Origin of the sequence: Streptomyces sp. NPDC057939 (assembly GCF_042887545.1) — a bacterium.
GTDB lineage: Bacteria > Actinomycetota > Actinomycetes > Streptomycetales > Streptomycetaceae > Streptomyces.
This window is the reverse complement of record NZ_JBHVPG010000031.1, coordinates 17,525-75,195: the sequence shown is the minus strand read 5'-3', so window position 1 is coordinate 75,195 and position 57,671 is coordinate 17,525. Positions and strand designations below refer to the sequence as shown.

46 protein-coding genes are annotated in these 57,671 nt (G+C 73.4%); 21 read left to right on the top strand and 25 right to left on the bottom strand.

The window, feature by feature from the left end:
* The first annotated feature begins 179 nt into the window (after positions 1-179).
* Positions 180-440, top strand: coding sequence for a mycoredoxin (locus ACFVS6_RS28185; RefSeq protein ID WP_356874538.1), 261 nt, complete (start codon positions 180-182; stop codon positions 438-440).
* Positions 441-581: 141 nt separating this feature from the next.
* Here the strand turns inward: ACFVS6_RS28185 and nudC are convergent, their stop codons facing one another.
* The 5 genes from nudC to ACFVS6_RS28160 form a co-directional block, all read right to left on the bottom strand.
* Entirely contained in the window at positions 582-1,529 is a 948-nt protein-coding gene (gene nudC, locus ACFVS6_RS28180) for an NAD(+) diphosphatase (RefSeq protein ID WP_389708085.1), read from the bottom strand.
* Between the two features lie 55 nt (positions 1,530-1,584).
* A complete protein-coding gene (locus ACFVS6_RS28175; RefSeq protein WP_389708083.1) occupies positions 1,585-2,988 on the bottom strand; it encodes a dipeptidase in 1,404 nt (467 codons plus the stop codon).
* A 9-nt stretch (positions 2,989-2,997) separates the two neighbouring features.
* Positions 2,998-7,098, bottom strand: coding sequence for a UvrD-helicase domain-containing protein (locus tag ACFVS6_RS28170; RefSeq protein WP_389708081.1), 4,101 nt, complete (start codon positions 7,096-7,098; stop codon positions 2,998-3,000).
* 43 nt (positions 7,099-7,141) lie between these two features.
* Complete coding sequence (locus tag ACFVS6_RS28165; RefSeq protein WP_389708120.1) at positions 7,142-10,963, bottom strand: UvrD-helicase domain-containing protein; 3,822 nt, start codon at positions 10,961-10,963, stop codon at positions 7,142-7,144.
* A 288-nt stretch (positions 10,964-11,251) separates the two neighbouring features.
* Positions 11,252-11,599, bottom strand: coding sequence for an MGMT family protein (locus ACFVS6_RS28160; protein WP_389708079.1), 348 nt, complete (start codon positions 11,597-11,599; stop codon positions 11,252-11,254).
* A gap of 119 nt (positions 11,600-11,718) precedes the next feature.
* Between ACFVS6_RS28160 and ACFVS6_RS28155 the strand changes: the two genes are divergently transcribed.
* A complete protein-coding gene (locus ACFVS6_RS28155; protein ID WP_389708077.1) occupies positions 11,719-14,700 on the top strand; it encodes a YbhN family protein in 2,982 nt (993 codons plus the stop codon).
* Positions 14,701-14,820: 120 nt separating this feature from the next.
* Here ACFVS6_RS28155 and ACFVS6_RS28150 read toward each other — a convergent pair whose 3' ends face one another.
* Both ACFVS6_RS28150 and ACFVS6_RS28145 read right to left on the bottom strand, forming a co-directional pair.
* Positions 14,821-15,411, bottom strand: coding sequence for an HD domain-containing protein (locus tag ACFVS6_RS28150; protein ID WP_389708075.1), 591 nt, complete (start codon positions 15,409-15,411; stop codon positions 14,821-14,823).
* 41 nt (positions 15,412-15,452) lie between these two features.
* Positions 15,453-16,193: a YwiC-like family protein gene (locus ACFVS6_RS28145; protein WP_389708073.1), complete on the bottom strand. Its 741-nt coding sequence runs from the start codon at positions 16,191-16,193 to the stop codon at positions 15,453-15,455.
* Positions 16,194-16,483: 290 nt separating this feature from the next.
* On the opposite strand from ACFVS6_RS28145, the gene ACFVS6_RS28140 reads away from it, so the two are divergent.
* The 7 genes from ACFVS6_RS28140 (at position 16,484) to ACFVS6_RS28110 (ending at position 27,408) form a co-directional block, all read left to right on the top strand.
* Positions 16,484-20,134 carry a nitrate reductase subunit alpha gene (locus ACFVS6_RS28140; protein WP_389708072.1) on the top strand — a complete coding sequence of 1,217 codons (3,651 nt, stop codon included), beginning with the start codon at positions 16,484-16,486 and terminating at the stop codon, positions 20,132-20,134.
* Positions 20,135-20,139: 5 nt separating this feature from the next.
* A complete protein-coding gene (gene narH, locus ACFVS6_RS28135) occupies positions 20,140-21,660 on the top strand; it encodes a nitrate reductase subunit beta (protein WP_389708070.1) in 1,521 nt (506 codons plus the stop codon).
* Positions 21,657-22,373, top strand: coding sequence for a nitrate reductase molybdenum cofactor assembly chaperone (gene narJ / locus ACFVS6_RS28130; RefSeq protein ID WP_389708068.1), 717 nt, complete (start codon positions 21,657-21,659; stop codon positions 22,371-22,373). Before narH ends, narJ begins: the two co-directional genes overlap by 4 nt.
* The gene (gene narI, locus ACFVS6_RS28125) at positions 22,373-23,098 is read left to right on the top strand and encodes a respiratory nitrate reductase subunit gamma (RefSeq protein WP_389708066.1); all 726 of its coding nucleotides are present in this window, start codon (positions 22,373-22,375) and stop codon (positions 23,096-23,098) included. Before narJ ends, narI begins: the two co-directional genes overlap by 1 nt.
* Positions 23,095-24,285: a TIGR04053 family radical SAM/SPASM domain-containing protein gene (locus ACFVS6_RS28120; RefSeq protein ID WP_389708064.1), complete on the top strand. Its 1,191-nt coding sequence runs from the start codon at positions 23,095-23,097 to the stop codon at positions 24,283-24,285. The genes narI and ACFVS6_RS28120 overlap by 4 nt, the downstream gene beginning before the upstream one ends.
* A gap of 61 nt (positions 24,286-24,346) precedes the next feature.
* On the top strand, positions 24,347-25,726 hold the full coding sequence (gene hemG, locus ACFVS6_RS28115) for a protoporphyrinogen oxidase (RefSeq protein ID WP_389708063.1): 1,380 nt from the start codon (positions 24,347-24,349) through the stop codon (positions 25,724-25,726).
* A gap of 86 nt (positions 25,727-25,812) precedes the next feature.
* Complete coding sequence (locus ACFVS6_RS28110; RefSeq protein WP_389708061.1) at positions 25,813-27,408, top strand: alpha/beta hydrolase; 1,596 nt, start codon at positions 25,813-25,815, stop codon at positions 27,406-27,408.
* A 110-nt stretch (positions 27,409-27,518) separates the two neighbouring features.
* Here the strand turns inward: ACFVS6_RS28110 and moeZ are convergent, their stop codons facing one another.
* The 12 genes from moeZ to ACFVS6_RS28050 form a co-directional block, all read right to left on the bottom strand.
* Positions 27,519-28,697, bottom strand: coding sequence for an adenylyltransferase/sulfurtransferase MoeZ (moeZ, locus tag ACFVS6_RS28105; protein ID WP_281209676.1), 1,179 nt, complete (start codon positions 28,695-28,697; stop codon positions 27,519-27,521).
* 81 nt (positions 28,698-28,778) lie between these two features.
* The gene (locus tag ACFVS6_RS28100; protein WP_389708059.1) at positions 28,779-29,543 is read right to left on the bottom strand and encodes a spherulation-specific family 4 protein; all 765 of its coding nucleotides are present in this window, start codon (positions 29,541-29,543) and stop codon (positions 28,779-28,781) included.
* Complete coding sequence (locus tag ACFVS6_RS28095; protein ID WP_389708057.1) at positions 29,531-30,526, bottom strand: NAD-dependent epimerase/dehydratase; 996 nt, start codon at positions 30,524-30,526, stop codon at positions 29,531-29,533. Before ACFVS6_RS28095 ends, ACFVS6_RS28100 begins: the two co-directional genes overlap by 13 nt.
* A gap of 98 nt (positions 30,527-30,624) precedes the next feature.
* Positions 30,625-31,662, bottom strand: coding sequence for a hypothetical protein (locus ACFVS6_RS28090; RefSeq protein ID WP_389708055.1), 1,038 nt, complete (start codon positions 31,660-31,662; stop codon positions 30,625-30,627).
* A complete protein-coding gene (gene pelF, locus ACFVS6_RS28085; protein ID WP_389708053.1) occupies positions 31,659-33,287 on the bottom strand; it encodes a GT4 family glycosyltransferase PelF in 1,629 nt (542 codons plus the stop codon). Before pelF ends, ACFVS6_RS28090 begins: the two co-directional genes overlap by 4 nt.
* Before the next feature lie 246 nt (positions 33,288-33,533).
* Complete coding sequence (locus ACFVS6_RS28080) at positions 33,534-35,159, bottom strand: dipeptide ABC transporter ATP-binding protein (protein WP_389708051.1); 1,626 nt, start codon at positions 35,157-35,159, stop codon at positions 33,534-33,536.
* A complete protein-coding gene (locus ACFVS6_RS28075) occupies positions 35,156-36,148 on the bottom strand; it encodes an ABC transporter permease (RefSeq protein ID WP_389708049.1) in 993 nt (330 codons plus the stop codon). The genes ACFVS6_RS28080 and ACFVS6_RS28075 overlap by 4 nt, the downstream gene beginning before the upstream one ends.
* Entirely contained in the window at positions 36,145-37,119 is a 975-nt protein-coding gene (locus ACFVS6_RS28070; RefSeq protein WP_389708118.1) for an ABC transporter permease, read from the bottom strand. The genes ACFVS6_RS28075 and ACFVS6_RS28070 overlap by 4 nt, the downstream gene beginning before the upstream one ends.
* A gap of 5 nt (positions 37,120-37,124) precedes the next feature.
* Positions 37,125-38,888 carry an ABC transporter substrate-binding protein gene (locus ACFVS6_RS28065; protein WP_389708048.1) on the bottom strand — a complete coding sequence of 588 codons (1,764 nt, stop codon included), beginning with the start codon at positions 38,886-38,888 and terminating at the stop codon, positions 37,125-37,127.
* Between the two features lie 173 nt (positions 38,889-39,061).
* Complete coding sequence (locus ACFVS6_RS28060; RefSeq protein WP_319189154.1) at positions 39,062-39,157, bottom strand: Ms4533A family Cys-rich leader peptide; 96 nt, start codon at positions 39,155-39,157, stop codon at positions 39,062-39,064.
* A gap of 69 nt (positions 39,158-39,226) precedes the next feature.
* A complete protein-coding gene (locus ACFVS6_RS28055) occupies positions 39,227-40,693 on the bottom strand; it encodes a DUF3152 domain-containing protein (protein ID WP_389708046.1) in 1,467 nt (488 codons plus the stop codon).
* Positions 40,694-40,698: 5 nt separating this feature from the next.
* The gene (locus ACFVS6_RS28050; protein WP_389708044.1) at positions 40,699-41,679 is read right to left on the bottom strand and encodes an alpha/beta fold hydrolase; all 981 of its coding nucleotides are present in this window, start codon (positions 41,677-41,679) and stop codon (positions 40,699-40,701) included.
* A gap of 129 nt (positions 41,680-41,808) precedes the next feature.
* On the opposite strand from ACFVS6_RS28050, the gene ACFVS6_RS28045 reads away from it, so the two are divergent.
* The 4 genes from ACFVS6_RS28045 (at position 41,809) to ACFVS6_RS28030 (ending at position 43,597) form a co-directional block, all read left to right on the top strand.
* The gene (locus ACFVS6_RS28045; protein WP_389708042.1) at positions 41,809-42,024 is read left to right on the top strand and encodes a hypothetical protein; all 216 of its coding nucleotides are present in this window, start codon (positions 41,809-41,811) and stop codon (positions 42,022-42,024) included.
* Between the two features lie 167 nt (positions 42,025-42,191).
* The gene (locus tag ACFVS6_RS28040; protein ID WP_388888944.1) at positions 42,192-42,830 is read left to right on the top strand and encodes a TetR/AcrR family transcriptional regulator; all 639 of its coding nucleotides are present in this window, start codon (positions 42,192-42,194) and stop codon (positions 42,828-42,830) included.
* Between the two features lie 120 nt (positions 42,831-42,950).
* Complete coding sequence (locus ACFVS6_RS28035) at positions 42,951-43,178, top strand: DUF3107 domain-containing protein (RefSeq protein ID WP_389708040.1); 228 nt, start codon at positions 42,951-42,953, stop codon at positions 43,176-43,178.
* A gap of 116 nt (positions 43,179-43,294) precedes the next feature.
* A complete protein-coding gene (locus tag ACFVS6_RS28030; RefSeq protein ID WP_389708038.1) occupies positions 43,295-43,597 on the top strand; it encodes a hypothetical protein in 303 nt (100 codons plus the stop codon).
* A 168-nt stretch (positions 43,598-43,765) separates the two neighbouring features.
* On the opposite strand, the gene ACFVS6_RS28025 is transcribed toward ACFVS6_RS28030, so the two are convergent.
* A complete protein-coding gene (locus tag ACFVS6_RS28025; RefSeq protein WP_281209306.1) occupies positions 43,766-44,524 on the bottom strand; it encodes a ferritin-like fold-containing protein in 759 nt (252 codons plus the stop codon).
* Positions 44,525-44,973: 449 nt separating this feature from the next.
* On the opposite strand from ACFVS6_RS28025, the gene ACFVS6_RS28020 reads away from it, so the two are divergent.
* The 3 genes from ACFVS6_RS28020 to ACFVS6_RS28010 all read left to right on the top strand — a co-directional run bounded on the left by ACFVS6_RS28020 (position 44,974) and on the right by ACFVS6_RS28010 (position 48,244).
* Complete coding sequence (locus tag ACFVS6_RS28020; RefSeq protein WP_389708036.1) at positions 44,974-47,046, top strand: DEAD/DEAH box helicase; 2,073 nt, start codon at positions 44,974-44,976, stop codon at positions 47,044-47,046.
* A 91-nt stretch (positions 47,047-47,137) separates the two neighbouring features.
* On the top strand, positions 47,138-47,995 hold the full coding sequence (locus tag ACFVS6_RS28015; protein ID WP_389708034.1) for an alpha/beta fold hydrolase: 858 nt from the start codon (positions 47,138-47,140) through the stop codon (positions 47,993-47,995).
* A 96-nt stretch (positions 47,996-48,091) separates the two neighbouring features.
* Positions 48,092-48,244 carry a hypothetical protein gene (locus ACFVS6_RS28010; protein ID WP_281209308.1) on the top strand — a complete coding sequence of 51 codons (153 nt, stop codon included), beginning with the start codon at positions 48,092-48,094 and terminating at the stop codon, positions 48,242-48,244.
* Positions 48,245-48,324: 80 nt separating this feature from the next.
* Here the strand turns inward: ACFVS6_RS28010 and ACFVS6_RS28005 are convergent, their stop codons facing one another.
* The 4 genes from ACFVS6_RS28005 to ACFVS6_RS27990 all read right to left on the bottom strand — a co-directional run bounded on the left by ACFVS6_RS28005 (position 48,325) and on the right by ACFVS6_RS27990 (position 51,324).
* Positions 48,325-48,930, bottom strand: a complete 606-nt coding sequence (locus tag ACFVS6_RS28005; RefSeq protein WP_388888927.1) for a MarC family protein — start codon at positions 48,928-48,930, stop codon at positions 48,325-48,327.
* A 62-nt stretch (positions 48,931-48,992) separates the two neighbouring features.
* The gene (locus ACFVS6_RS28000) at positions 48,993-49,859 is read right to left on the bottom strand and encodes a PHP domain-containing protein (protein WP_389708032.1); all 867 of its coding nucleotides are present in this window, start codon (positions 49,857-49,859) and stop codon (positions 48,993-48,995) included.
* Between the two features lie 155 nt (positions 49,860-50,014).
* Positions 50,015-50,656 carry a DUF6758 family protein gene (locus ACFVS6_RS27995; RefSeq protein ID WP_389708030.1) on the bottom strand — a complete coding sequence of 214 codons (642 nt, stop codon included), beginning with the start codon at positions 50,654-50,656 and terminating at the stop codon, positions 50,015-50,017.
* Positions 50,657-50,739: 83 nt separating this feature from the next.
* Positions 50,740-51,324, bottom strand: a complete 585-nt coding sequence (locus ACFVS6_RS27990; protein WP_389708028.1) for a suppressor of fused domain protein — start codon at positions 51,322-51,324, stop codon at positions 50,740-50,742.
* Positions 51,325-51,698: 374 nt separating this feature from the next.
* On the opposite strand from ACFVS6_RS27990, the gene ACFVS6_RS27985 reads away from it, so the two are divergent.
* Complete coding sequence (locus ACFVS6_RS27985) at positions 51,699-52,823, top strand: magnesium and cobalt transport protein CorA (RefSeq protein WP_389708026.1); 1,125 nt, start codon at positions 51,699-51,701, stop codon at positions 52,821-52,823.
* Between the two features lie 31 nt (positions 52,824-52,854).
* On the top strand, positions 52,855-53,370 hold the full coding sequence (locus ACFVS6_RS27980) for a hypothetical protein (protein WP_389708025.1): 516 nt from the start codon (positions 52,855-52,857) through the stop codon (positions 53,368-53,370).
* 41 nt (positions 53,371-53,411) lie between these two features.
* Here ACFVS6_RS27980 and ACFVS6_RS27975 read toward each other — a convergent pair whose 3' ends face one another.
* Positions 53,412-54,233, bottom strand: coding sequence for a hypothetical protein (locus ACFVS6_RS27975; protein ID WP_389708023.1), 822 nt, complete (start codon positions 54,231-54,233; stop codon positions 53,412-53,414).
* A gap of 168 nt (positions 54,234-54,401) precedes the next feature.
* On the opposite strand from ACFVS6_RS27975, the gene ACFVS6_RS27970 reads away from it, so the two are divergent.
* From ACFVS6_RS27970 to ACFVS6_RS27960, 3 genes are all read left to right on the top strand, one after another.
* Entirely contained in the window at positions 54,402-55,673 is a 1,272-nt protein-coding gene (locus tag ACFVS6_RS27970) for a magnesium transporter MgtE N-terminal domain-containing protein (RefSeq protein WP_389708021.1), read from the top strand.
* Positions 55,674-55,839: 166 nt separating this feature from the next.
* Positions 55,840-56,346, top strand: a complete 507-nt coding sequence (locus ACFVS6_RS27965) for a DUF1003 domain-containing protein (protein WP_389708116.1) — start codon at positions 55,840-55,842, stop codon at positions 56,344-56,346.
* A gap of 42 nt (positions 56,347-56,388) precedes the next feature.
* A complete protein-coding gene (locus tag ACFVS6_RS27960) occupies positions 56,389-57,549 on the top strand; it encodes an Mrp/NBP35 family ATP-binding protein (protein ID WP_388888905.1) in 1,161 nt (386 codons plus the stop codon).
* Positions 57,550-57,671 lie beyond the last annotated feature (122 nt).

Here is a 57,671-nt window from a genome sequence, read left to right as displayed (position 1 = left end):
GGGCGGGAAATCCGTCCACAGGCCCGAGCTGTTCGTCGTACCGGTACCTCCACCGGCCGGCCACCGGCCACCGCACCGTCGGGTTCGGGGCCGGGGTCGGGAATGGCACGGCGGTCCCGTGCGTTCGAGTACTCGGACCACCGAGGCCCCACCGAGGCCCCCACGAAGGAGAGCGCAGCATGCAGGACACGGGCACCGTCACGATGTACAGCACGACCTGGTGCGGCTACTGCAACCGGCTGAAGAAGCAGCTGGACCGGGAAGGCATCGCGTACAACGAGATCAACATCGAGCTCGACCCGGCGTCCGCCGCGTTCGTGGAGAAGGCCAACGGCGGCAACCAGACGGTTCCCACCGTGCTCGTGAAGTCGGCGGGCGGCAACGAGTCCGTCATGACGAACCCGAGCCTGGCCCAGGTCAAGCAGGCCCTCGCCGTCTGATCCGCGCGGATCCGCGATCCGTAGCGGTTCGGTTCCCGGAAAGGCCCCCGCCGTGCGGCGGGGGCCTTCTGCTGTGCCGGGGGCGTCGCAGGACGTGGCGGCCCGTCGCGGCCGCCGTCGCGGCCGCGATGGTGACGAGGGTTACGCGGCCGGCGGGCGCGGCAGCGGCTTGCCGTACCAGAGCTCGACCAGTCGGGCCGCGATGGAGATGCCTCCGGCGGGGGGCGTGACCTCGCCCCGCTCGATCGCCCGCGCCAGGTCCTCGCGGGAGAACCAGCGGGCCTCCTCGATCTCCTCGCCGTCGACGGTGATCTCCGAGGTCACGGCACGGGCGGTGAAGCCCAGCATCAGGCTGTAGGGGAACGGCCAGGGCTGGCTGGCGATGTACTCGACCTCGCCGACCTTGACGCCCGCCTCCTCCCACACCTCTCGGATCACCGACTGCTCGATCGACTCGCCCGGCTCGACGAACCCGGCCAGCGTCGAGAAGCGGCCCTCGGGCCAGTGGACCTGGCGGCCGAGCAGCGCGCGGTCCTGGTCGTCGGTGACCAGCATGATCACGGCCGGGTCGGTGCGCGGGTAGTGCTCGGCGCCGCAGCCCGGGCAGCGGCGGATGTGTCCGGCGGCCGCGACGACCGTCCGCTCTCCGCAGCGGGAGCAGAAGCGGTGCATGCGCTGCCAGTTCTCCAGCGCCACGGCGTGGACCATCAGCCCGGCGTCGCGCGGGTTCAGCAGGAGTCCGGCCTCGCGCAGTCCGGCCGGGCGGGCCGACTGGTCGATGCGGCCCGGCAGCGAGTCCTTCTGCAGCGCGAAGTACCGTACGCCGTCCTCGTCGGTGCCCAGGAAGTAGCGGTGGGTCTCGGTGACCGGGGCCTCGAAGGCCGGGGTCATCACGATGCCGGTGCCCCCGTCGGGGGTGTCGTCGATGAGGACCTGGCCGCCGGAGACGACGAAGACGCGGGTCGTCGGGTGGCTCCAGGCGGCGGCCAGCCATGCCTCGTCGAGGCGGTGGTGGGCGGCGCGGTCGATTCCGCTGGGCGCGGCCAGCGTGATCGGGCGCTCGGTACGGGTGCTCACTGGTACTTCCAACTCCCCCGGTGGTGGGACAAGGCAGGCGTGGCGATGGGTGGGTGTGCGGGCGGGATCAGCCGGTCTTCCAGTGCTCGGCGAGGTCGCCCCAGAGGTGGGCGGCGGTTTCCACGCCCTTGAGGAGGAGGTCGATCTCGACCTTCTCGTTCGGCGAGTGCCAGCCGTCGGACGGTACGGAGATCCCCAGGAACAGGACGGGCGCGTCCAGCACGTCCTGGAGGTCGGCCGCCGGTCCCGAGCCGCCCTCGCGGGTGAAGCGGACCTGCTGCCCGAAGGCGCGCTCCATGGACCGTACGACGGACTGCAGCGCCGGGTGGTCCAGCGGCGTCAGGCACGGCCGGGTGGGGGCGCCGAAGGTGATGGAGTGCCGGATCCCGTCGGGGACGCGGGCGGCGACCCAGTCCCTCACGGCGGCCTCGACCTCGTACGGGTCCTGCCCCGACACCAGGCGGAACGACAGCTTCAGGTGGGCGGAGGCGGGCACGATGGTCTTGCCGCCGGGGCCCTGGTAGCCGCCGCCGATGCCGTTGACCTCGGCGGTCGGGCGGGCCCAGACGCGTTCCAGGGTGGAGTAGCCGGCCTCACCGGAGGCGGCGTGCGACTTGGCGGTGCGCAGCCACTCGGCCTCGTCGAAGGGCAGCTCGGAGATCAGCCGGCGTTCGGCGTCGGTCAGCTCGGTGACGTTGTCGTAGAAGCCGGGGATCGTGACCCGCTCGTCCTCGTCGTGCAGGGCCGCGACGAGGCGGGCGGCGGCGGTCGCCGGGTTGGGCACGGCTCCGCCGAAGGCACCGGAGTGGATGTCCTGGTCGGGGCCGTGGAAGTCGATCTCGCAGTCGGCGACGCCGCGCATGCCGGTGCACACGGTGGGGGTGGTCTCGGACCACATGCCGGTGTCGGAGACGATCACGACGTCGGCGGCGAGCTGCCGGGCGCGGGCCTCGACGAGCTCGCGGAAGTGCGGGGAGCCGGACTCCTCCTCGCCCTCGATGAGCAGCTTGAGGTGCACGGCGGGGGCGGCGGAGCCGGTCGCGGCGAGGTGCGCGCGCACGCCGAGGGTGTGGAAGAAGACCTGGCCCTTGTCGTCGGCGGCGCCCCGGCCGTACATCCGGCCGTCCTTGACGACGGGCTCGAACGGCTCGGTGTGCCAGCCGTCGGCGAGGGCGGCGGGCTGGACGTCGTGGTGTCCGTAGACGAGGACGGTGGGCGCGTGCGGGTCCTCGCTCGGCCAGTGCGCGAACACGGCGGGGGCGCCGTCGGTGGGCCAGACCTCGACGACCGGGAAGCCGGTCGCGGTGAGCTTCGCGGCGAGCCAGTCGGCGCTGCGGCGTACGTCGTCCGCGTGTTCGGGCTGGGCCGACACGGAGGGGATCCGCAGCCACTCGGCGAGGTCGTCGAGGAAGGCGGTGCGGTGGGTGTCGATGTACGTGCGGACGACGTTGTCCGCCTGGATCTCGCTCATGCCCCGAGCCTAGCCTTCCGCCCGAGGGTCACCGTCCGTGCCCGTTTTGCCTTGGAGGATCCGCTCAAGACGGGCCCGGTCGGGCAGGTCGCGGGGGCGTATCACGCGGCCGCTGCGGACGTGCAGGAAGGCGGCGCCGACCCGGTCGAGGGGGGTGCCGGTGGCTTCCGCCCAGGCCAGTCGGTACACGGCGAGCTGGAGGGGATCGGCCTGGGTGGTGCGGCCGGTCTTCCAGTCGACGACCTCGTACGAGCCGTCGGGGTTCCGGTAGACGGCGTCGATGCGGCCCCGGATGACCCGGCCGGCGAGGGTGAGCTGGACGGGGGCCTCCATCCGGTACGGGGTCCGCTCGGCGTACTCGCTGCGCTCGAAGGCCGCCTTCAGGGAGTCGAGGTCGGCCTCGTCGGCGATCTCCTGGTCGGAGCCGGGCAGCTCGGCGACGGGGTCGAGGAGGTCGAGGTGCGGCAGCGGCAGCTCGTCGAAGCGGGACTCGACCCAGGCGTGGAAACGCGTGCCCTGACGCGCGGCGGGCTGCGGGGGCTTGGGCATGGGGCGTGCGAGATCGCGTACGAAGCCCTGCTCGTCGGCGGCGAGGCGCAGGAGCTGGCTCGCGGAGAGGGCGGAGGGCAACTCGACGTCACGGACGGCTGCGCGGGCGCGGCGGAGCTCGCCCTCCAGCGCGTCGAGGTCACGGTCCCAGGAGGCGATGGCGCGGGCCTCCTCGGGCGTGACCGTGGCCTGGCCGGCCGGGGGGTGGGATCCGGCGGAGGCTCCGGAACCGGTGGCGGCTGCCGGCGCCGCCCAGGGCTCCGTGGCCCAGGGGTCGTCGGGGTCGTGGCCGGTCGGGTGCGTCCGGGCGCGCGCGGGCCGCGCGGCCTCCGGGCCGCCCCGGAGGTCGTCCTCGCCGCCCTCGGGCGCGGCGTGCCCGTCCGCCCCCGGCGCACGGGGCGCGGGTACGACGGCCTCGCCCACCCAGGGGTCCTCCGCCGCCCGGGCGGCACGGGAGCCGGACAGCCCGGGCTCGCCCGCCCACAGGTCGTCGGACGGCAGCCCGGAATCCACGCTACGGAAGCCGGGCTCGACGGTCCGCGGACCGGGCCGCGACGCAACCCCGGCGCGGGAGGCGGACGGTGCGGGCTCGCCCGCCCACAGGTCCTCCGACGACGCGTTCGGGGCGCCGGCGGCGGGCACCTCGGGCTCCCGCTCCCCCGGGACGTCCACCCGCGGCCCGGGCGCGCCGGCGCGGGAAGCGGGAAGCGGGCGCTCCCGCGCGCCGAGTTCGTCCGACGGCAGTCCGGGCGCGCCGGCGCGCGCGGGCTCGTCCGCACCGAGGTCGCCGGACGGCAGTCGCGGCGCGCCTGCGCGGGAAGCGGGCAGTGTGGGCTCGCCCGCCCAGAGGTCGTCCGACGACGGGTCCGGGGCATCGGCGCCGGAGGTGGGCAGCGCGGGCTCGTCCGGTTCGGGGGCGGGTGGGGCGGGGGCGTCGGCCCAGGGGTCGTCCGGCCAGGGGGTTTCGTCGGTGGGGTCCTCGCAGTGCGGGGGCCAGAGGTAGGGGTCGGGCGGCGGGGTGGGGGTGTGCGCGGGGCCGTGTGCCAGGTGGGACTCGACGAGGGCGGCGGCACGTCGGCGCAGGGCCAGCGAGTCGGGGTCGAGGGGCAGCGGCCAGGAGTGCTCGGGGGCGGATTCCGCTGCCAGGGCCGGGTTCTCGGCGTCCGGGGCGGGCTCCTCGGCCCAGGCCTCGATCTCGCCGAAGCCCGCCGCGCAGTGGTCGTGCAGGGCGGTCAGGAAGTCGGAGGGGCCGCGACGGCGCTTCTGGGTCGGGCCCCACCAGTGGCCGGAGGCGAGCAGCAGCGACCGGGGGCGGGTGAAGGTCACGTAGCCCAGGCGGAGCTCCTCGACGGCCTTGTGCTCCTTGAGGGCGGCCTTGAAGGACTTCAGGCCGGCCGAGGTCCAGGCGGGGTCGTCGGGCAGGGTCGCGGTGTCGCCGCGCAGGCCGTACGGGAGGACCTTCGCGTAGGAGGTCCAGGCCTCCGGCGGCTTCTCCTTCGGGAAGGAGCCGGCGCACAGGTCGGGGACGACGACCACGTCCCACTCCAGGCCCTTGGACTTGTGGGCGGTGAGCACCTTGACGGTGTTCTCCCCGCCCGGCAGCGCGTGGTCGAGGCCCTTCTCGTACTGGGCGGCGGTGCGCAGGAAGCCGAGGAAGGCGAGCAGGGTGGCCTCGCCGTCGAGGGCGGCGAAGCCGGCGGCGACGTCCATGAAGTTGGACAGGGTCTCGCGGCGGCGGGCCGCCAGCGCGTGCGGGGACGCCGACAGCTCGACGTCCAGCCCGGTCGCGGCCAGCACCCGGTGCAGTACGTCCATCAGCGGGTCGGCGAGGGAACGCCGCAGGTCGCGCAGTTCCTGGGCGAGGTGCGCGAACCGGACGCGGGCCGCCGCGGAGAACGGGAGCTCGTCGGGGGTCCGGCCGGCCCCGTCGAGGAACGTCTCCAGGGCGTCGGCGAGGGAGACGATCTCCGCCGGGTCGACGCCTTCGACGGCGGCGGCGAGCCTCCCGTCGGGTCCGGCGTCGGGACCGGCCGGACGGGCGACGAGCTGCCGGGCGCGGCGCCCGAGGAGCGCCAGGTCGCGGGGGCCGATCCGCCAGCGCGGTCCGACGAGGAGCCGGACGAGGGCGGCGTTGGCCCCGGGATCCTGGAGCACCTCGCACACGGAGACCAGGTCGGCGACCTCCGGCAGGTGCAGCAACCCGGACAGGCCGACGACCTCGACCGGTACGTCCCGGGCCACCAGGACGGCCTGGATCCGCGCGAAGTCGGCCGCCGAGCGGCACAGCACGGCGATGTCTCCGGGTTCCTTGCCGGTGCGCACCAGGTGGGCGACGGAGTCGCCGAGCCACTCCAGTTCCTCTGCGTGGGTCTCCAGCAGGGCGCAGCGGACCGTGCCGTCGCGTTCGGCGCCCGGTGCGGGGCGCAGCGCCTCGACCCCTTCGTGCATGGAGCGCAGCGGGGCGGCGAGGCCGTTGGCCAGTTCGAGCAGGCGGCCGCCGCTGCGCCGGTTCTCGCTGAGGGAGAGGCGGGTCGCGGGGGTGCCGTCGGCGTGCGGGAAGTGCTCGGGGAAGTCGTCGAGGTTGGCGACGGAGGCTCCGCGCCAGCCGTAGATGGCCTGGCAGGGGTCGCCGACGGCGGTCACGGCGTGGCCGGTGCCACCGCCGAAGAGCCCGGACAGCAGCAGCCGCTGGGCGACGGAGGTGTCCTGGTACTCGTCGAGGAGGACGACCCGGAACTCCTCGCGCAGCAGCGCGCCGACCTCCGGGCGGGTGGTGGCGAGCCGGGCGGAGAGGGCTATCTGGTCGCCGAAGTCGAAGAGGTCGCGGGAGCGTTTGGCGGCCCGGTAGCGGGAGACGAGCTCCAGGAGTTCGAGGCGGCCCCGGACGGCTTCGGGGACCTTGCGCAGGTCCTCGTTGCTCAGGCGGGTGTCGGCGAGCTCGTCGAGGAGGGCGGTGTCGTACGCGCGGAGCCGGTCGGGTTCGACGAGGTGCTCGGAGAGTTCCCCGTCGAGCGCGAGGAGGTCCCCGACGAGGTCGGGGAGGGATTTGGTGAGGGCCGGGTACGGGCCGGGGGCCTCGCGGAGCACCTTCGCGGCGAGCTGGAAGCGGGTGGCGTCGGCGAGGAGGCGGGCGCTGGGTTCCAGGCCGATGCGCAGGCCGTGGTCCTTGAGGAGCTGCCCGGCGAAGGCGTGGTAGGTGGAGATCCGGGGCTCGCCGCCCGCCGTGCCGGCCTCCACGTCGACCGGGGAGGGGTCGGGGTCGCTGATGCCGGCGCGGGCGAGGGCCTTGCGGACGCGTTCGGCGAGTTCGCCGGCGGCCTTGTTGGTGAAGGTGAGTCCGAGGACCTGTTCGGGGGCGACGGCCCCGGTCCCGACGAGCCACACGACGCGGGCGGCCATGACGGTGGTCTTGCCCGAGCCGGCGCCCGCGACGACGACCTGGGGGGCGGGCGGGGCGGTGACGCAGGCCATCTGTTCGGGCGTGAACGGGATCCCGAGGAGCTCCTTGAGCTGCTCGGGATCGGTGAGGACGGGGCTGCGCCCGGACTCGTACGCGGTCACCTCAAAAGGCTAGCCGCCCGCACCGACACTCCTCGCCGCCGTCTCATTCCACGGTCTGGCGGCCCTCGGGGCGGGCGCTGCACGCGCTGCGGAACGAGCAGCGGGCGCAGTGTTCGCCGGTGGCGGGGGCGAAGCGTTCGTCGAGGACCCGGCCGGCGGCCGTGGCCAGGAGGTCGCCGACCCACTCGCCGGAGGTTCCGTCGTGGAGGGGCTGCTGGGCCTGGACCTTGGGGATCTCGTCGCCGCCGTCCTTCTTGGCGGCGCCCTGGCGCAGCTGGACGAGTTCGGCGCCGCCGGGTTCGGGGCGCAGGCCGTCGAAGACCTCGTCGACGGCGCCCTCGCGGACGGCGAGCTGGTAGACGGCGAGCTGGGGGTGGCGGGCGACCTCGTCCTTGGTCGGGGCGGCCTTGCCGGTCTTGAAGTCGACGACGTACGCGCGGCCCTGCGGGTCGGCCTCGACGCGGTCCATGGAGCCGCGGATCCGTACGGCGTACTCGCCCGCGTCGAGGGTGACGTCGAAGTCGTGCTCGGTGGCGACGGAGGCGCGGCCGCCGCGGTCGGTGGTGTGCCAGCGCAGGAAGCGTTCCAGGGCGGCGCGGGCGTTGTCCTTCTCCTGGCGGGACTTCCAGGGGGCGTCGAAGGCGAGGGCGTCCCAGACGGAGTCGAGGCGTTCCATCAGGACGGCGAGGTCGGCGGGGGTGCGGCCGGAGGCGACCTCGTCGGCGAGGACGTGGACGACGTTGCCGAAGCCCTGGGCGGCGGTGGAGGGGGCGTCCGCCTTGACCTCGCGGCCGAGGAACCACTGGAGGGAGCAGGTGTTGGCGAGCTGGTCCAGGGCGCTGCCGGAGAGGGCGACGGGCCGGTCCCGGTCGCGGAGCGGGACGGTGCTGAGGGTGGGTTCGTACAGGCCCCACCAGCGCTGCGGGTGCGCGGCGGGGACCAGGGGGCGGTCGTCCTCGTCGGTGAGCGCGGCGAGGCGGGCGAGCCGGCGGGCGGCGGCGTCGCGCAGGGCCTCGGAGGCGTCGGGGTCGACGGTGGTGGCGCGCAGCTCGGCGACGAGGGCGGGTACGGCGAGGGGCCGGCGGGGGCGTCCGGTGACGTCCTTGGGGGTGACGCCGAGTTCGGTGAGGAAGCGGGAGGGCTGGTCGCCGTCCTCGGCGGGGGCCTTGACCGCGGTGACGACGAGGCGGTGGCGGGCGCGGGTGGCGGCGACGTAGAAGAGCCGCCTCTCCTCGGCGAGGAGCGCGCCGGGGGTGAGGGGTTCGGCGAGGCCGTCGCGGCCGATGCGGTCGGCTTCGAGGAGGGAGCCGCGGCGGCGCAGGTCGGGCCAGAGCCCTTCCTGGACCCCGGCGATGACGACGAGGCCCCATTCGAGGCCCTTGGAGCGGTGGGCGGTCATCAGGGTGACGGCGTCGCGGCGGACGGCCCGGGTGGTGAGGGTGTCGGCGGCGATGTCCTCGGCTTCGAGCTGTTCGAGGAAGTTGAGCGCGCCGCGGCCGCCCGTACGTTCTTCCGCGCGGGCGGCGTTGTCGAAGAGGGCGCAGACGGCGTCGAGGTCGCGGTCGGCGTTGCGGCCGGCCGCGCCGCCGCGGCGGGCGCCGCGTTCGAGGCGCTGCGGCCAGGGGGTGCCGTCCCAGAGGGCCCACAGGGCCTCTTCGGCGGTGCCGCCGCCCTGGAGGAGTTCGCGGGCCTTGCGCAGGAGCAGGCCGAGGCGCTGCGCGCCGCGGGCGTAGGCGGGGTCGTGGGCGGTGAGCCGTTCGGGCTCGGCGAGGGCGCGGGCCAGCAGGACGTCGGAGGGTGCGGGGGCGGTGACCCCGGCGGCCCGCTCCTCGTCGCGCAGCGCCCGGCCGAGCCGCCGCAGGTCGGCGGCGTCCATCCCGCCGAGCGGCGACCCGAGCAGCGTGATCGCGTCCTCGACCCCAACCCACCCCTCGCCCCCGACGCCCGCCGGCCCGTCACCGTTGTCGCCGTCGGCGTCGGCGTCGGCCTCCGGGGGGGAGTCCGGGGCCACCAGGTCGGAGGCGGGGCCGTCGGCGGCGAACGCGTCCGCGGGACCCGGGACCTCCGCCGAGCCCGTCGCCGGGCCGGAGCCGGCGCCGTCCGTGGCGACCGGGTCCCCAACGAACCCCACAACCGCGACGGAGCCGTCGGCAGCGGACGCCTCCGGCCGGCCCGGAGCTCCGGCGGAGCCGGGCGCCGGGTGCGAACCCAGCCCCTCGGTACCGGTCGGTGCCCCCGGGGACGCCGCCGTGGCCGGGTCGGCGGCGGTGGACGTCTCCGTCGAACCCGGGACCTCCCCGGAGCCCGTCGCCGGGCCGGAGCGGGGGCCGTCCGTGGCGGCCGGGTCCCCCACGGACCACACGGCCGCAACGGAGCCGTCGGCAGCCGACGCCTGCGGCCGGCCCGGAGCTCCGGCGAAGCCGGGCGCCGGGCCGGAGGCGGGGCTTTCGGTGCCGGTCTGCGCCCCAGGGGACGCCGCCGCGGCCGGGTCGGGGGTCGGGGCCTCGGGTGTCGGCGGCAGGCCGGTGGTGGGCGGTGCGGGGGAGCCGGCGGCGGGGGGTCGGGCCTCGGGCGGTGTCGGCCTCGTGGCTGCCGTGGCGGCGAGGCGCAGGGCCGTCAGGAGGGGGGCGACGGCCGGTTCGTGGCGCAGTGCCGTGGCGGAGGCGTCCGTCTCGGCCGGGACGCCCGCCGTGACGAGCGCGCGCCGCATCGCCGGGAGGGTTCGGCCTCCGGCGCGGACGAGGACGGCCATGTCCTGCCAGGGCACCCCGTCCTCCAGGTGGGCACGGCGCAGGACGTCGGCGACGTTGTCGAGCTCGGACCCGGCCGTCGGGTACGTGTACACCTCGACGCTGCCGCCCTCCCGCGCCGGCCGGAGCGCCCGGTGGGCCTTGACGGCCGCGGACGGCAGGCGCGGTACGGGCATGCGGGTGGTCAGCAGCCGGGTGGCGGCGAGCAGCGCGGAACCCGAGCGGCGGCCGACGGTGAGGGCCCGTACGGCCGCGCCGGGGAAGGCGGACTCGAAGTCCAGGACGTTGTTGATGTCGGCGCCGCGGAAGGCGTAGATCGACTGGTCGGGGTCGCCGAAGGCGACGAGCGTGCCCCCGGGGCCGTTCAGGGCGCGCAGCAGCCGCAGCTGGGAGGCGTCGGTGTCCTGGTACTCGTCGACGAGGATCACGTCGTACGCGGAGGCGAGGGCGGGGGTGCCCTCGGCGAGCAGGACGGCCCGGTGCAGGAGTTCCGCGTAGTCGAGGGCGCCCTGGAGGTCGAGGACGTCGAGGTACTCGGAGAGGAAGGCCGCGGCGGCCTTCCAGTCGGGGCGGCCGAGCCGGGTGGCGAACGAGTCGAGCGCGGCCGGTCCGAGGCCGAGCTCGCGGGCGCGGGCCAGGACGGCGCGGACCTCGTCGGCGAAGCCGCGGGTCGTCAGCGCGGCCCGCAGGTCGTCGGGCCAGCGGATGGAGCGGAGCCGGCGCTGGCCCTCCAGCAGGGTGCGGACCATGACGTCCTGCTCGGGGCCGGACAGCAGCCGCAGCGGATCGGCGAAGAGCTCGTGGTCCTGGTGGGCTCGGACGAGGCCGTAGCAGAACGAGTGGAAGGTGGTGGCCTGCGGGGCCCGGGCGCCGCCGAGGCGCAGGGCGGCCCGGTCGCGCAGTTCCACGGCGGCCTTGCGGCTGAAGGTGAGGATCAGGACGCGGGCGGGGTCGGTCCCGGCCTCGACGCGGGCGGCGGCGGCCTCGATGAGGGTCGTGGTCTTGCCGGTGCCCGGTCCGGCCAGGACCAGGAGAGGTCCGCCGGTGTGATCAACCACCGCGCGCTGGTCTGCGTCCAGCACAGGGGGAGCCACCTGTTCCGGCCCGGTGCGCACCAGGCGGTACGCGTCGGCAGCCCGCGTACGCCGCTCTGAGCGGCCGGAGGAAGAGGTGATCACGTGAGGTGCCGGTCCTGGTGGGTCTGCGGTTGCTGCGGTGGTGACGGCGGCGGCGGGAACTGCGTCGGCCGGACCCGTCGCGTGAGCCGAAGGGGCCACGCTACGCCAATCGCGCCGGCTGCCGCAGTCCCTCGTCGGGGGGTGGGACGTCGCCCCGAGGGCCTCCGATGTCGTCCCCCGTACGGGCCTTCGACCGCCCGCCGCCGCTCCGCATGGCCGAAGCTGTCAGGTGTGAGCCTCGTCGCCTCCGACCCGTTCGTCACTCCCGTCCCAGCGGGCCCTCCGCATGTCCAGTCGCGGTTCGCCGGAGGCGGTCTCGCGCAGCGGGGTGCCCTCGGCCCGGTAGTGCTCCAGGGCCCGCCGCTCGCTGCCGGGCAGGGGGCGGCCGTCCGCCCGTACGACCCGCCACCAGGGGACGGCTCCTCCGTACAGGGCCATGACGCGGCCGACTTGGCGGGGTCCGCCCTCGTCGATCCACTCCGCGACGTCGCCGTACGTCATCACCCGGCCGGGCGGAATCCGCTCGGCCGCTTCCAGCACCCGCTCCGCGTGGGCGGGCAGCTCTTCGCTCATCCGGCACATGCTGCCCGATGCCACCGACATCCGGACGGAAGCTTCGGTTCCATACCGGCGCGCACCCTGCTGCCCCTGCCGACCGTCGGTCCGTGCCACCATCTTCCGGGCGGTGACTGGTGATACGTGATCAAGAAGAGACGGATGTGACGGCGAAGGAGCAGGGTGTGAGCCCTCCGGACGGCAGTACGCCGGGCGCGGGCCGGGGCGGCCGCAAGGGCCGCGGCAAGGGCCGTCGTCGAGGCGGCCGCGCCGGTGACGGCGGGGAAGCGGGCAAACGCCGCGGCCCCGGTCCGGACGCCGGCCCGGACACCGCCGCCCTCGCCGAGGCACGCCCCGACGCGGGCGCGGACGCCGGCACCGCCGCCGTCGCGGCGAGCCCGGGCGGTGCCGCACACCCCGCCGGCGCCCGAGCCGCCGGCGCCCGAGCCCAAGACGCCCGAACCGACACCTCCGCCGACGCCCGGCAGGACGACACCCGGTCCGACGACGCGCACCCCGACGACCCTCCCGGTCACAAGCCCACGGCCGCCGACCGCGTCGAGGTGGACGAGCCGTTGCTCGCCGCCCGCGTGCACCGGCCCTCCGACCTCGTACGCCTGCTCGCCGGTGTCCTCGGCATCGCCGTCGTCCTCGCCATCGCCGCCTTCGCCCACGCCACCACCGCGGGCCTGGAGCAGGACATCACCAAGGGCACCGGTCAGGCGCCCGACCTGTTGATCAAGGTCGCGGGTCTGGTGTCCTCCATCGCGGTGCTGCTGGTCCCGGTGGCGTTCGCCATCGAGCGCCTGATCAAACGCGACGGACTGCGCATCGCCGACGGCGTCCTCGCCGCGGTCCTCGCGCACGGAGTCACCCTCGCCACCGACCTGTGGGTCTCCCAGGCAGCCTCCGCCACCGTCCAGGACGCCCTCACCCGACCCACCGGGGTCGCCGGGGCCCTCACCGATCCGGTGCACGGCTACCTCGCGCCCGTGATCGCGTACATGACGGCCGTCGGGATGACCCGGCGGCCGCGCTGGCGGGTCGCCCTGTGGGTGGTGCTGCTGCTGGACGCCTTCGCGATGCTGGTCAGCGGCTACACCACCCCCTTCTCGATCATCCTGACGGTGCTCATCGGCTGGAGCGTCGCGTACGGCACCCTGTACGCGGTCGGCTCGCCGAACGTGCGGCCGACCGGGCAGAACCTCCTCGCCGGACTGCGCCGGGTCGGCTTCCAGCCGGTCAGCGCGATGCGCGCCGAGGCGCCCGACGGGGACGGCGCCGAGGTCGGGGACCGGGGGCGGCGCTACCACGTCACCCTGGAGGACGGGCCCGCGCTGGACGTCACCGTCGTCGACCGCGAGCAGCAGGCCCAGGGGTTCTTCTACCGGGTGTGGCGGCGGCTGACCCTGCGCGGGATCACCACGCGGCGCAGCATCCAGTCGTTGCGCCAGGCCCTGGAGCAGGAGGCCCTGCTCGCCTACGCGGCCATCGCGGCCGGGGCGAACGCGCAGAAGCTGATCGCCACCTCCGAGCTGGGTCCGGACGCCGTGATGCTCGTCTACGAGCACCTGGGCGGTCGGAGCCTGGACGCGCTGTCCGACGAGGAGATCACGGACGAACTGTCCCGCAACGCGTGGGAGCAGGTACGGGCCCTCCAGTCGCGGCGCATCGCGCACCGCCGGCTCACGGGGGACGCGTTGGTGGTGGATCGTTCCGGCAAGGTCATCCTCACCGACCTCCGCGGCGGCGAGATCGCGGCCGGTGACCTGGTGCTGCGCATGGACATCGCGCAGCTGCTGACGACGCTGGGCCTGCGGGTCGGTCCGGAGCGGTCGGTGGCCTCGGCGGTCTCGGTGCTCGGGCCCGACGCGGTGGCGGACTGTCTGCCGCTGCTCCAGCCGATCGCGCTGAGCCGCTCCACCCGCTCGACGCTGCGCAGGCTCGCGCGGGAACGGGCGGCCCGGGAGCGGGAGGCCGTGCTGGAGTCCTCGCGGGTCGCGAAGGCGGAGCGCGAGGCCGGCGCGGAGCAGGCCGCGGCGTCGACCAGCCCGGCGGCCGAGCGCAAGGCCGAGAAGCGGGCGCTGGACGATGCCATGGAGGAGGCGCGCGAGGAGGACCTGCTCAGCCAGATCCGCCGCCAGGTGCTGCTCATCCGGCCGCAGGCGCCGGTGGAGCCCGCCCGGCTGGAACGGATCCGGCCGCGCACGCTGGTGTCCTTCATCGCGGCCGCGTTCGCCGCGTACTTCCTGCTGTCGCAGATCGCCGACCTGCAACTCGGGGCCATCGTCGCGAACGCCCAGTGGGGTTGGGTCGGGGCGGCGCTGGCGTTCTCGGCGCTCAGCTACTTCGCCGCCGCGATGAGCCTGCTGGGGTTCGTCCCGGAGCGGGTGTCGTTCCTGCGGACGGTGGTCGCGCAGGTGGCGGGCTCCTTCGTGAAGCTGGTGGCGCCCGCCGCGATCGGCGGTGTCGCGCTGAACACCCGTTTCCTCCAGCGGGCCGGGATCCGGCCGGGCCTGGCGGTGGCGAGCGTCGGCGCCTCGCAGCTGTTCGGGCTGGCCAGTCACGTCCTGCTGCTGCTGGCGTTCGGCTACCTGACGGGTACCGAGAAGACCCCGGAGATGACGCCGTCCCGGGCGGTCATCGCGGGTCTGCTGACGGTGGCGGTCCTGGTGCTGGTCGTGACGGCGGTCCCGTTCCTGCGGAAGTTCGTCGTGACCCGGGTTCGGGCCCTGTTCGCGGGTGTCGTCCCGCGCATGCTCGACGTCCTCCAGCGGCCGCAGAAGCTGCTGACCGGGATCGGCGGCATGCTGCTGCTGACCGGCTGCTTCGTCCTGTGCCTGGACGCCTCGATCCGGGCCGTCGGGGGCGGCGAGGACATCAGCTACGCGAGCATCGCCGTGGTCTTCCTGGCCGGCAACGCCCTGGGCTCGGCGGCGCCGACCCCGGGCGGCATCGGCGCGGTGGAGGCCGCGCTCGTGGTCGGTCTGGTCGCCGCGGGCCTGGACCGCGACATCGCCATCTCGGCGGTGCTGTTGTTCCGCACGATGACCTTCTGGCTGCCGGTCCTGCCGGGTTGGATCTCGTTCAACTTCCTGACCCGCAAGGAAGCGATCTAGGGAAGCGCTCCGGGGGGGGTCCGGTCCGGGGGCGCCCGGGGGGGCGATCCTGGAACCCCCGACCGGTTCCCCCGCCCGGCCCGGCCGGGGGAACCGGTCGGGCCCGGCCGCGTGCGCGGCTCAGAGGGGGAAGGCCGCCTGGAACGCGAGCCTCGGGCCGGCGCCCTCACCGATCCGTTCGAGCCGGGTGTCGAGCGCGAGGTACTCCTCCCACGGGGGCCGTCCGGTCGCCCCGCTGAGCCGGCTGACGAGGAGGTCCTCCAGCTCCGGGACCCGCTTGTCCTTCCACACCTTGTCGGCGGTGCTGACCAGGAGGTCCTCCGTCAGCACGCCGGGCGCCGCCCAGGAGGCGTGGGTACCGGCGAACCGGGCGAGTTCCGCGGGGAAGCCGCGCTCCAACAGCAGGATCCGGCCGGCCTCCTCGTGGGCCGAGCCCGGTCCGGACAGTTCCTCCGGGTACAGGGTCTTGCCGATGTCGTGGGTGGCGGCCCCGAAGAGCACGGCCTCCCGGTCGAAGGCGAGGTCCGGGCACCGGTCGCGGACCCATTCGGTGAGCTGCCACGCCACGTCGTGGACGGCCCTCAGGTGGGCGGCGAGCCGGGGAGGGGCGTCGAGGGAGCGCAGCAGGTCGGCCACCACCGGCGGCAGCGGCCTCAGGGCGGGTTCGGCGTCGGATTCCAGGGCGTGTGAGAGGGCATCGGCTGGAGACATCGGCGCAGGATAGCCCCGGCGGCGGCGGGCGTGCGCGCCCCTCAGAACGCCAGGAGCAGGGTGGTCAGGAGGGCGGCCGAGAGGGCGAGTTCCACCGCGCCGACCAGCGGGGGCCTCAGACCGCGGCCCGGGAGGACGGCCGCGCGGACGAGGCAGGCGGTGAAGGGCAGGGCCAGCCACGGGGACAGTGCGCTCGCCGCGGCCAGCGCCACCGCGTGGTAGGCGATCGAGCCGCGCCGGTACGCCCGGGAGCGGCGCTCGCGGATCATCGTCTTGACGTACGGCACGGTACCCGCGAAGTAGAGCAGGCAGGCCAGGGCGGGGCGCCAGTCGGTCGCGGGGTCCGCGCCGCCGAGGCGGGCCGCTACCAGCAGCATGCCGCAGGCCGGGACCACCGCAACGAGGCCGTTGACCAGGGCCCGTTCCCGACCCCGCACCGCGTACCGGGTGTTCACCGCGACGAAGGGCGCGGCCGCCGCGCCCGCGATCAGGAGCCAGGGGTTCAGGAGCACCAGCGGCAGGGCCGCCGCCGCGGCGGCGGCGCCGAGGACCACGGCCGGCCGGCCGTGCCGGGCGGCCGAGCGCAGGCCGCGCGCCCGCAGCCGCAGCCACTGCTGGGCGTGGAAGACGGCGGCGTACCCGAGCAGCCAGGCGGCGAGGAGCAGGACGTGTTCCGGTCCGGGCCGGGGCGCGAGGAAGGTGCCCGCGAGGAAGGGCACGACCAGCATCGCCCAGGCTCCGTGCTGATCGGGGATCCAGCGGTACCCGACGGCTGCCACCACCCGGCCCTCCTCCTGTCGCCGCGCTCCGACCGATGCGCCCGCGGCGCGATTCGCCCACGACCCAGCGCAGTTGGGGTCCCCTCCAGGGTGGACCCGCCGGGCCCGGGAAAGTGTGGAAGGAGGTCACGGGTGGACGGGACCTTTGTCACCGGGTTCGCGGGCGCGGCGGGCGTAGCGTCGTTGCGGGGTCCGTTCCGTCCCGTTTCCCGCCCCGGAGGGTCGTTGTGCACGAGCGTCAGAAGAGCCAGGGCCCTCGGAAGAGCCAGGGTCCTCGGAAGGGCTTGGAGCCCGTGGAGGAGCAGCCGCAGCCGAACGCCGTCGAGTCGCTCGTCAGGGCGGGCAGTTTCTTCACCCGCGCCGAGGTGTCCGACGACCTGCGCACGGTGCACCGGACGGGCGGCCGCGCGGCCGAGGCCTTCTACCGGGACCGGTGGAGCCACGACAAGGTCGTGCACTCCACGCACGGTGTGAACTGCACGGGTTCCTGCCGCTGGAAGGTGTTCGTCAAGGACGGGATCATCACCTGGGAGACCCAGGCCACCGACTACCCGTCCGTCGGTCCGGACCGCCCCGAGTACGAACCGCGCGGCTGCCCGCGCGGTGCCTCGTTCTCCTGGTACTCCTACTCCCCCACCCGGGTCCGGTACCCGCTCGTGCGCGGCACGCTGCTGGAGATGTACCGCGAGGCCAAGGCGCGCCTGGGCGATCCGGTCGCGGCGTGGGCCGACATCCAGGGTGATCCGGAGCGTCGGCGGGCGTACCAGCGGGCGCGCGGCAAGGGCGGTCTGGTGCGCGCCGGCTGGGAGGAGGCGACCGAGATCATCGCGGCCGCGCACGTGCACACCATCGCGGAGCACGGTCCGGACCGGGTCGCCGGCTTCTCGCCGATCCCGGCGATGTCGATGGCCTCGCACGCGGCGGGCGCCCGCTTCCATTCGCTCATCGGCGCCCCGATGTTGAGCTTCTACGACTGGTACGCCGACCTCCCGGTGGCCTCGCCGCAGGTGTTCGGCGACCAGACGGACGTGCCCGAGTCGGGCGACTGGTGGGACGCGGCGTACCTGATGATGTGGGGCTCGAACGTCCCCGTGACCCGTACTCCGGACGCGCACTGGATGACGGAGGCCCGCTACCGGGGCCAGAAGGTCGTCACCGTCTCCCCGGACTTCGCGGACAACACGAAGTTCGCCGACGAGTGGATGCATCCGCACCCCGGAACGGACGGGGCGTTGGCCCTGGCGATGGGGCACGTCGTCCTCAAGGAGTTCTTCGTGGAGAAGGAGACCCCCTTCTTCACCGATTACGTCCGCCGGTACACCGACCTGCCGTTCCTGGTCTCGCTGACGGAGACCGAACGGGGCCTGGTTCCGGGCAAGTTCGTCACGGCCGCCGACCTGGGGCAGGACACCGAGAACGCCGAGTGGAAGACCGTCCTCGTCGACGACGTCACCGGTGAGCCCGTCGTGCCGAACGGCACCCTCGGGCACCGCTGGGGGAAGAACGAGACGCCCGAGTGGAACCTGGACCTCGGGGACACCGTGCCCCGGCTTTCGCTCCTCGGGGAGGGCGGGAGCGCCGAGATCGTCCTGCCGCGCTTCGAGGACGACGAGCGGGGCGGGACCGTGCGGCGCGGGGTGCCCGTGCGGCGGCTCGGTGACCGCCTCGTCACCACGGTCTTCGACCTGATGCTGGCGCAGTACGGGGTCGGCCGCCCGGGCCTGCCCGGCGAGTGGCCCACCGGGTACGAGGACGCCTCGCAGCCCGGCACCCCCGGCTGGCAGGAGTCGCTGACGTCGGTGCCGGCCGCCCAGGCGGCCCGTGTGGCTCGGGAGTTCGCGCGGACGGCGGAGAGCTCCGGCGGGCGCTGCATGATCCTGATGGGCGCCGGCACCAACCACTGGTTCCACTCGGAGACCATCTACCGGTCCTTCCTGGCGCTGCTCACCCTCACCGGTTGCCAGGGCCGCAACGGCGGCGGCTGGGGGCACTACGTCGGCCAGGAGAAGTGCCGTCCGGTCACGGGCTGGGCCACCCTGGCCGCGGCCTCCGACTGGTCTCGGCCGCCGCGCCAGATGATCGGCGCGGCCTGGTTCTACCTGCACACCGACCAGTGGCGCTACGACACCCTGCCCGCCGAGGCGTTGGCCTCGCCGCTCGCGTCGGGCGCCTTCGCGGGGATGACCGGCGCGGACTGCCTGGCCGCGAGCGCCCGCATGGGCTGGATGCCGTCGTACCCGACCTTCGACCGCAACCCGCTGGAGCTCGCGGAGGCCGAGGACCCGGTTGCCGAAACGGTTCGTCGGCTCCAGGACGGCACGTTGGGCTTCGCCGGCGAGGACCCGGACGCCCCGCGCAACTGGCCGCGGGTGCTGAACGTGTGGCGGGCCAACCTCCTCGGTTCCAGTTCCAAGGGCAACGAGTACTTTCTCAAGCACCTCCTGGGCACCCACTCCAACCTCCCCGACGACGGCCCGCGTTGCGAGCCGAGGGACGTCACGTACCGGGAGGCGGACGTCGAGGGGAAGCTGGACCTGCTGATGTCCATGGACTTCCGGATGACGTCCACGACGCTGCTGTCGGACGTCGTCCTCCCGGCGGCGACCTGGTACGAGAAGCACGACCTGTCCTCGACGGACATGCACCCCTTCCTGCACGCGTTCACCCCGGCCGTGGACCCGCCCTGGCAGGCCCGTTCCGACTACGACGCCTTCCTCGCGATCGCCCGCCGCTTCGGCGAGCTGGCCGGGCCCCGGCTCGGCGTCCGCAAGGACCTCGTCGCGACCGCGCTCCAGCACGACACGGCGGGCGGCGAGATGGCCCAGCCCGGCGGGGTGGCCCTGGACTGGTCGAAGGGCGAGTGCCCGCCCGTACCCGGTCGAACCATGTACAACCTGACGGTCGTCGAGCGGGACTACGGGGCGGTCGGTGAGAAGTTCGCCGCGCTCGGCCCGCTCGTGGACCGGCTCGGCGTGACGACGAAGGCCATCACCTACGACGTCGCCGAGGAGGTCACCTACCTCGGCGAGAAGAACGGCCTGGTCAGGGGTGGTGTCGCGGACGGCCGTCCGCGTCTGGACACGGCCCGGCGGGCCTGCGAGGCGATCCTCTCCCTGTCCGGCACCTCCAACGGACGGCTGGCGACCCAGGGGTTCGAGACGCTGGAGAAGCAGGTCGGCACGCACATGGCGCACCTGGCCGCCGAGGCCGAGGGCAAGCGGATCACCTTCGCGGACACGCAGGCCCGTCCGGTCCCGGTGATCACCTCGCCCGAGTGGTCGGGCTCCGAGGCCGGCGGGCGCCGCTACACGGCCTTCACCGTGAACACCGAGCACCTCAAGCCCTGGCACACCCTCACCGGCCGCCAACACTTCTTCATCGACCACGACTGGCTGCACGAGGTCGGGGAGTCCCTCCCCGTCTACAAGCCGCCGCTGAACATGCACACCCTCTACGGGGAGCCCGAGTTGGGCGTCGTCGACGGGAAGACGGTCGCCGTCCGCTACCTGACACCGCACAACAAGTGGGCGATCCACAGCCAGTACCAGGACAACCTGTACATGATGACGCTCGGCCGGGGCGGTCAGACCGTGTGGATGTCCCCGCAGGACGCCGAGGCGATCGGTGTCGCGGACAACGACTGGATCGAGGCGGTCAACCGCAACGGCGTGGTCACCGCCCGCGCGATCGTCTCCCACAAGATGCCGCCCGGCACGGTCTACATGAACCACGCGCAGGAGCGGACCGTCGGCGTCCCGAAGACGGAGAAGACCGGCCGCCGCGGCGGCATCCACAACTCGCTGACCCGGGTGATGCTCAAGCCCACCCACCTGATCGGCGGCTACGCCCAACTGACCTGGGCCTTCAACTACCTCGGCCCGACCGGGAACCAGCGCGACGAGGTGACGGTCATCCGCCGCCGCGACCAGAAGGTGGAGTACTGATCCGCATGCGCGTCATGGCACAGATCGCGATGGTCATGAACCTCGACAAGTGCATCGGCTGCCACACCTGTTCGGTCACCTGCAAGCAGGCGTGGACCAACCGGCAGGGCACCGAGTACGTCTGGTTCAACAACGTGGAGACCCTCCCCGGCCAGGGCTACCCGCGCCGCTGGGAGGACCAGGAGAAGTGGAAGGGCGGCTGGGAGCGCACCCGCTCCGGCCGGCTGCGGCTGCGGGCCGGTGGGCGCCTCGCCAAGCTGGGCAAGATCTTCGCGAACCCGGACCTGCCGGGGATCGACGACTACTACCAGCCGTGGACCTACGAGTACAAGAACCTCACCGAGGCCCCGGCCGGCGACGACATGCCCACGGCCCGGCCCGTCTCCCAGATCACCGGCGAGCCCATCGACACGATCGAATGGGGCCCGAACTGGGACGACAACCTCGGTGGCGCCCCCGCGCACGCGCCGAGGGACCCGATGGTGGAGAAGATCCGCGACGAGGTGGGCGAGAAGATCCGCTTCGAGTTCGAGCAGAGCTTCATGTTCTACCTCCCGCGGATCTGCGAGCACTGCCTGAACCCGGCGTGCGTCTCGTCCTGCCCCTCGGGCGCGATGTACAAGCGCGAGGAGGACGGCATCGTCCTCGTCGACCAGGACCGCTGTCGCGGCTGGCGGATGTGCGTGACGGGCTGCCCTTACAAGAAGGTCTACTTCAACCACCACACCGGCAAGGCCGAGAAGTGCACGTTCTGCTTCCCGCGCATCGAGGTCGGGATGCCCACCGTGTGCTCCGAGACCTGCGTGGGCCGGATGCGCTACCTCGGCGTGATGCTGTACGACGCCGACGCGGTCGCGCGGGCCGCGGCCGTCGAGGACGAGCACGACCTGTACCCCGCCCAGCTGGACTGCTTCCTCGACCCCCACGACCCGGCCGTGGCCGCGGCCGCCCGCGAGGCCGGCATCACCGACGAGTGGCTGGAGGCGGCCCGCGAGTCCCCCGTGTACGACCTGATCGCCACCTACCAGGTCGCGCTCCCCCTCCATCCGGAGTACCGCACCATGCCGATGGTCTGGTACGTCCCCCCGCTGTCCCCCGTCGTCGAGGCGGTCGCCGCCACCGGCAGCGACGGCGAGGACGCGGGCAACCTGTTCGGGGCGATCGACGCGCTGCGCATCCCCGTCGAGTACCTGGCGGCGATCCTCACGGCGGGCGACACGTACGCCGTCGAGGCGGTGCTGCGCCGGATGGCGGCCATGCGGGCCTACATGCGGAAGATCAACCTCGGCGAGCCGAAGGACGAGTCCATCGCCGCCGCGGTCGGGCTGACCGGCCACGAGATGGAGGACATGTTCCGGCTGCTGGCCATCGCCAAGATCGAGGACCGGTACGTGGTCCCCACGGCCGCCCGCCCCGAGGCGGACGCGCTCGCCGACACCCACCCGCTCGACGCCGGCTGCCCCGTGGGCGAGCCCGCGCAGCCCCGCGTGATGCTCAACCTCAGTCCCACCAGGAGGAGTTCGTGAACCCCCATGGCCTGGTACGCCTGGTCGCCGGCTGCGTCCTGCAGTACCCGGGCGAGCACTTCCACGACGAGCTCCCCCGGCTCCGGGCGGCCCTCGCCGGGGCACCCGCCGAACCGGCCGCGCTGCTCGGAGCGTTCCTCGACCACACCGAACGGCTGCGGCCGATCGAACTGTGCGCCGAGTACACCTCCACGTTCGACACCCGCAACCGGCGCTGCCTGTACCTGACCTGGTGGACCGACGGCGACACCCGCCGGCGGGGGCTGTCCCTCGTCCGACTCAAGCGGATCTACCGGGACTTCGGCCTGGAGTTCGCCGGCGAGGAGCTCCCCGACTTCCTGCCGGTGGCCCTGGAGTTCGCGGCGCTGCGGGAGGAGGCCGGTACCGAGCTGCTCCAGGAGCACCGGGCCGGGCTGGAGCTCCTGCGCCTCGCGCTCACCGAGTCCGGGTCCCCGTACGCCCGGGTCCTGGAGGCCGTCTGCACCACCCTGCCCGGCACCTCGCCGCAGACCCGGGCGGCGGCGAAGGCGCTGGCGCGCAACGGGCCGCCGCAGGAGCTGGTGGGCGCGGGCTCGGCCCTCGAACCATTCGGGCCGGGCATCGATCCGCCGCAGGACCTCCCGGCCGACTTCCCGGCGGTGCTCGCGGGCGGCTTCCCGCCCGGCCGGACCGCCGACCTCCCCTGGCCCACCACCGGAAGGAAGACGGCCTGATGGACCTCCTCCTGTGGGGCGTGCTGCCGTACGTCTCGATCGCCCTGCTCGTCGCGGGGACCGTCTGGCGGGCCCGGTACGACCAGTTCGGTTGGACCACCCGCTCCTCGCAGTCGCACGAGTCCCGGCTGCTGCGGATCGGCTCCCCGCTCTTCCACTTCGGCATGCTCTTCGTCGTCCTGGGCCACGTCGTGGGCCTGCTCGTCCCGATGGACTGGACCGACGCCCTCGGGCTGAGCGACCACGCCTACCACCTCCTCGCCGTCTCCACCGGGGCCGTCGCGGGCGTCGCGGCCGCCACGGGCATCGGGATCCTGGTGTACCGGCGGTTCAAGGTCCCGGCCGTCCGCCGGGCGACCCTGCGCGGCGACCACCTGATGTACACGTTCCTGCTCGGAGCGATGGCCCTCGGGCTGACCGCCACCCTCCTCAACTCGACCGGGCGGACCGGCGGATACAACTACCGCGAGGGCGTCTCGGTCTGGTTCCGCAGCCTGTTCACCCTCACCCCCGAATACGGGTTGATGGCCGGCTCCCCGCTGGTCTTCAAGCTGCACGTCCTGTTCGGCCTCACCCTGTTCGCGCTGATCCCGTACTCGCGGCTGGTGCACATGTTCTCCGCGCCGCTGAAGTACCTGGCCCGGCCCTACGTGGTCTACCGGCGGCGCGATCCCCGGCAGACGGCGAACCGCCCGCAGAGGCGGGGCTGGGAGCGGCTGTCATGAGGCCGCCCACCGTCGTGCGCCGGCCCCGGCACGCGGTTGCCGAACGTCCGTTCCTGGTCATCTGGGAGGCCACCCGGGCCTGCCCGCTGGCCTGCCTGCACTGCCGGGCCGAGGCGCTGACGGCGCGCGACCCGCGCGAGCTCGACGGGGCGGACGCGCGCCGGGTGATGGACCAGAGCGCCGCCTTCGGCCGGCCCGGCCCGTTGTTCGTGATCACCGGCGGGGACCCCTTCCAGCGCGCCGACCTCACGGATCTGATCGCGTACGGGACCTCGCTCGGGCTGCGGGTCGCCGTCTCCCCCTCGGGGACCCCGACCCTGACCCGGGAGAACCTGGAAGCCGTCCGGGACGCCGGCGCGGTGGCGCTGTCGCTGTCGCTGGACGCCTCCACCGCCGCCCGGCACGACGCCTTCCGGGGCGTCCCCGGCGTGTACGAGCGGACCCTGGAGGGCTGGCGGGCAGCCCGCGAACTGGGCATGAAGGTGCAGGTCAACACGACGGTCTCGCGTGAGAGTCTGGAGGACCTCGCCGACATCGCGGCCCTCGTACGGCGCGAGGGCGCGATGCTGTGGTCCGGCTTCCTCCTGGTGCCGACCGGCCGCGCGCGGGACCTGGACCCGCTCACCCCGGCGGAGATCGAGGACGTGCTGCACTTCCTCCACGACTGCGGCGCGGTGATGGCCACCAAGACGACGGAGGGCCACCACTTCCGCCGGGTCGCGCTCCAGCGGACCGTGCTCGACGCGCGCGGCGAGCGCCCCGACCTCGGCCCGCTGTACGAGCGGCTGCGCGCACGCGCCGACGACCTCGGGTTCTTCGAGGGCGCGCGGCGGGCCGTGCGCCGGGCCCCGATGGACGTCTCCTCGGGGCGCGGCTTCGTCTTCGTCTCGCACACCGGCGAGGTGCACCCGAGCGGCTTCCTGCCGCTGTCCGGCGGCAACGTCAAGGACCGCACGCTGGCCTCGGTCTACCGGGAGTCGCGGCTGTTCACCGAGCTGCGCGATCCGGCGCTGCTGCGCGGCCGTTGCGGGGCGTGCGAGTACAAGGCGGTGTGCGGGGGCTCGCGGTCGCGGGCGTACGGCACCACCGGGGACGTGCTGGCGGCCGATCCGTACTGCGCGTACGAGCCGGGCAGCTTCCCGTACCCGGGGGACGTGGCGGCCCTGACCGAAAGCACGATGCGCTGAGCCCCACCCGTCCCATATGTTTCAAATGGGAACATATCGTCCACGGCCGCAGGAGAAGACAATGCGTTCAGTGATCGTCGTCGGTGGCGGCATCAGCGGTCTGGCGGCCGCCTGGCAGCTGCGCGGTCGCGCGGACGTCACCGTCCTGGAAGGACAGGCCCGGGTCGGCGGCAAGCTGCGCACGGGCACCATCGCCGGCATCACCGTCGACGAGGGCGCCGAATCACTGATGGCGCTGCGGCCCGAGGCCGTGGAACTGGCCGCGGCCGTCGGGCTCGGCAACGCCCTGCGCGACCCGGCCCAGTCCCCCACCACCATCTGGACCGACGGCGCCCTGCGTCCGCTGCCCGCCGGACACGTGATGGGCATACCCACCGACCCGGCCGCCCTGATCGGCACCGGACTGCTCTCCCCGGAGGGCGTCCGACGCGCCGCGTCGGAGGAGACCCTCCCGGCCGCCCCGCTCACCGAGGACTGCTCGGTCAGCGCCTACCTCGGCGCCCGCCTCGGCCAGGAGGCGGTCGACCGGCTGGTCGAGCCGCTGCTGGGCGGCGTCTACGCCGGCCGCGCGGACCGGCTCTCGCTGCGCGCCGCGATGCCCCGGATCGCGGCCCTCGCCGAACAGGGCGCCCCGCTGCTGCCCGCCCTGCGCCGGATGCGGGCCGCGGGCGCGCCCCGCTCGGCCGCGGTGGCCGTCCAGGGCGTGGCCGGCGGCACGGGCCGCTTCCCGCAGGCCGTGGCGCGGGCGTGCGGCGCGCGCATCCTCACCGGTACGACGGCCCGCTCCCTGCACCGCCTGCCGGGCGGCGGCTGGCGCGTACAGGCGATGACCTCCGACGGCCCGCTGACGATGGACGCCGACGCCGTGATCCTCGCGCTCCCCGCCTTCGCAGCCGCCGAACTGCTGCGACCCCACTCCCCCCTCGCCGAGGAGGAACTGGCGGCCATCCCGCACGCCTCGACCGCCGTCGTCACCATGGCCTTCTCCCGGGCCCGGTCCCACTTCCTGCCGCAGGGCAACGGGTTCCTCGTCCCGGCCGTGGACGGCCACACGATCAAGGCCGCCTCGTTCCTGTCCAACAAGTGGGCCTGGCTGCACGACTCGGCCCCCTCGGTGTTCGTGCTCCGCGCCTCCATCGGTCGGATCGGCGAGGACGAACTGCTGGACCGGCCCGACCGGCACCTGGTGCGCACCGCCATCGCCGAACTCCACCACGCGGTGGGACCGATGGGCGAACCGCTCGCCGCCCGCGTGACCCGCTGGGACCGGGGCCTGCCGCAGTACGGCGTCGGCCACCGGGAACGGGTGACGCGGATCCGCGAGGCCGTCGGGAAGCTGCCCGGCATCGCGGTGTGCGGGGCGGCCTACGAGGGCGTGGGCGTCGCGGCCTGCGTGGCGACGGGCCGCAACGCCGCGAAGGAGGTCCTGGCCGACGACTGACGCCGGTGCCGGCAGGACGGGCCGCCGGACCCCCGAACGGCCCACGGCGCGGGCGGAGCGGCCACGACCCCCGCAGGATGGGGAACATGCCGAGAAACGCCCTGCGGAACGCCGCTGCCGCCGCCCTCGCCGCCGCGCTGCTCACCACCGCCGCCTGTTCCGACGGGGGCGGCACGAAGAAACCCGGCGCCGACGGCTCCGGCGACGTCAAGCCCCTCAAGTGGGGCGAGTGCGAAGCCCCCACCGCCCTCCAGGGCGGTGGCCCGGCGCCCGCCAAGGACTGGCAGTGCGCCACCCTCGACGTGCCGCTGGACTACGCGGACCCCGGGGGCGAGACGATCCCGATCGCGCTGATCCGCGCCAAGGCCCGGGACCAGAAGAACCGGATCGGCTCGCTCGTCTTCAACTTCGGCGGTCCGGGCGGCTCCGGCATCGCCACCCTCCCCGGCGCGGCCAAGGAGTTCGAGGCCCTGCGCGACCGGTACGACCTGGTCAGCTTCGACCCCCGGGGCGTGGGCGACAGCGCCCCCGTCCGGTGCGAGACCGACAAGCAGTTGGACGCGTACTACGCCCAGGACTCCTCCCCGACCACCCCCGCGCAGGAGAAGGCGTACCTGGACAGCATCAAGGAGTACCAGAAGGCCTGCCGGGCGAACTCGGGCCAGGTCCTGCCCTACGTCGGCACCGAGAACGCCGCGCGCGACCTGGACCGGATCCGTCAGGCCCTCGGCGACGAGAAGCTGAACTACTTCGGCATCTCCTACGGCACCGAACTCGGCGGGGTCTACGCGCACCTCTTCCCCAAGAACGTCGGCCGGGCCGTCTTCGACGCCGTCGTGGACCCGACGCAGACCTCCGAACAGGGCTCGCTCGGCCAGGCCAAGGGATTCCAGCTCGCCCTCGGCAACTTCGCGCAGGACTGCGTGGACCGGGGCGACGCCTGCCTGCTCCAGGGCAGCACCGCCAAGGAGATCGAGGAGAACGTCATCAAGCTCCAGAAGTCGCTGGCCGCCAAGCCCATCGCGGGCATCGGCGACCGGCAGCTCACGGAGAGCGCGGCGACCAACGGCATCGCGCAGGCCCTGTACTCCAAGGAGCTGTGGCCGCTGCTGGAGCAGGGCCTCGACGAGGCGGAGGGCGGCCAGGGCCAGCTGCTGATGGCACTGTCGGACTCCCTCAACGGGCGTGACCAGCAAGGCCGTTACAGCAACATCATGGCCGCGAACACGGCCATCAACTGCGCCGACTCCAAGGAGCGCTACACCCTGGAGCAGACCAGGGCCAAGCTCCCGGAGTTCCGTGCGGCGTCGCCCGTCTTCGGTGACTTCCTCGGCTGGGCCATGCTGAGCTGCACCGACTGGCCCGTGGCGGGCGCCTGGGAGACCCCGGACGTCTCCGCCCCCGGCTCCGCCCCGATCCTGGTGATCGGCAACACCGGAGACCCGGCGACCCCGTACGAGGGGGCCCGCAAGATGGTGGAGCGGCTCGGCGAGGGCGTGGGCGTGGAACTGACGTACAAGGGCGAGGGGCACGGCGCCTACAACAGCGGCGACCCCTGCGTGCAGAAGGCGGTGAACGGCTACCTGTTGGACGGGAAGGTGCCGACCGCCAACTCCGTCTGCACGGCGGTCCCGGACGCCACGAAGACCCCCGACGGACCGCAGGCCTCGGAGAGCACCTGAGCCCCGCACACCCTGACCCCGGGACCCCGGGAACGCGAACGGGGCCGTACCGCGCGGACGCGGTACGGCCCCGTCGGGGCGTTTCGGGGACCTGGGTCTCCCCGGTCGTCCTAGTAGATCGGCTTCTCGGGCTCGATCTGGTGGACCCAACCGATGACGCCGCCACCGACGTGCACCGCGTCGGCGAAGCCCGCGGACTTCAGGACGGCGAGGACCTCCGCACTGCGGACACCCGTCTTGCAGTGCAGGACGATGCGCTTGTCCTGAGGCAGGTCCTGGAGGGCCGTGCCCATCAGGAACTCGCCCTTCGGGATCAGCTTCGCGCCGGGGATCGAGACGATCTCGTACTCGTTGATCTCGCGGACGTCGATGATCTCGATCGGCTCGTCGTTGTCGATCCACTCCTTGAGCTGCTTGGGAGTGATCGTCGAACCCGCGGCGGCCTCCTGGGCCTCCTCCGACACGACGCCGCAGAAGGCCTCGTAGTCGATGAGCTCCTTGACGGTCGCGTTCGGACCGCACACCGCGCAGTCGGGGTCCTTGCGGACCTTGACCTGGCGGTACTGCATCTCCAGGGCGTCGTAGATCATCAGGCGGCCGACCAGCGGCTCGCCCACGCCCGTGAGGACCTTGATGGCCTCGGTGACCTGGATGGACCCGATGGACGCGCAGAGCACGCCCAGCACGCCGCCCTCGGCGCAGCTCGGGACCATGCCCGGCGGCGGCGGCTCCGGGTACAGGCAGCGGTAGCACGGTCCGTGCTCGGACCAGAAGACCGAGGCCTGGCCGTCGAAGCGGTAGATCGAACCCCACACGTACGGCTTGTTCAGCAGCACGCAGGCGTCGTTGACCAGGTAACGGGTGGCGAAGTTGTCCGTGCCGTCGACGATGAGGTCGTACTGGCTGAAGATCTCCATCACGTTCTCGGCTTCGAGCCGCTCTTCGTGAAGGACCACGTTGACGTAAGGGTTGATGCCCAGCACGCTGTCGCGCGCCGACGCGGCCTTCGAACGGCCGATGTCCGCCTGGCTGTGGATGATCTGGCGCTGCAGGTTCGACTCGTCGACCTCGTCGAACTCCACGATGCCCAGCGTGCCGACGCCGGCCGCGGCCAGGTACATGAGGGCGGGCGAACCGAGGCCGCCGGCGCCCACCGCGAGCACCTTGGCGTTCTTCAGGCGCTTCTGCCCGTCCATCCCGACATCGGGGATGATCAGGTGACGGGAGTACCGACGGACCTCGTCAACGGTGAGCTCAGCAGCTGGCTCTACCAGGGGTGGCAGCGACACGGGGGCTCCAGGCGGGTCATCCCCGCGGTCACGGGGAGCATCAAAGGCTAGTTATGTCCCGTAACACTGCCACGCTCCACTTCATTCCGAGACACTCGTCCCGATCCGCGAGACGATTTCGTCCCAGTACCCGGGCATCGAGGCCCACGGGTCCCGATCGCCGGCCCCCCGCCGGTCGGTCAGCCAGACCGTCCCGGCGCCCTGCCAGCGGGCGATCCGGACGGCCTCCTCCAGGTGGGTGCGGGGCACCCCGTGGACGAGGTGGCAGAACCGCTCCGGCGGATGCTCGGCCGTCCACTCCGCCACCTGCGACCAGCGGTAGTCGGCCCAGGCCCCGGAGAAGGTGACCAGCTGGTCGGCGGCCTCCGCGTAGCCCGCGTACGGGTGGGTGCCGTGCCCGAGGACGATGAGCAGGTCCTCGCCGAGCCCGCGCAGCGTGTCCGCGACCCGGCGGACGAAGGCCAGTTCCGACCGGTCGGCGGGCACGTCGGCGAGGTAGAAGCCGCCCACCCCGTACCAGTCGCGGAACCGGTGCGCGTCGGCGATCAGCTCCGCGAAGGGCCGCGAACCGTCTCGCATCGCGAGATGCCCGAGGAGGCGGGGCCCCCCGGCCCCCGGGGCCCGCAGCTTCGCGGCCGCGTCACCGCAGTGCGGGTCGGGGCGCCCTCCCGGACCCTCCGTGACGTTGAGGACCGCCCAGTGCAGGGGCGTCCCGGGCCGGGTGAGCTCGGCCCATTCGACGGGGGCCAGCAGGGGATGGGCATAGCCCGGGGCGCCGAGACCGAGGCGGCCGGCCCCGGTCGCGGCCGCCGCCGGGCTTCCGGGCGGCGTGGTCAGATGCGGCACGCCGCCTCCATCCAGATGTCCGCCAGGGATTCCTCCAGGTTGATGCGCGGCCGCCAGCCGAGCCGGTCGCGGGCGGTGCGCACGTCGGCCTGCTGCCAGGCGCCGCAGCCGTCCGGGTACGGGTAGGGCTGCGGGGCGGTCCCGGCGAGCTGCTCGGCGGTCGCCTCGGAGCGCGGCGAGCCGATGGCCGCGAGTCCCGGCGGCCGGCCGGGGTGCCCGTGCTGCTGGGGCAGGTCGAGTTCGTGCAGGGCGCCCCCGTACCCGGCGACCCGGGCGAGGACGGCCGCGGCGTCGCGCAGCCGGACCGCGCGGCCGGTGCCGATGTTGACGACGCCCTGCGCCGCGGACAGCGAGGCGGCGTGCACGGCCCGGGCGACGTCCCGTACGTCGACGAAGTCGCGCTGCACGCCGAGGCCGCTCAGCTTGAGCTCGCCGTCCCCGGACTGCATGGCGCGCCGCATGGCCTCGGCGAGCCGGCCGAGCGGGGAGCCGGCGGGGGTGCCGGGGCCGACGGGCGAGAAGATCCGCAGGACCACGGCGTCCAGCCCGGATCCGAGGACGAGCTCGGTGGCGGCCAGCTTGCTGACGCCGTACGGCCCGCCGGGTCTCGGCACGGCGTCCTCGGCCGTGGACGAACCGGGCTGGCTGGGCCCGTACTCGGCGGCGCAGCCGAGTTGGACGAGCCGGGCGCCGCAGCCGCTGCGGCGCAACGACTCGCAGATGGTGGCGACGGCGACGGTGTTGTGCCGGGTGAGTTCCCGGGCGCCGCCGCGGGTGGCGCCCGCGCAGTTGATGACGACGCCCGGGTGGACGGCGTCGAGGAAGCGGGTGAGCGCGCCGGGGCTGCCCGTGGCGAGGTCGAAGCGGACGTCGGCGTCGTCCCCGCGGCCGAGGGCGGTGAGCTGGACGGCGGGGTCGGCGAGCAGTCGGTCCGCGACGTAGCGGCCGAGGTACCCGTTGGCTCCGATCAGCAGCACCCTCATCGCGCCGCCCCTTGGTTGTTTGGCTGGCCGGTCATCCTGTTTCTCCTTGGTGGTGGGGTTCGGTAGGGGATACGGCGCTCCGGCGTCGGCTCCGAAGCTCAGGGACGCGCGTGGGCCGAGGCCCGGGACAGCGCGAGGAAGGCGTGTACGAGGAGTCCCGCCGCGGCGGCCGTCACCACCGCCGGGTCCGGGACCAGGGCGAGGGCCAGAGCCACGGCCACGGGTGCGCGGTGGGCGCCGTGGCCGAGCAGCAGACGGGCCAGGAACAGCAGCACCGCGAGCGGCACGGCCGCCGCGAGGGGGGCTCCGATCACCGCGGCCGCCCCCGTGGCGGCCGCGGTGAACAGCAGGAGGGTCCCGGCGAGCAGGGGCCGCGCCCCGTCGGCGAAGTCATCCAGGGCCCGGCTGGCGGCGAGCCGGCGGCGGGCGCCGGCCGCGAAGAGGAGACCGGCCAGGTGTCCGGGGGCGACGGCGAGGGCGAGGGCGGCACCGAGGGCGGGTCCGTGCCGGTGCACGGCCCAGCCTACGGCGGCCGCGCCGACCAGGTGGGCGACCCAGGGGAACCGGCCGCCGGCGGCGCGCCCGGGCAGGACCAGGGCCCCGGCGGTGACGAGCGCCGCGAGGGGGCCCGCCCACGGCGTCCCGGTGGCGGCCGCGCCCACCGCGACGGCTCCGGGCAGCAGGGAGTACCCGACTCCGCGCAGGGTGCGCCCGGACGCCGCCCGGGCGGCCGGCGCCGGCGCGGTCGGAGCGGGGCGGGCCTCGTCCCGGGGGGTGCGGGCGTACAGCTCCTCGGCGAGGGAGAAGACGTCGCGGTGGCGGAACCGGGCCGCGGTGCGGTCGGTGATGCCGTGCGCTTCGAGTCCGGCGGCGATCTCCAGCGGGTCGACGGCCCGCTCGCAGAGTTCCCGGTGGCGGTGCAGCAGCGACTTGACGGGGTCCCCGGCGGCGGTCCGCCGCCGGGGCGCCCGCGGGTCCTGGCCGTCGGGTCCCGTGAGGGGGCGGGGGGCGGCGGGGCCGGGGCCCGTTTCGGCCGCGGGCTTCGCGGCCGGTGCGCCGGGTGCGATCGGCGCCGTGGGTGCGCCGCCGGGGCCGTGCGCGTCGCTCGCGAGGGGGCCGTGGTCGAGGGTGGTCACGCGGTGGCCTCCGTGATCCCGGAGGCGCCGCCGGTGGAACCGGGTGCCGCCCAGGTGGGGGTGGTCCAGTGGCCGGGGACCCGGGCTTCCGCGGGTTGCTCGAAGGGGATCTCCCCGTCGGGCCGGGCGGAGCCGCGGGCCAGCAGCCGCAGGTAGATGTCCTGGAAGGCGGTGACGTTCTGTTCGACGGTGAACAGTTCGAGGGCGCGGGCCCGGGCGGCCGAGCCCAGCCGCTGGGCCCGTTCGGGTTCGCCCAGCAGCGCGAGGCAGGCGTCGGCGAGGGCGCGGGGGTTGCGGGGCGGGACGACGAGCCCGGTGCCGCCGATGACCTCGCGGACGGCGCCGACGTCGGTGGAGACGGTGGCCCGGCCGCAGAACATGGCTTCGGCGAGGGTGATGGGGAACCCCTCGATCACCGAGGACAGCACCACGATCCGTCCGGCTCCGTACGCGTCGGCGGGAGTGGGCGCCTCGGGACCGCCGACCTCCTCGAAGGTGACGGGGCTCTCCCCCACCGTGCGGGCGTCGGCGGCCTCGTCGGGGAAGAGCTGCGCGGCCAGCGAACGGCAGTCGGCGAGGTAGCCGAGGGCCGCGGCGCCGGGCGCGACGGCCGTGGCGAAGATCCGCAACCGGGCCCGCGGGGCGGCCCGGCGGACCTCGGCGAAGGCGTGCAGCAGGGCGATCAGGTCCTTGGCCGGGTCGACCCTGCCGACCCACACCAGGGTGTCGGGGTCGCCGCAGTCCGGCTCCTCGCCGACGGCGGCGAATCGGTCCGCCTCCATCCCCGGGTAGACGGTGCGCAGCCGGTCGCGGGGGGCGCCGCAGCGCTCCTGCCAGCGGCGGGCGTGGGCGTTGCCGGGGGTCAGCAGGTCGGCCCGGGCGTAGATCTCGCCGGCGAGCCGGGTGTGAAAGGCGGCGAGCAGGGCGCGGAGCGCGGGCCGGGTGTCGTCGGTGTCGGCCAGGTAGTGGGAGCGCAGTTGCACCCCGTACTCGGTGACCAGGAGCGGGACCCCGAAGAAGCGTTTGGCCAGCAGGCCGGGGAGCGCCGCGACCCCGCCGGCGGCGGCGTGGCAGACGTCGACCGCGCCGAGGCCCTCGTCGCCGTCCTCGTACCAGTCGAGGGACAGCGGGCGCAGCGCCCGTTCCAGTTCGTCGACGAACTCCAGCAGGTCCGGGACCTGTGCCAGTTGGACGGCGCGGGCCGCGCCGCGTGACCGGCAGGCGGACTCGACCGTGCGCACGGCCGTCTCGGAGCGCAGGGCGGCGTACATCCCGCCCTGGTCGCGGGCGAGTTCGGCAAGGTCGTAGAGCCCGGTGGCGAAGGGCTCGCCCTCGCCGGCGCAGACGCCCCGGACCAGTTCCCCGAAGGCTTCGGTGAAGCGGCGCCGTTCGCGGCGGGAGTGGGTGCGCCCGTCGTCCGCGGGGGCCCACAGCGGGGCGGTCCGGACGCGGGTGACGTGGTCGGGGAGCCGGACGCGGCCGTGCTCCTCCTGACGGGCGCTGCGGCTCAGCGCGTAGAGCTCGAACTCGTGCTGCGGGAGACCGCGCACGAGCCGGTCGCACCACAGCCTCGCCTCTCCGGCCGCATACGGATAACCGCCTTCCGTGAGCAGTGCGATCCGCACGAGTGGCACCCCCGATCTCCCGTTCAGGGGGTCGCCGTCGGCCCGGCGACCCGCCGCGGAAGAACTCAAGCGGATATGCCGAAGGCGCGACGGACGGTTGTCCGTCGCGCCACCGGAAGGGGTGAAGAGTCGTAACTTTCCCGTACGGTTCGCGTTCGAGCACGCTAGGAAAGGGTGTCTCCCCGGCCTCTCCCGCACTCCCCCGAACGCGCCCCGAACGCCCCGGGGCGCCCCCGGAGACGCGCCCTAGGCGATGGCCTCCTGACGCGCGGAGCGGCGGCCGGCGGCCAGTGCCGGGTCGAGGGCCGGTACGGCGTCGAGCAGCCGGCGCGTGTACGGGTGGGCGGGTCGGTCGTAGACCCGGTCCACGGGGCCCTCCTCGACGATCAGGCCGCCGCGCATGACGGCGACCCGGTCGCTGACCTGCCGGACCACCGCCAGGTCGTGCGCGATGAAGACGAGCGCGATGCCCAGCTCCCGCTGGAGCTCCGCCAGCAGGGCCGTGACCTGGGCCTGGGTGGTGACGTCGAGGGCGGAGACCGGTTCGTCGCAGACGATCAGCCGGGGTCGGGGGGCGAGAGCGCGGGCGATGCCGACGCGCTGGCGCTGGCCGCCGCTGAACTCGTGCGGGTAGCGGTCGTGGTGTGCGGCCTCCAGTCCGACGCGGGCGAGGAGTTCGCCGACCCGGGAGCGGATGGCGTCCTCGTCGCGCTCGCCGGCGGCGCGCAGCGGGTCGGCGATGGACTCCCCGACGGAACGGCGCGGGTTGAGGGAGGACACCGGGTCCTGGAAGACCATCTGGGCACCGGCCGCCACGCCCCTGACCTCGGCGCCGGCGTGCCGGACCTGTCCGGAGGTGGGCGCCAGCAGTCCGACGAGCATCCGTCCGAGGGTGCTCTTGCCGCTGCCGCTCTCCCCGACGATGCCCAGCGTCTCCCCTTCCCGCACGGCGAGGGACACGCCCCCGACGGCGGTGACCCGGCGCCCGCCCCGGCCGAACTCCCGGGTCAGAGCGAGGGCCTCGACGGCGGGCGCGGATTCGGCGGGGGCGGCCCGCAGCCGGGGCGGGCGGGGCGTGTCGAGCCGGGGCACTGCGGCCAGCAGGGTCCGCGTGTAGGGCGCTTCCGGCGCGGAGAGGACCTCGGCGACGGGCCCCCGTTCGACGGCGGAGCCGTCCCTCATGACGAGCAGGTCGTCGACGCTCTCGGCGGCCACTCCCACGTCGTGGGTGACCAGCAGCAGACCGAGTCCGCGTTCCTCGCGCAGTCCGTGCAGCAGGTCCAGGATCTGCGCCTGGACGGTGACGTCGAGCGCGGTGGTCGGTTCGTCGGCGATCAGCAGGCGCGGCTCGCAGGCCAGGGCCATCGCGATGAGGGCGCGTTGGCGCATGCCGCCGCTGAACTCGTGGGGCCGGGAGCGGGAACGTCGTACGGCGTCGGGGATGCCCACGCGGTCCAGGACCTCGACGGCCCGCTTCCGGGCGGCCCGTCGGGAGCCTCCCGCGTGGACCCGGTACACCTCGGCGATCTGGTCGCCGACGGCGTAGTACGGGTCCAGGGCGCCGAGCGGGTCCTGGAAGACCATCGCGGCGACCGAGCCGCGCAGTCGGCGCAGGTCGGTGGCGGACGCCGTGCCCACGTCGGTGCCGTCGACGCGGACGGTTCCGCCGAGGCGGGCGCCCGTGCCGCGGTGCAGCCCGAGCAGGGCGGCGGCCACCGTGGACTTGCCGCTGCCGGACTCGCCGACGATGCCGAGGGCGCGGCCGGGTTCCAGGGTGAAGGAGACGCCGTCGACGGCCCGTACGTGTTCGCCGGGCGCGCCGACCGGGAAGTCGACGACGAGTGCGTCGACCTCCACCAGGAGTTCCGTCATGCGAGGGCCACCCTTCGGTCGGCGACGGCGTACAGCAGGTCGGCGACGGCGCCCGCGATGACGACCGCCGCTCCGATGGTGAGGACGACGCCCACGACCACGGGCAGGTCGACGACGCGCACGCCGTCGATCAGGGTCTTGCCGAGGCCGGGGATGCCGAAGAGGGATTCGGTGAGGACCGCGCCGCCGATCATGGTGCCGAAGTCCACGGCGCTGAGGGCGATCACGGGGGCGACGGCGCCGCGCACGGCGTGCCGGGTGACGATGGCGCGCTCGCCCACGCCGTAGGCGCGGAAGGTGCGGATGTGGTCCTCCGCGAGCGTTTCCAGGGTCGAACTGCGCGTCAGACGCGCGTACTTGGCGCTTTCGAACAGGCCGAGCGTGAGCCAGGGCAGCAGCAGGTTCCAGGCCCATTGCTCGGGGTCCTCGCCCAGCGGGACGTAGGTCGGGAAGGGCAGCCACCGGAGGTGGGCGCAGATCGCCATGAGCAGCAGCAGGCCGAGGATGAAGACGGGCGTCCCGGTCCCGGCGAGGGTCAGGACGGTCAGGGCCCGCTCGGTGAGGCCGCCGCGGCGCAGCGCGGAGAGCAGTCCGGTGCCGACGCCGATGACGAGCCAGATGACGAGCGCGCCGACGGCGAGCGACAGGGTCGCGGGCAGCCGTTCCAGGAGCAGCTCGGTGACCTGCCGATCGTTCTGGTACGAGAAGCCGAGGCAGGGGGCGTCGCAGTGGAGCAGCAGCCCGGCGCCGCCGGAGTAGTCCCGGCCGACCAGGATTCCCCGGAGGAAGCGCAGGTACTGCACGGTCACGGAGTCGTTCAGGCCGAGTTGCTCGCGGACCTGGGCGATCTGCTGCGGGCTGCAGCGTTCGCCGCAGGCGAGGCGGGCGGGGTCGCCGGGGGCGACGTAGAAGAGGGCGTAGATGACGACGGACAGGGCGAGCAGGACGAGGAGGGCGCCGCCGGTCCGTTTGAGCACGAAGCGGGTCACGCCGTGCGTTCCTTCCTGGTGCCGACCCGCAGGCGCGAGCCCTCGCGCGGGTCGAGGGCCGTGCGGACGGCGTCGCCGAGGACGGTGAAGGCCAGCACGGTGACGAAGAGCAGCCCGGCGGGGAGCAGGACGTAGGCGGGGTCGGCGCGGAACCAGGTCTGCGCGCTGGACAGCATCTGCCCCCACGAGGGGGTGGGGGGCTTGACCCCGACCCCGAGGAAGGAGAGCGAGGCCTCGGCCACCATGGCGCCGGGGACCTTGATCGCCGCGAGGGTGATGACGGGTGCGGCCAGTGCGGGCAGCAGTTCGCGGCGGGCGATCCGCAGGGTGCCGTTCCCGGAGAGCCGGGCGGACTCGACGAAGTCGAGGCCGGTCAGGGCGAGGGTCTGGGCGCGGACCATGCGGGCGGTGCCGCCCCAGTCGAACAGTCCGATGAGCAGGATCAGCAGCAGCTCGCGGGGGAAGTCGGGCGGGACGACGGCGGTGAGGGCGATGCCGATGACCAGCATGGGCAGCGCGATCATCACGTCGGTGAAGCGGCCGATGACCTGGCCGACGAAGCGGTTGCCGAGGGCCGCGGCGAGTCCGACGGCCACGCCGACGGCGATCTGCACGACGGTGGCGCCGAGGGCGACGAGCAGCGAGACCCGCGCTCCGTACAGGAGGCGGGTGAAGAGGTCGCGGCCGGTGCCCGGTTCGACGCCGAGCCAGTGGTCGGCGGAGACGCCGCCGAAGGGGCCGAGGGGAACGCCGCCGCGCGCGGAGTCGACGAGGTCGTCGTGGTAGGCGTTCGGGTCCTGGCCGGTGAGCTGGGCGAACAGTGGTGCGGTGAGGGCGAGCAGGACGAGCAGTGCCAGGACCGCGGCGGCGGCGATCGCCGAGGGGCGGCGCAGCACCCGGCGCAGGACCTGGCGCGCGGCGCCCGCCGCCGGGGTGACGACCCCGGCGGCGGAGACCGGCTTTTCGATCAGGACGCTCACTTGACGGAGACCTGCGAGATGTCGAGGACGCCGGTCCAGTCGCTGATGACGACGTTCTTGACGTCCTTGCCGACGAGGCGCTTGTAGACCGGGTGGAAGAGCGGCACGTCGAGGGCCTGCTCGCCGATCTTCTTGTCGAGGGCGCCCCAGCGCTTGCCCGCGGCGGCGAGGTCGGTGAGCTTGGCGATCTCGTCGATCTCGGTGTTCACGGCCGGGTCGTCGAGCTGTGCGTGGTTGTAGTTGGAGCCGTTCGTGACGATCTGCCGCCCGTCGAAGATCGGGGCGAGGAAGGGGGCGCCGGAAGGCCAGTCGGCGCCCCAGCGGGAGAGGAAGAAGCCGGGCGTGTTCTTGACGTCCCAACGCTTCTCGTTGAAGGCGTTGTTCTCCAGGCCCTCCAGCTTGACGGTGATGCCGGCGGCGGCGAGCGCCTGCTGGACGGCGGTGGCGACCTCGGGGCTGGTCTGCCGGTTCTGGGCGGTGGAGTGGGTCAGCGTGATGGTGAGGCCGTCGGGGTGGCCCGCTTCCTTGAGGAGCTCCTTGGCCTTCTCCGGGTTGCCGGTCTTCCCCGCCGGGAAGTGGTCGTAGGCGGTGAAGCCGAAGGCCTCGCGTTCGGGCAGGAAGGTGGTGGCGGGCTCGGCGAGGGCGGAGCCGCCGGCCGCGTTGATGACGCTCGTGCGGTTGATCGCGTAGGAGATGGCCTGGCGGACCTTCGGGTTGTCGAAGGGGGCGACCTTCGGGTTGAAGGCCAGGTAGTTGATGTAGCCGAAGTGGCCGGTGCCGACGCGGGACGCCAACTCGTTCTTGTCGGCGGAGTCGCCGATCTGCGCGAGTTCCGCCGGGCCCAGGTTGGTGTCCGTCGTGACGGCGGCCGCGTCGGGGCCGGAGCTGGTGGTCAGCCGCTGGTTGATGACCGCGGCGTCGAGCCCGGAGCGGACGTCGATCCTGTCCGGGTAGGCCTTGCGCTCCTCGTCGGTCTTCTCGTCCCAGTGCTCGTTGCGCTCCAGGGTGAGGTGTTCGCCGTCGCCGTCGTTCTTGACGACCTTGTACGGACCGGAGGAGACCGGGTGCTCCTCGTACTTGACGCCGGTGTCCTTGGCCTTGGGCACCGGCGCGAACTGCGTCTGGGTGGCGAGGAAGGGGAACTCGCCCTCGGGCTTGCGGAGTTTGAAGACGATGGTCCTCGCGTCCGGCACGACGATGGAGTCGAGGCCCTTGCCGCCGTCCTTGTAGGGGCCCTCGTAGCTTTCGCCGCCGACCAGCCAGTCCCTCAAGTAGGGTGCTCCGCCCGAGAGTTCGGCGGCGAAGGAGCGCTCGATGCCGTACTTGATGTCGGCGGTGGTGATCGGGGAGCCGTCCTCGTACTTCAGCCCCTCCTTGAGGGTGTACGTCCACTCGGTGGCGTCGGCGTTGGGCTTGCCGAGGTCGGTGGCGAGGTCGGGGACGACCTTCGCGCCGGCCGGGCCGTCCTCGCGGTTGCGGGTGGTCAGCGTGCGGAACACCAGCGAGGGAACGTTTCCGCCGCCCGAGGTGTAGAGCCGCGCGGGGTCGAAGTCGCTCTGCGGCTCGTTGTTGAGGACGGTCAGGGTGCCGCCCTTCTGCGGCGCGGCCCCGGCGGCACCCGGCTTGCCTCCGGCGGCGGCCTTGTCCGTGGCGTCCTCGGGCCCGCACGCCGCGGCTCCCCCGGCCAGTACGAGGCTGACGGCGACCGCGGCAACGCGGCGCGCTATGTGGGACTGACGGGCTGGACCGACGGAATGCATGGGAAAGGGGACCTCTCGGCATGAAGGGGGATGCGGAAAAGGCCACGCGAGGGGCAGCTGTCGCCGGTCGGCGAACGGAATGGACCGTCGGGAAGGAGCAGCCGCGCCCGCGGGCAGGAAATGCCCGGGCGCGGCGAGGCAGTCGGTGAGGAAGTCGCGCGCTCAGGCAGGCGTCAGCGACAGGAGATGTCGGCCACGCTGTGCGCGGCCACACCGAGGAGCGCCAGCTCGATGGCGGCGCTCGCGAAGAGGGTGTGGCGGTGCGACATGCGGAGAACAATTACCGATGAGCGGACACCTTGTCAACGAATCGACCGGCCCCGCCCCCGGATTTCCGATCAACTCCCGGGAAAGACCCAGGGATTGGGCTTGCATTGAATATTGTCGATGTCGAGGGATTTCGTCTGCTGCTGCATGATCGGCGCGAGCGAGCCCGGCGTCCGGCAACTCACGTGCCCGTGTCCCAGCCGGTGCCCGACCTCGTGGTTGATGAGCATCTGGCGGTAGGCCAGCATCTGGTCCGGGCCGAAGGTCGTGGAGCCCTGGGCCCAGCGGAACGCGTTGATCATCACGCGTTCGGTGGAGGCGGAGTCGCAGGAGACGTTGTCGACGGTGGTGTCCAGCGAGGACTTGGCGCACCATTCGCCGGTCGTCCCGGGGCTGGCCAGGGTGATCACGAACAGCACGTCGCCGGCCGGTACCCGCTCGAAGGTCATCTGCCCGCCGTGGGACCAGCTGCGCGGGTCGTTGAGGGTGCGCTGGACCGCGTCCGCGAAGAGCTGCTGGTCCATGCCGAGCCCCTGCTCGACGTCGACCCGGTAGCGCACCACCTTGCCCTTGCCGGGCGCCTTCTCCACGCCGGCCACGGTGTCGAAGGTGCCGGGGCCCTTCAGTCGGGGGTCGATCGGGAGCTGAAGCGCCATCCGCTGCTCGTACGTCAGCGGTTGCTCCGGCGCGGGTGCGGCCACGACCGGCGGGGCGTCGGGGGTGGGGCGGCCCTCGGACCGGTCCGTGCGGCCGCTCATGGCCCGTTCGGCGCCGTCGTCCCCCGCGGCGCGCGTCCCGCCGATGGAGTCGTCGTCGAGCGCCACCTGGCCCGCGACGACGACGGCCAGGACGGTGGTGACGGCAGCGGCGGCCATCCCGGTGTACGTGCGGAACTTCGCGCCGCGCCCGGAGCCGGTGCGCCCGCCGGTGGCGGCCGGCTCGGCCTCCCGCGGCCCGGGCACCAGGGGCGCCGCCGCGAACGGGTCGGGGGCGGGACGGCCCGTGACGAAGGGGTCGTCCGCGAACGGGTCGTCCACGAACGGATCGGTGACGAAGGAATCGGTGACGAAGGGATCGGTGACGAACGGACGGGGCGCGACCGACACGGGCGCTCCGGCGGAGCTCTGCCGCGGGGAGACGGACGCGGGGGTCCGGGGGGTGCCGCGCCGGTCGCCGTGGACGGCGGGCGGAGCGGGTTCCGCCGGCGGTTGCGCGCCCCAGGCCCCACCGGGTTCGTACTGCTCGGGCCGGCCGCCGGGTCGCGCGCCGGAACCGGCCGGCGGGACGTACCCCTGGTGGATGACGGTGGGCTCGGCCGCCCGGCGCGGGCCGCGGGGCTCCGCGTGGGGAGCGGGCGGCGCCGGGGGGAAGTCGGTGGCCGCGGACGCCCGGTGGGGCGCCGGTTCGTACAGGGCGCCGGAGAAGGATCCGTAGGGATCCTCGTACGGGTCCTCGTGGAGAAGGGGCTCCGGCCGCGGCGGGCCGTCCGCCGGAGCGGGGACGGCGGGAGCAGGGGCCTTGCGACTATGTCGTCCCATGGTCCTCAGCCCTTGCCGTCTTCGGTATCCCGCTCGGTGTCGTGCAACAGCTCCCGGAAGGCGGCGGCGACCACCTCCGGGTACTCCATCATCGCCACGTGCCCGGCCTCCGGCAGGCACAGCAGCCGCGAACCCCTGAAGGCCGCGGCGGCCTTGCGCGCCATACGGTACGAGACCAATTGGTCCCGGCCACCGTAGACCAACAGCGTCGGTGCGAGCACCCGTTGGGCCTGACGCCACAGTCCGTGCTGCCCGCCGAGGGTGTAGGCGTCGACGATCCCGCGTGACGAGCGGGCCAACGCGTCCCAGAAGTAGGGCAGGGCCATCCGCCGCTCCATCTCCTCGACGGCCCATCCGAACCCCTCGGGTGTCACCCGTGCGGGGTCCCCGTAACAGAGCGCCGTCACCCCCCGGGTGCGCTGTTCGGCGGTCAGCCCGCGGGTGAGCCGCGTGCACAGGGTGGCCATGCCGGGCAGCGCCAGCAGGGCGGTGGGGACGGCCGATCTCTGTACGCGCAGTTCCGGCAGCGCCGGCGACACCAGCGTCAGCGTGCGCACCAGGTCGGGGCGGACCGCCGCGATCCGGGTGGAGACGGCGCCGCCCAGGGAGTTCCCGAACAGGTGGACGGGCCCGCGCCCTGCGGCGTCGAGGTGGCGGATGACGGCGCGGGCGAGCGCGGTCACCGAGTAGTCCCGGTCGGCGGGCGGCGGGGACCAACCGAAGCCGGGCAGGTCGACGGCCTCGGCGTCCACGGCGTCGGCCAGCTGCTCCATGAGCGCCGACCAGTTCTGGGAGGAGCCGCCGAGTCCGTGCACGAAGAGCGCGGGCGGCAGACCCTCCCGCACGGGTGGCCGGAAACGTACGTTCAGCTCCAGGCCCGGCAGCGTGACGGTGCGCAGCCGCTCACCCTCGGCCACCCGTACCGCTCCCACCTGGGAGTTCGGCTCGACGGTGGACCGCACACCCGGCAGCTCGGTCGAAGACATGGGGCAATGTTACGAGAGGATCACGCCCACCCCTCGGACTTCCCTTGTGTTCGCGGTCACAGGACCACCTGGCGGCGGATCCCCGATCCTCCTAGGCTCATAGGTACGAGCGAAGGCGAGGGGAGCGCGATGACAGCCGACCCTGCGGAACCGGACACCTTCCGGGGGAGGATTCCGGAGATCACCGACCCCGAGGCGCCCGAGGCGGACGTCGCGGAGCAACGGGCCGAACTCCAACCGCAGGAGGACGACCCGCTGTCCGGCCTGGAGCCGGGCGAGGCACCCGAGGCGGACGCCGCGGAGCAGGCCCGCGTCGTCCCGCTCGACGAGGAGGACTACCGCTGAGGGGCACCGGCGGCCCGCTCACGGCCCGCGCCCGCCGCTGACCAGCGTGTCCGGCCGGTCCGTACCGCGAGAAAACTCGGCTTGAACCCACCAGATCGGGTTACCGAAAAGTACGATGGCGGCGCGGCGCAGAGCGCACTGTGTACTTAAAGAAAGTGGGAGGCGGCGTGACAGCCATCGAGCAGACCGAGGCAGCGCGTCCGCGGGGCACGCGACTGCCGCGTCGCGCCCGGCGCAACCAGCTCCTGGGCGCGGCCCAGGAGGTCTTCGTCGCACAGGGTTACCACGCCGCCGCGATGGACGACATCGCGGAGCGCGCCGGAGTCAGCAAGCCGGTGCTCTACCAGCACTTCCCCGGCAAGCTCGACCTCTACCTGGCGCTGCTGGACCAGCACTGCGAGGCGCTGCTGGTGGCGGTGCGCACGGCGCTGGAGTCGACCACCGACAACAAGCTGCGCGTGGCCGCCACGATGGACGCCTACTTCGCGTACGTCGAGGACGAGGGCGGCGCCTTCCGGCTGGTCTTCGAGTCGGACCTGACGAACGAGCCCGCGGTGCGCGAGCGCGTCGACCGGGTCTCGCTCCAGTGCGCCGAGGCGATCTCCGACGTGATCGCCGAGGACACGGGACTGTCGAAGGACGAGTCGATGCTGCTGGCCGTGGGCCTGGGCGGGGTCTCCCAGGTGGTGGCCCGCTACTGGCTGTCCAGCGCGAGCCCGGTCGCCCGGGACACCGCCGTGGACCTGCTGACGTCGCTCGCCTGGCGCGGCATCGCCGGTTTCCCGCTGCACGGCACGGACGCCTGACCGGCACCTGTTCGCTGCGAGCGTGTCCGCCGCGAGCCGATCGTGTCCCCTCTCCGGGCTAATGTGGACCGGGTACGGCGCGGCTGATCGCGCGAACCGGACCGTCGGAGGGACAAAGCCGTGGAGGTCAAGATCGGCGTGCAGCACGCACCCCGGGAGATCGTGCTGGAGAGCGACCTGAGCGCCGAGGAGCTGGAGAGCATCGTCTCCGCCGCGCTGTCGGGCTCGGCGCCGTTGCTCAGCCTCACCGACATCAAGGGCCGCAAGGTCCTGGTGCCGTCGGACCGCCTGTCGTACATCGACCTGGGTGAGCCGAGCGTGCGCAAGGTCGGCTTCGGAGCGCTCTGAAGCACCGAGAACTGAGAGGAACGGCCCGGCGGTTGACTCGCCGGGCCGTTTCCCTTTGTTCCGCTTCGGGTAGGACCGCAGTGACCGCCTGCCCCCGACCGAATGGGAGTGACCAGATGCTGCTGTTGGAGGCGCTCGGCTCCGGTCTGTTGGGTCTCGCCCTGGCCGGCGCGGCCGTGCGGGTTTTCGCCCGGCGGCTGCCGTCTCCCGGAATCGTGCTGGTCAGCGGTGCGGCGGGGGCGCTCTTCGGGGCCTACCTCACGCACACCGCGCTGGGCCCCGGGCACAACACCCTGGCGTACACGTTCCTCGGCGCCGCCCTGGTGTCGGCCGTCGTGCTGTCCCTCCTGCTGCGCCCTGCCTCGCACTCGGGGAGGCCGCCCCGCGGGGCTCCGTTTTCGCTCCCGTCGCGGGGCTGACCCCTCGGGGAGCGGGGCCGCGGAACCTCCGGAAGGGTCGCTGCGGGGGCCCTGAGGACCCGGAGCGGCGCGGCGACCCGTGAACACCGGTCCCGGAGCGGGGGACCCGGAGAAACGGAACGGGGGCCCTGCGGACAGGACCCCCGGATTTCGCCGCCGTGCGAGCGGTCAGGCCGCCAGGCCCAGTGCCGCCATCCGCTTGGTGTGCGCCTTCGTGATCCGGGTGAACATCTCGCCGACGGCCGCCAGGTCGAAGCCCGCCGCCATTCCGTCGACGCCGCCGACCAGCATCGTGGACAGCGCGTCGCGCTCGGCGACCACCCGCTGGGCCTGCGACAGCGCCTCGCCCATCAGGCGGCGCGCCCACAGCGCGAGCCGGCCGCCACAGCGCGGGTCGGCCTCGATCGCCGCGCGGACCTTCTCGACGGCGAAGCCGCCGTGGCCGGTGTCGTCGAGGACGCCGACGACGAGCGCACGGGTGTCGGTGTCCAGGTGGGTGGCGACCTCGCGGTAGAAGTCGCTGGCGATCGAGTCGCCGACGTAGGCCTTGACCAGGCCCTCCAGCCAGTCCGACGGGGCGGTCTGGCGGTGGAAGTCGTCGACGCCCTTCGCGAAGGGCTCCATCGCGGCCGTCGGCTCGACGTCGATGGCCGCCAGCCGTTCGCGCAGCCTCTCGAAGTGGTGGAACTCGGCCGACGCCATCTTCGCGAGTTCGGCCTTGTCATCGAGGGTGGGTGCGAGCTTCGCGTCCTCCGCGAGCCGCTCGAACGCCGCGAGCTCTCCGTACGCCAGCGCGCCGAGGAGGTCCACGACGGCGGCCCGGTACTGGGGCGACGCCGAGGCGGTCGCCCAGTCCTGGGCGGCGATTCCGTGCGCCTCGGCGGGGGCGCTGTCGTCGGCGGGAGATGCGTTTTCTACGGTCGACATGCTCCGCACAATAGCCGCCCGAAAGGCCGCACAAGTCACCACACCTGCACACTGTCAGTCCACGTAAACGCGCCTACCCGGTGAATTCACCCGACACAGCTGCGCGATTCCGGGGTACAGTGGTAATGCGCCTGCCGAATACTCGGCGGGCCATCCGAATGAGGATGCCCGGTCGGTGGCCCGATCGGCTCCAACCCGACCGCCCTCGGTGTGGTGCGTACGTCCATGCGTACAGCCTCCGCACGAGGGGCCCCCTCAGCGGCAGAAGCGCTTGAGCGAAGGCTAGTGGTCCCGCGCAGCTTCGTACGTAGCAGTACTGCAAGCACGGCACGGTACGACCCCCCTCGCCGCCTCGCGCCGCGTCTCACAGAAGAGGCAGCACCCTGACTACGTTCCGAGACCTCGGGATCTATCCCGAGACGGCCGAGGCCCTTGAGGCCGTCGGCATCGTGTCCCCCTTCCCGATCCAGGAGATGACCCTCCCCGTCGCCCTTTCCGGCACGGACGTCATCGGCCAGGCGAAGACCGGCACCGGCAAGACGCTGGGCTTCGGCCTCCCCCTGCTGGAGCGCGTCACCGTTCCCGCCGACGTCGAGGCCGGCCGCGCCCGCCCCGACCAGCTGACGGACGCCCCGCAGGCCCTCGTGGTGGTTCCCACCCGCGAGCTGTGCACCCAGGTCACCAACGACCTCCTCACCGCGGGCAAGGTCCGCAACGTCCGCGTCCTCGCCATATACGGCGGCCGCGCGTACGAGCCGCAGGTCGAGGCGCTCAAGAAGGGCGTCGACATCATCGTCGGCACCCCGGGCCGCCTGCTCGACCTGGCCGGCCAGAAGAAGCTCGACCTCTCGCACGTCCGCGCGCTCGTCCTGGACGAGGCCGACGAGATGCTGGACCTGGGCTTCCTGCCCGACGTCGAGCGCATCATGAGCTACCTGCCGCCGAAGCGACAGACGATGCTGTTCTCGGCGACCATGCCGGGCGCCGTCATCGGCCTGGCCCGTCGCTACATGACGCAGCCGACGCACATCCGCGCCGTCTCCGAGGACGGTGAGGGCGCGACCGTCGCCAACACCACGCAGCACGTCTTCCGTGCGCACAACATGGACAAGCCGGAGCTCGTCTCCCGCATCCTGCAGGCCGAGGGCCGTGGCCTCGCCATGATCTTCTGCCGCACCAAGCGCACGGCGGCCGACATCGCCGAGCAGCTGGAGAAGCGCGGCTTCGCCTCGGGCGCCGTCCACGGCGACCTCGGCCAGGGCGCCCGCGAGCAGGCGCTGCGCGCCTTCCGCAACGGCAAGGTCGACGTGCTGGTCTGCACCGACGTCGCCGCTCGTGGCATCGATGTCGAGGGCGTGACCCACGTCATCAACTACCAGACGCCGGAGGACGAGAAGACCTTCCTGCACCGTGTGGGCCGCACCGGCCGCGCGGGCAAGAAGGGCATCGCCGTCACCCTGGTCGACTGGGACGACATCCCGCGCTGGCAGCTGATCAACAAGGCGCTGGAGCTGGACTTCCACGACCCGGTCGAGACGTACTCCACGTCCCCGCACCTGTACGAGGAAATGAACATCCCGGCCGGCACCAAGGGCATCCTGCCCCGCGCCGAGCGCACCCGGGCCGGCCTGAAGGCCGAGAACCTCGAAGACCTCGGCGAGACCGGTGGGCGCGGTGGCCGTGGTGGTCGCGGCCCCGCCGCTGCCGCCGTGGTGACCGAGGAGCGTCCCGCGCGCACCCGTACGCCGCGTCAGCGCCGCCGCACCCGCGGTGGTTCGGACCTCGGCGCCGAGGCCGTGGACGCGCCGGTGACCCCGGCCCCCGACGCGGCCGTGGCCGCTCCGGGCGTCGAGGAGCCGCGCAGGCCGCGCCGCCGCCGGACCCGGGTGTCCGCCGGTGCCGCCGCCGCGGCGGTGGCCGAGGCCGCCGTCGTCGAGGCGCCGGTCGCCGAGGCGCCGGTCGCCGTCACCGAGGCCCCGGTCGCGACCGAGGCTCCGGCCGTCGCCGACGAGGCCCCGGTCAAGGCGCGCCGCACCCGGACCCGCAAGGCCGTGGCGCCCGCCGCCGAGGCCGTCACCGAGGCCGCCGTCATCCCGGCCCCGGCCGAGGAGGCCCCGGTTGCCCCGCGTCGGACCAGGGCCCGCAAGGCCGTGGCGCCCGCCGCCGAGGCCGTGCTCGTTCCGGCTCCGGCAGTGGTCGAGGAGGCTCCGGTCGCCCCGCGCCGTCCCCGCGTCCGCAAGGTCGTGGCGCCCGCCGTCGACGAGCCCGACTTCCAGATGGCCCCGATGGTGGAGCCGCCGGTCAAGACCCGCCGGACCCGGCCCCGCAAGGTGGTCGAGGCGGCTCCGGTCGTCGAGGTCGCCGCGCCGGCCGAGGAGGCTCCCGCGAAGCCGAAGCGCACGCGGACCCGCAAGGCGGCCCCGGCCGCCGAGGTCGCCGCCGCGGCGGCCACCGAGGAGGCTCCGGCCAAGCCGAAGCGCACCCGCGCCCGCAAGGTCGCGGAGACCGCCCCCGAGGCGTAGGGCCCACGCCCGCACGGCGGCCCCGGTCCCCTTTCGAAGGGGGCCGGGGCCGTTCTCGTACCCGGGGGCTACGGGCCGGTAGCCTCGGGCCATGAGCAAGCCGCCGCGCCTCACCCTGCCGTCCGTCGCCCGCGCGTACCGCCTCACCACCGCCCGCGGCGCCTTCGCCGCGCACGAGGCCGGGCAGCCCGTACGGGGCACCGCCCTGCTGGTTCCCGGGTACACGGGCAGCAAGGAGGACTTCGTCGGCCTGCTGGAGCCGTTGGCGGCGGCCGGGTACCGGGTCGTCGCCGTCGACGGGCGCGGCCAGTACGAGACGCCGGGGCCCCGCGACGAGGCGGCGTACGGGCTGGAGGAGCTGGCCCGCGACGTCCTGGCCCAGGCCGCCGCGCTGGGCGGCGGGCCGCTGCACCTGGTCGGCCATTCCCTGGGCGGCCTCATCGCCCGCGCGGCCGTCCTGCGCGACGCCGCTCCCTTCGCCTCGCTCACCCTGATGAGCAGCGGGCCGGGCGCGATCACCGAGGTCCAGCGGGCCCGTACCAAGCTGCTGGTCGCCGGTCTGGAGGCGTTGCGGGACGACATGCCGGCGCTGTGGGCGGCGATGCGGGCCCAGGACCCCGAGGACACCACCCCCGACGGCCCCGCGCTGACGGAGTTCCTGCGGGAGCGCTGGCTGGCGACCGTGCCCGAGCAGCTGATCACCACCGGCCGGGTGCTGATCGGCGAGCCGGACCGGGTGGCGGAGCTGGCGGAGGTCGCGCTGCCCAAGCTCGTTCTGTCCGGAAAGGTCGACTACGCCTGGCCCGTCCCGTTGATGGACGACATGGCCGTCCGCTTGAGCGCGGCGCGAGTGGTCGTCGAGGACGCGGAACACTCCCCCAACGCAGAGAACCCGCAGGTCACAGCGGGTGCGCTGGCCTCCTTCTGGGACACCGCCCTTCAGAGGTAGTTAGCGAGTGAAAAAATTTCCTTAGCGTAGGGAATGTTTGCCGCTTACACTTCGTTAACCCTGTGCAAGGAGAAACACCGACGAAGGGAGAAGCCCATGCGCTTCGAGATTCTGCGCCTGAACGACGTCGACGGATCCGCCGTGGACAGCACCGTCGTGGACGCGGCCTCCGTCAACCGGATCGTGCAGCAGGCGGCCTCAGTGGGCCAGCGCATTCTGATCCGACCGGCCGGACCGGCGTCCTCCTGAACTTCGCGCAACGCCCCCGCACCGAAATCCGGTGCGGGGGCGTTCGTGTGTCCGGGGCCTGGTGCGCCCCGGCCGGCGCGTCAGGCTCCGCGTACGACCTGGAGCACGCCGTTGATGATCTGCTGGACGGCGATGGCGGAGAGCATCATGCCCGCGAGCCGGGTCACGAGGACCACGCCGCCGTCCTTGATGACCCGGATGATCACCAGCGAGTAGCGCATGGTCAGCCACAGCACCACGTGCATGGCGATGATCGCGCACCACACCGATACCTGCCCGGTCACCCCGTCGGCCTTCTGCACGGCCAGGATGACGGACACGATCGCGCCGGGACCCGCCAGCAGCGGCATGCCCAGCGGGACGAGGGCGACGTTCACGTCCTTGGTCTGCTTGGGCTCGTCGGTCTTGCCGGTGAGCAGGTCGAGCGCGATCAGCAGGAGCAGCAGACCGCCCGCGATCATCAGCGCGGGGACGGAGACGTGCAGGTAGTCCAGGATCTGCTGACCGCAGAGCCCGAAGACGGCGATGACGCCGAAGGCGACGCAGACGGCCTGCCAGGCCATGCGGCGCTGCACCTTGGCGGGACGCCCGGAGGTCAGCGCGAGGAAGATCGGCGTGATTCCCGGGGGGTCCATAATCACGAAAAGCGTGAGAAAAAGGGATCCGAAGACGGCGAAGTCGAGCACAGTGATGCCTTGCAGGTGAGGGGTGTGAAGAAAAAGGGGGAGGAGAGCGCGCGGGGCGGCGCTTACGCGCGCGGGGCTCCGCCGGCGCCGGGCACGGGGAAGGCGCCGGTCGCCCGGCGCGTGATCTCGCCGTAGATCTCGGGGTCGGTCGTGTACTCGCCGAGACGGCAGGTCTTGCGGCTGCCGTGGTAGTCGCTGGACCCGGTCGTCAGCAGGCCCAGGTCGGCGGCCAGGGCGCGCAGCCGGGCACGGGTGTCGGCGTCGTGGTCCATGTGGTCCACCTCGATGCCGTCCAGGCCGGCGGCCGCCATGGCGGCCATCTGCTCCTCGGACACGCAGTGGCCGCGCTTGACGGCGGCGGGATGCGCGAGGACGGTGACCCCGCCGGCCGCCTTGACCAGGCGGATGGCGTCGAAGGGGTCGAACTCGTGCTTCTCCGCGTAGGCGCGGCCGCCGTTGGCGAGCCACTGCTCGGTGAACGCGTCGGAGACCGTGGGGACGACTCCCAGCTCGACCAGGGCGGTGGCGATGTGCGGGCGGCCGACCGAGCCGTCACCGGCGATGCGCGCCACCTGCTCCCAGGTGATGTCCACGCCGAGGTCCCGCAGCTTGCCGATCATGGCCTGGGCGCGCGGGGTGCGGTCGTCGCGGACGAGCTCCCGCTCCCGGAAGAGCTCGGGCTCCAGCGGGTCGAAGAGGTACGCCAGCATGTGCAGGCCGACCCCGTCGATGCGGCACGACAGCTCGGCCCCCGTGACGAGGGTCAGCCCGTCGGGGAGGGCGGCGGTCGCCTCCGCGTATCCGCCGACGGTGTCGTGGTCCGTCAGCGCGACCACGTCGAGACCCGCGGCGGCGGCGTTGCGCACCAGCTCGGCGGGGGTGTCCGTGCCGTCGGAGGCGGTGGAGTGGGCGTGCAGATCGATGCGCACAGCCGAACTCCAGGGCTCGCGGGGACGGGGGGACACTCCAGGATAACCGCGCCGACCCCGTGCCCTTTACCCTGCCGGCGGCCCACTGGCAAGCCCCTCCCGCGACCGATCGGGGGCACGGGGCGCGGCGGGTCAAGGGCTCAGGATGCGGCGGGTCAGGGGCTCAGGATGCGGGGGCTCAGGGCGCCGCAGGGCAGGAGCTCCACCTCGGAGCCCGCTTCGCGCAGGTCGGTGAGGACCAGTTCGTCGTACATGAGGAGGCCGGACTGTTCCGGCCAGACGATGGCCCACAGCCACAGCCCCCGCGCCTCGCCCGCGAAGACGGCGCGATCGTCGGGGACGCCCTTGAGGTGCCACAGCGGCGCCGGCCGCCCCGCCGCGACGACCTTCGCGTCCGGCGGGCCCGAAACGTCGATGTGCGGGCCGGGGTCCGGCCCGTCGATGCCCGCGAACCGCGCGCCGAGTCCGACGCCGAGTTCCTCCGCGACCAGCAGCAGCTCCCCGAGGCCGCCCAGCGGCCCGGGGCCCGAGCAGGCGACGGCGGTGGCGCGGCCGCCGCTGCGGTCGTCCCCCGCGGTGGCGACCCCGGTGAAGAGCCACCCCACCGGGAGGGGCCACGGCATCCACACCGGCACCCGCGCCCGGTGGACGACCACGCCGAGCCCCTCGACACTGGGCGGGATGACGGGCTGCAACGGGTGGACGGCGCCGTGCGCGGCGCACTGCCAGGAGTCGGCGAAAAGACCGGGCGCGCGCACCCGGCCACCGCACTTCGGGCAACTCGGTTCGCCCCTCATAAGAAGCACGCTCCTCCCCGCCCGGCGCCCCGTCAAGGCACGGTCACCCGTCCGGATGTCATCCGTACCCGCGGGCGCGGCGCTCAGTCCAGTGCGACGGCCGTACGCAGAGGGTCCCGCAGATCGGTGCCGCGCGCGAGCCAGCGTTCCTGGAGGGCGGCGGCGCCGTGGACGCGCTTCCAGGCGGCCTCGTTCGCGGTCATCGGGAGGAGGGGGAGGAAGCGGACCGGGTCCATGGGCTCGTCCAGGTCGAGGTCCTCGACCAGGCCGCCGGACTCGGCGACGAGGACGGAGGTGAACGGGGCCCCGTCCCAGAGGGGTTCGCCGACGTCGAGGGAGGCCCCGGGGGCGACGATGAGCCCCTCGACCATCGGGGAGGCCGCCAGCACGGCGAGCGGGCGCAGCAGTTTGTCGGTCGGGGCGAGCCCGGCCCGTACGGTCAGGACCAGCTCGGCGCGCGGGCCGCGCACGGGGTCGGCGACCATGTCGGTCGGGTCGGTCATGGGGTGTGCGGACATGCCGAGGGTCGCGTACCGCAGGAGGTCCCCCTCGGCGAAGCGGAGGACCTCGATGCGGTCGGTGCCCAGGAAGGTGACGGCGGCGCGGGCGTCGGGCTCGCCGAACGTGCTGCGGAGCCGGGCTTCGACGAGGGCCGGAATTTCTGCCATGGAACGAGCATAGAACTCGTATCGCGGGGGTAAAGCGCGGGTCCTGACCATCCGTCGGCTGTTAGTGTGGACAGCTGGTCGGGGCCGCGTGCAGCAGGGCCCCGTCCGAAGGCGGTGGAGGACGTCCCCCACGGGGGACCGGCCGGAGGAGGTGGGGCTGCAATGGATCGAAGTCGATCGTGCAGTACCAATCGCTCTTCCACTTCTGCGGCGGGCGCTTCCCGCCCTCTGTGATCTTCTGATCAGTAGAAGAGCGACGGCAGAACTTTGTCCTCCCGTCCTGCTTCCTTCCGTTCGCCCCGGGCCCGCCCGCCCGCGCGCCGGAAGGTCTCCCACCCGTACGGTCCGCAGCCGTGCGCGCGAAGGAGCCTGCCATGTCGATGCTGCCCTACCTCCGTGCCGCCGTCCGCCCGGCCCTGCGCAGGTCCACCCCCGCGCAGCCCGGTTACGACACCACCCGCGACCCCTCCGCCAGTAGCGCGGTCGTCGACTGCGCGGTGTACCGCGACGGGCGCCGCGATCCGCGGGATCCGGGCTCCGGCCGTCTGACGCCGCGTGAGGCGATCCGTCGGGTCCGTGAGGACGGCGGTTTCGCCTGGATCGGCCTGCACGAGCCGACCGAGGCCGAGTTCGCGGGGATCGCCGCCACGTTCGGCCTGCACCCGCTGGCCGTCGAGGACGCGGTGCACGCGCACCAGCGGCCGAAGCTGGAGCGCTACGACGACACCCTCTTCACCGTCTTCAAGACGATCCACTACGTCGACCACGCCGAACTGACGGCGACCAGCGAGGTCGTGGAGACCGGCGAGGTGATGTGCTTCACCGGCCCGGACTTCGTCATCACCGTCCGGCACGGCGGCCAGGGCTCCCTGAAGGGCCTGCGCCACCGCCTCCAGGACGACCCGGACCTGCTCTCGCGCGGCCCCTCGGCGGTACTGCACTCGATCGCCGACCACGTCGTCGACGGGTACATCGCGGTCGCGGCGGCCGTGCAGGACGACATCGACGTGGTGGAGAGCGAGGTCTTCGCCGCTCCCGCCAAGGGCGTCGCGCGCGGCGGCGACGCCGGCCGGATCTACCAGCTCAAGCGGGAGGTGCTGGAGTTCAAGCGGGCGGTGGCGCCGCTGCTGCGGCCGATGGAGCTGCTGAGCGAGCGGCCGATGCGGCTCGTGGACCCGGCCGTCCAGAAGTACTTCCGCGACGTGGCCGACCACCTGGCGCGGGTGCACGAGCAGGTCGTCGGCTTCGACGAGCTGCTGAACTCGATCCTCCAGGCCAACCTCGCGCAGGCGACGGTCGCCCAGAACGAGGACATGCGCAAGATCACCTCGTGGGCGGCGATCATCGCGGTGCCGACGATGATCTGCGGGGTGTACGGGATGAACTTCGACCACATGCCCGAGCTCCAGTGGGAGTACGGCTATCCGATGGTGATGGCCACGATCGTCGGGGTCTGCTTCACGATCCACCGCGCGTTGCGCCGCAACGGCTGGCTGTAGCGCGCCGCAGGCGAAGGCCTACCCTGTGCGCATGACTCTCAGCGCGCTCGACCTCGCCCTCGTCGAGGAGGCCTCCAAGAAGTCCGGCCTGATCTGGGTCCGCGGCGAAGGCGCCGACCGGGCCCTGTGGCACGCCTGGGTGAACGGCGCGGCGCACGTCCTCGGGGACGGGCCCGGCGAGCAGCCGTTCCCGGGTCTGGCCGACGGGTCCACCGCCGAGGTGACCGTGCGCAGCAAGGACAAGGGCGGACGCCTCGTCGCCTGGACCGCGGCCGTGCGGGAGCTGGAGCCGCGCGGCGAGGCGTGGGAGGCCGCGGTGGCCGAGCTCAAGGGCAAGCGGCTGAACGCGCCCGACTCCGAACTGATGACGGACCGCTGGGCGCGCGAGTGCCGGCTGCTGCGCCTGGAGCCGGTGGCGGTGTCCGGACGGCTGCCGGACGGTTCGCTGGCGGCGGTTCCGCTGCCGACCCAGGCGACGACCCGCCGGGCGATTCCCGCGGGGCTGCCGAAGCTGCTGCTGAAGCGGAAGCGCAAGAGCGGACGCTGAGGAGGAGCGGACGCCGAGGAGGAGCCGGCGCCGCGACGCGCTCAGCCCCCGTTGCCCTCGCCGGAACCCGTACCGGAGCCCGAACCCGAGCCGGTGCCCGCTCCCGCCGTGTTGGTGGGGGCCGGTGAGGCGCCGCCGCCCTGGCCGTCCTTGGTCGTGGGCAGTTCGACGGTCTGGTCCTCCTGGGGCGGGTCCAGCGGGAAGGCCTTGCCCCATTCGGCGAGCTCCACCCGGCCCGCGCCGCCCGCGCGTTCCATCAGCAGCGGGTAGGGGGTGCCGGTCAGGGAGACGGAGAGCCGGCCGCCCTTGCCGCCCTCCGCCAGGACGGGCACCACGCGGGTCGGTCCGACCGTGCTGTACGGGCCCTTGGTGAGCTTGCCGTCGAGGCCGAGCAGGCCGTCGAGCAGGACGTCCATGTCGGTGAAGCCGCGGAACTGCTTGTAGGAGGGGTCGTTCTCGGGGACCTTCACGTACTTGTCGCCCAGCTTGCCCGCCGAGTCGGACTTCCCCCAGAAGGCGGCGCTCGCCTTCAGGTAGAGCTGCTCGCCGACGCGCAGCAGCTGGAAGGTGTCCTCCTGCGACTTCACCTCGCCGGTGCCGCCCTCCGACTTCAGTCGCATGTCGAGCGTGAAGGTCTTGCCGCCGGTGACCAGCGTCCCGGACAGGTGCACCGATTCGGCGGCCGTGGCGGCGGCCTTCGCCTGGGCCTCGATCTTCTCGGCGGGGAGCTTGCCGATCCCGTTCGTGCCCTTGTCGGGGTCCTTCTTCTCGCCGCAGCCCGCACCGGTGACGGCGAGGCCCGCGCACAGGACGCCGATGACGGCGGCCCTGCGCAGCCGTGCGGCGGAGGGGTAGGCGGTCACGGGCGGGTGCCTCTCGTCGTGCGGCTGCGGGCAGCAGGCAGCGTACCCGCCCCGGGCGCGGCCGCTTCCGGACCCCCGGGCGGACGGCCCCACCAGGACGGTTGCGCGCGGCACGGGCTAGCCTGAGGCACGGCAGGACTGTCGATTGACGCTCTAGGAGGCGCTCGGATGGCTGCAGGCGCCCCGCGGATCTTCGTCTCGCATCTGTCGGGTGTGCCCGTCTTCGATCCCAACGGCGATCAGGTGGGCCGGGTCCGGGACCTGGTCGCGATGCTGCGCGTGGGTGGACGACCGCCCCGGCTGCTCGGGCTGGTCGTCGAGGTCGTCAGCCGCCGTCGGATCTTCCTGCCGATGACCCGGGTGACGGGCGTGGAGTCCGGCCAGGTCATCACCACCGGCGTCGTCAACATGCGGCGCTTCGAGCAGCGCCCGACCGAACGGCTGATCCTCGGCGAGCTGCTGGACCGGCGGGTGACGCTGGGGGCGACCGGCGAGGAGGTCACCGTCCTCGACGTGGCCATCCAGCAGCTCCCGGCCCGCCGGGACTGGGAGATCGACCGGATCTTCGTCCGCAAGGGGAAGGCGGGCGCGCTGCGCCGCCGCGGCGAGACGCTGACGGTGGAGTGGTCCGCGGTCACCGGCTTCTCGCTGGAGGAGGACGGACAGGGCGCCGAGAGCCTGGTCGCGACCTTCGAACAGATGCGCCCGGCGGACCTGGCGAACGTCCTGCACCACCTGACCCCGAAGCGGCGCGCCGAGGTGGCCAACGCCCTCGACGACGACCGGCTCGCGGACGTCCTGGAGGAGCTCCCCGAGGACGACCAGGTGGAGATCCTCGGCAAGCTGAAGGAGGAGCGCGCGGCGGACGTCCTGGAGGCGATGGACCCCGACGACGCGGCCGACCTGCTGTCCGAGCTGCCGGAGGACGACAAGGAGCGGCTGCTGACGCTGATGCAGCCGGACGACGCCGCGGACGTGCGGCGCCTGATGTCGTACGAGGAGCGGACGGCGGGCGGCCTGATGACGACCGAGCCCATCGTGCTGCGGCCCGACGCGACCGTCGCGGACGCGCTGGCCCGCGTACGGCAGTCGGACCTGTCGCCGGCGCTGGCGGCGCAGGTGTACGTGTGCCGCCCGCCGGACGAGACGCCGACGGGCAAGTACCTGGGGACGGTGCACTTCCAGCGGCTGCTGCGGGACCCGCCGTTCACCCTCGTCAGTTCGATCGTGGACACCGACCTGCCGCCACTGCGGCCGGACGCGTCGCTGCCGGTGGTGACGAGCTATCTGGCCGCCTACAACATGGTCGCCGTGCCGGTCGTCGACGAGAGCGGCTCGCTGCTCGGCGCGGTCACCGTCGACGACGTACTGGACCACCTGCTGCCCGAAGACTGGCGCGAGACGGACTTCCATTCCGAGGAGGCCGTCCGTGGCCACTGAGCGGGGGCGCGGCGAAGCCGCGCGCGAACGGCGCCGGGAGCGGCGCGAACACGCCCGGGACGGGTTGTCCGACCGGCTGGAGGAGGCGGCGGAGCGGCTGCGGCACGAGCGGCCGGAACGTTCCACCGAGCGGGCGAAGGGCACCGCGCCGTCCGGGTCGAGCGCGCTGTCGCGCTCACGCGTCCGGCTGGACCTGCCGCGCCCGGCGCGCCGCCGGCTGCTGCCGGAGTACGACCCGGAGGCGTTCGGGCGGCTGTCGGAGAAGGTGGCGCGGTTCCTCGGCACGGGCCGGTTCATCGTCTGGATGACCCTGGTCATCATCGTCTGGGTGCTGTGGAACATCTTCGCGCCGGACGACCTGCGGTTCGACCAGTACCCCTTCATCTTCCTGACGCTGATGCTGTCCCTGCAGGCCTCGTACGCCGCGCCGCTGATCCTGCTCGCGCAGAACCGGCAGGACGACCGGGACCGGGTCAACCTGGAGCAGGACCGCAAGCAGAACGAGCGGTCCATCGCGGACACCGAGTACCTGACGCGCGAGATCGCGGCGCTGCGGATGGGCCTGGGCGAGGTCGCCACGCGCGACTGGATCAGGTCCGAGTTCCAGGACCTGATCAAGGAGATGGACGAGCGGCGGCTATTCCCGCCGGAACGTGATGAAGGCGACCGCTGAGGAGCTTTCCTGAGCCGTGCTACCGAGCCGTACCATCGGGGCATGGCTACCGACACAAGCTCCGCCGCCGTGCCTGAGCAGGACGCGATCCTGGACGCTCTGGCGACGGTGAACGACCCCGAGATCCACCGGCCGATCACCGAACTCGGCATGGTCAAATCGGTGGAGATCGGCGAGGGCGGCGCGGTGGCCGTCACGGTCTACCTCACGGTGTCGGGCTGTCCGATGCGCGAGACCATCACCAAGAACGTCACCGAGGCCGTGGAACGGGTCGCGGGCGTCACCTCCGTGGCGGTGACCCTCGACGTGATGAGCGACGAGCAGCGCAAGGACCTCGCGGCCACCCTGCGCGGCGGCACCGCCGAGCGCGAGGTGCCGTTCGCCAAGCCCGGCTCGCTGACCCGCGTGTACGCGGTCGCGTCGGGCAAGGGCGGTGTCGGCAAGTCCTCGGTGACGGTCAACCTGGCCGCCGCGATGGCGGCGGACGGCCTGAAGGTCGGCGTCGTCGACGCGGACATCTACGGCCACAGCGTGCCGCGCATGCTCGGTGTCGAGGGCCGCCCGACCCAGGTCGAGAACATGATCATGCCGCCGTCCTCGCACGGCGTGAAGGTCATCTCCATCGGCATGTTCACCCCGGGCAACGCGCCGGTCGTGTGGCGCGGCCCGATGCTGCACCGCGCGCTCCAGCAGTTCCTCGCGGACGTCTACTGGGGCGACCTGGACGTGCTGCTGCTCGACCTGCCGCCGGGTACGGGCGACATCGCGATCTCCGTGGCGCAGCTGGTGCCGAACGCCGAGATCCTCGTCGTGACCACCCCGCAGCAGGCGGCGGCCGAGGTCGCCGAGCGGGCCGGCTCCATCGCGGTGCAGACCCACCAGAAGATCGTCGGCGTGGTCGAGAACATGTCGGGCCTGCCGTGCCCGCACTGCGACGAGATGGTCGACGTCTTCGGCTCGGGCGGTGGCCAGAAGGTCGCCGACGGCCTGACGAAGACGGTCGGCGCCTCGGTACCGGTCCTCGGCACGATCCCGATCGACGTGCGGCTGCGCGAGGGCGGCGACGACGGCACCCCCGTCGTGCTGTCCGACCCGGACTCCCCGGCCGGCGCGGCCCTGCGCGCGATCGCGGGCAAGCTGGGGGGCCGCGCCCGCGGCCTGTCGGGCATGTCGCTGGGCATCACCCCGCGCAACAAGTTCTGAGACCACGTGGAGGAGGGGGGGGCCCCCGCCCGGGGGGGGGCCCCCGCAGCACCCGGGCGGGCCCGCGCGGGGCGCGTCGCGATGAGGGGCGGGGGCGCGGATGGGGGGAGGGGCGGACGCGG

Excerpts from the sequence above, each read along its gene's own strand:
- ACFVS6_RS28185 (WP_356874538.1), top strand. The coding sequence starts at position 180 with ATGCAGGACACGGGCACCGTCACGATGTACAGCACGACCTGGTGCGGC.
- ACFVS6_RS28175 (WP_389708083.1), bottom strand. The coding sequence starts at position 2,988 with ATGAGCGAGATCCAGGCGGACAACGTCGTCCGCACGTACATCGACACC.
- ACFVS6_RS28160 (WP_389708079.1), bottom strand. The coding sequence starts at position 11,599 with ATGAGCGAAGAGCTGCCCGCCCACGCGGAGCGGGTGCTGGAAGCGGCC.
- ACFVS6_RS28150 (WP_389708075.1), bottom strand. The coding sequence starts at position 15,411 with ATGTCTCCAGCCGATGCCCTCTCACACGCCCTGGAATCCGACGCCGAA.
- narH (WP_389708070.1), top strand. The coding sequence starts at position 20,140 with ATGCGCGTCATGGCACAGATCGCGATGGTCATGAACCTCGACAAGTGC.
- narI (WP_389708066.1), top strand. The coding sequence starts at position 22,373 with ATGGACCTCCTCCTGTGGGGCGTGCTGCCGTACGTCTCGATCGCCCTG.
- ACFVS6_RS28120 (WP_389708064.1), top strand. The coding sequence starts at position 23,095 with ATGAGGCCGCCCACCGTCGTGCGCCGGCCCCGGCACGCGGTTGCCGAA.
- hemG (WP_389708063.1), top strand. The coding sequence starts at position 24,347 with ATGCGTTCAGTGATCGTCGTCGGTGGCGGCATCAGCGGTCTGGCGGCC.
- ACFVS6_RS28110 (WP_389708061.1), top strand. The coding sequence starts at position 25,813 with ATGCCGAGAAACGCCCTGCGGAACGCCGCTGCCGCCGCCCTCGCCGCC.
- ACFVS6_RS28095 (WP_389708057.1), bottom strand. The coding sequence starts at position 30,526 with ATGAGGGTGCTGCTGATCGGAGCCAACGGGTACCTCGGCCGCTACGTC.
- ACFVS6_RS28080 (WP_389708051.1), bottom strand. The coding sequence starts at position 35,159 with ATGACGGAACTCCTGGTGGAGGTCGACGCACTCGTCGTCGACTTCCCG.
- ACFVS6_RS28065 (WP_389708048.1), bottom strand. The coding sequence starts at position 38,888 with ATGCATTCCGTCGGTCCAGCCCGTCAGTCCCACATAGCGCGCCGCGTT.
- ACFVS6_RS28060 (WP_319189154.1), bottom strand. The coding sequence starts at position 39,157 with ATGTCGCACCGCCACACCCTCTTCGCGAGCGCCGCCATCGAGCTGGCG.
- ACFVS6_RS28055 (WP_389708046.1), bottom strand. The coding sequence starts at position 40,693 with ATGGGACGACATAGTCGCAAGGCCCCTGCTCCCGCCGTCCCCGCTCCG.
- ACFVS6_RS28050 (WP_389708044.1), bottom strand. The coding sequence starts at position 41,679 with ATGTCTTCGACCGAGCTGCCGGGTGTGCGGTCCACCGTCGAGCCGAAC.
- ACFVS6_RS28045 (WP_389708042.1), top strand. The coding sequence starts at position 41,809 with ATGACAGCCGACCCTGCGGAACCGGACACCTTCCGGGGGAGGATTCCG.
- ACFVS6_RS28030 (WP_389708038.1), top strand. The coding sequence starts at position 43,295 with ATGCTGCTGTTGGAGGCGCTCGGCTCCGGTCTGTTGGGTCTCGCCCTG.
- ACFVS6_RS28025 (WP_281209306.1), bottom strand. The coding sequence starts at position 44,524 with ATGTCGACCGTAGAAAACGCATCTCCCGCCGACGACAGCGCCCCCGCC.
- ACFVS6_RS28015 (WP_389708034.1), top strand. The coding sequence starts at position 47,138 with ATGAGCAAGCCGCCGCGCCTCACCCTGCCGTCCGTCGCCCGCGCGTAC.
- ACFVS6_RS28010 (WP_281209308.1), top strand. The coding sequence starts at position 48,092 with ATGCGCTTCGAGATTCTGCGCCTGAACGACGTCGACGGATCCGCCGTG.
- ACFVS6_RS27995 (WP_389708030.1), bottom strand. The coding sequence starts at position 50,656 with ATGAGGGGCGAACCGAGTTGCCCGAAGTGCGGTGGCCGGGTGCGCGCG.
- ACFVS6_RS27990 (WP_389708028.1), bottom strand. The coding sequence starts at position 51,324 with ATGGCAGAAATTCCGGCCCTCGTCGAAGCCCGGCTCCGCAGCACGTTC.
- ACFVS6_RS27985 (WP_389708026.1), top strand. The coding sequence starts at position 51,699 with ATGTCGATGCTGCCCTACCTCCGTGCCGCCGTCCGCCCGGCCCTGCGC.
- ACFVS6_RS27980 (WP_389708025.1), top strand. The coding sequence starts at position 52,855 with ATGACTCTCAGCGCGCTCGACCTCGCCCTCGTCGAGGAGGCCTCCAAG.
- ACFVS6_RS27970 (WP_389708021.1), top strand. The coding sequence starts at position 54,402 with ATGGCTGCAGGCGCCCCGCGGATCTTCGTCTCGCATCTGTCGGGTGTG.
- ACFVS6_RS27960 (WP_388888905.1), top strand. The coding sequence starts at position 56,389 with ATGGCTACCGACACAAGCTCCGCCGCCGTGCCTGAGCAGGACGCGATC.